Annotated in this window: 31 protein-coding genes (2 of these 31 cut by a window edge); 7 read left to right on the top strand and 24 right to left on the bottom strand. The window is 39.4% G+C overall.

What is annotated here, in order from left to right; translation table 11 throughout:
- The 12 genes from AC1DDK_RS04640 to AC1DDK_RS04695 all read right to left on the bottom strand — a co-directional run.
- Positions 1 to 2,549, bottom strand: the 5' portion of a protein-coding gene (locus AC1DDK_RS04640) for a family 78 glycoside hydrolase catalytic domain (RefSeq protein ID WP_477633862.1). It extends 271 nt beyond the left edge of the window; the window shows 2,549 of its 2,820 coding nt (coding positions 1-2,549); the start codon lies at positions 2,547 to 2,549; its stop codon lies beyond the left edge, outside the window.
- 72 nt (positions 2,550 to 2,621) lie between these two features.
- The gene (locus tag AC1DDK_RS04645) at positions 2,622 to 4,415 is read right to left on the bottom strand and encodes a glycoside hydrolase family 71/99 protein (RefSeq protein ID WP_477633863.1); all 1,794 of its coding nucleotides are present in this window, start codon (positions 4,413 to 4,415) and stop codon (positions 2,622 to 2,624) included.
- Positions 4,415 to 6,133, bottom strand: coding sequence for a hypothetical protein (locus AC1DDK_RS04650; protein WP_337715894.1), 1,719 nt, complete (start codon positions 6,131 to 6,133; stop codon positions 4,415 to 4,417). Before AC1DDK_RS04650 ends, AC1DDK_RS04645 begins: the two co-directional genes overlap by 1 nt.
- 5 nt (positions 6,134 to 6,138) lie before the next feature.
- Positions 6,139 to 7,332 (bottom strand): glycosyltransferase WbsX family protein, encoded by a 1,194-nt coding sequence (locus tag AC1DDK_RS04655; protein ID WP_337715896.1) that lies wholly within the window; start codon positions 7,330 to 7,332, stop codon positions 6,139 to 6,141.
- 14 nt (positions 7,333 to 7,346) lie between these two features.
- On the bottom strand, positions 7,347 to 10,622 hold the full coding sequence (locus tag AC1DDK_RS04660; protein ID WP_337715898.1) for a glycosyl hydrolase: 3,276 nt from the start codon (positions 10,620 to 10,622) through the stop codon (positions 7,347 to 7,349).
- A 93-nt stretch (positions 10,623 to 10,715) separates the two neighbouring features.
- Complete coding sequence (locus tag AC1DDK_RS04665) at positions 10,716 to 12,482, bottom strand: RagB/SusD family nutrient uptake outer membrane protein (protein WP_337715901.1); 1,767 nt, start codon at positions 12,480 to 12,482, stop codon at positions 10,716 to 10,718.
- Between the two features lie 12 nt (positions 12,483 to 12,494).
- Positions 12,495 to 15,545: a SusC/RagA family TonB-linked outer membrane protein gene (locus AC1DDK_RS04670; protein WP_477633864.1), complete on the bottom strand. Its 3,051-nt coding sequence runs from the start codon at positions 15,543 to 15,545 to the stop codon at positions 12,495 to 12,497.
- 49 nt (positions 15,546 to 15,594) lie between these two features.
- Entirely contained in the window at positions 15,595 to 17,490 is a 1,896-nt protein-coding gene (locus AC1DDK_RS04675; RefSeq protein ID WP_288879544.1) for a RagB/SusD family nutrient uptake outer membrane protein, read from the bottom strand.
- A gap of 18 nt (positions 17,491 to 17,508) precedes the next feature.
- Positions 17,509 to 20,676, bottom strand: a complete 3,168-nt coding sequence (locus AC1DDK_RS04680; RefSeq protein ID WP_477633865.1) for a SusC/RagA family TonB-linked outer membrane protein — start codon at positions 20,674 to 20,676, stop codon at positions 17,509 to 17,511.
- A 66-nt stretch (positions 20,677 to 20,742) separates the two neighbouring features.
- Positions 20,743 to 22,509: a hypothetical protein gene (locus AC1DDK_RS04685; protein WP_288879542.1), complete on the bottom strand. Its 1,767-nt coding sequence runs from the start codon at positions 22,507 to 22,509 to the stop codon at positions 20,743 to 20,745.
- Between the two features lie 326 nt (positions 22,510 to 22,835).
- On the bottom strand, positions 22,836 to 24,494 hold the full coding sequence (locus AC1DDK_RS04690; protein WP_288879541.1) for a RagB/SusD family nutrient uptake outer membrane protein: 1,659 nt from the start codon (positions 24,492 to 24,494) through the stop codon (positions 22,836 to 22,838).
- Between the two features lie 19 nt (positions 24,495 to 24,513).
- Positions 24,514 to 27,651, bottom strand: coding sequence for a SusC/RagA family TonB-linked outer membrane protein (locus tag AC1DDK_RS04695; RefSeq protein ID WP_477633866.1), 3,138 nt, complete (start codon positions 27,649 to 27,651; stop codon positions 24,514 to 24,516).
- Positions 27,652 to 28,543: 892 nt separating this feature from the next.
- On the opposite strand from AC1DDK_RS04695, the gene AC1DDK_RS04700 reads away from it, so the two are divergent.
- The 5 genes from AC1DDK_RS04700 (at position 28,544) to AC1DDK_RS04720 (ending at position 35,790) form a co-directional block, all read left to right on the top strand.
- On the top strand, positions 28,544 to 29,434 hold the full coding sequence (locus tag AC1DDK_RS04700; protein ID WP_288879539.1) for a FimB/Mfa2 family fimbrial subunit: 891 nt from the start codon (positions 28,544 to 28,546) through the stop codon (positions 29,432 to 29,434).
- Positions 29,435 to 29,535: 101 nt separating this feature from the next.
- Positions 29,536 to 29,940: a hypothetical protein gene (locus AC1DDK_RS04705; RefSeq protein WP_477633867.1), complete on the top strand. Its 405-nt coding sequence runs from the start codon at positions 29,536 to 29,538 to the stop codon at positions 29,938 to 29,940.
- A 146-nt stretch (positions 29,941 to 30,086) separates the two neighbouring features.
- Positions 30,087 to 31,169, top strand: a complete 1,083-nt coding sequence (locus AC1DDK_RS04710) for an efflux RND transporter periplasmic adaptor subunit (protein WP_048903825.1) — start codon at positions 30,087 to 30,089, stop codon at positions 31,167 to 31,169.
- 27 nt (positions 31,170 to 31,196) lie between these two features.
- Complete coding sequence (locus AC1DDK_RS04715; RefSeq protein WP_288879536.1) at positions 31,197 to 34,364, top strand: efflux RND transporter permease subunit; 3,168 nt, start codon at positions 31,197 to 31,199, stop codon at positions 34,362 to 34,364.
- Entirely contained in the window at positions 34,357 to 35,790 is a 1,434-nt protein-coding gene (locus tag AC1DDK_RS04720; protein WP_172661052.1) for a TolC family protein, read from the top strand. The genes AC1DDK_RS04715 and AC1DDK_RS04720 overlap by 8 nt, the downstream gene beginning before the upstream one ends.
- A gap of 73 nt (positions 35,791 to 35,863) precedes the next feature.
- Here the strand turns inward: AC1DDK_RS04720 and AC1DDK_RS04725 are convergent, their stop codons facing one another.
- The 3 genes from AC1DDK_RS04725 to AC1DDK_RS04735 form a co-directional block, all read right to left on the bottom strand.
- Positions 35,864 to 37,414, bottom strand: coding sequence for a sulfatase family protein (locus tag AC1DDK_RS04725; RefSeq protein ID WP_288879533.1), 1,551 nt, complete (start codon positions 37,412 to 37,414; stop codon positions 35,864 to 35,866).
- Between the two features lie 349 nt (positions 37,415 to 37,763).
- Positions 37,764 to 39,335: an ATP-binding protein gene (locus AC1DDK_RS04730; RefSeq protein WP_172661053.1), complete on the bottom strand. Its 1,572-nt coding sequence runs from the start codon at positions 39,333 to 39,335 to the stop codon at positions 37,764 to 37,766.
- Positions 39,336 to 39,425: 90 nt separating this feature from the next.
- A complete protein-coding gene (locus AC1DDK_RS04735; protein ID WP_172661054.1) occupies positions 39,426 to 40,220 on the bottom strand; it encodes a response regulator transcription factor in 795 nt (264 codons plus the stop codon).
- Between the two features lie 56 nt (positions 40,221 to 40,276).
- On the opposite strand from AC1DDK_RS04735, the gene AC1DDK_RS04740 reads away from it, so the two are divergent.
- Positions 40,277 to 40,933 carry a DUF1349 domain-containing protein gene (locus AC1DDK_RS04740; RefSeq protein WP_288879528.1) on the top strand — a complete coding sequence of 219 codons (657 nt, stop codon included), beginning with the start codon at positions 40,277 to 40,279 and terminating at the stop codon, positions 40,931 to 40,933.
- A gap of 20 nt (positions 40,934 to 40,953) precedes the next feature.
- On the opposite strand, the gene AC1DDK_RS04745 is transcribed toward AC1DDK_RS04740, so the two are convergent.
- The 8 genes from AC1DDK_RS04745 to AC1DDK_RS04780 form a co-directional block, all read right to left on the bottom strand.
- Positions 40,954 to 41,691 carry a hypothetical protein gene (locus tag AC1DDK_RS04745; protein ID WP_172661056.1) on the bottom strand — a complete coding sequence of 246 codons (738 nt, stop codon included), beginning with the start codon at positions 41,689 to 41,691 and terminating at the stop codon, positions 40,954 to 40,956.
- Between the two features lie 79 nt (positions 41,692 to 41,770).
- Positions 41,771 to 43,081, bottom strand: a complete 1,311-nt coding sequence (locus AC1DDK_RS04750; protein ID WP_288879525.1) for a vanadium-dependent haloperoxidase — start codon at positions 43,079 to 43,081, stop codon at positions 41,771 to 41,773.
- A 10-nt stretch (positions 43,082 to 43,091) separates the two neighbouring features.
- A complete protein-coding gene (locus AC1DDK_RS04755) occupies positions 43,092 to 46,439 on the bottom strand; it encodes a VCBS repeat-containing protein (protein ID WP_337715905.1) in 3,348 nt (1,115 codons plus the stop codon).
- 55 nt (positions 46,440 to 46,494) lie between these two features.
- Positions 46,495 to 47,829: a cytochrome c gene (locus tag AC1DDK_RS04760; RefSeq protein ID WP_288884331.1), complete on the bottom strand. Its 1,335-nt coding sequence runs from the start codon at positions 47,827 to 47,829 to the stop codon at positions 46,495 to 46,497.
- Complete coding sequence (locus tag AC1DDK_RS04765) at positions 47,829 to 48,410, bottom strand: redoxin domain-containing protein (RefSeq protein WP_288884333.1); 582 nt, start codon at positions 48,408 to 48,410, stop codon at positions 47,829 to 47,831. Before AC1DDK_RS04765 ends, AC1DDK_RS04760 begins: the two co-directional genes overlap by 1 nt.
- 57 nt (positions 48,411 to 48,467) lie before the next feature.
- Complete coding sequence (locus AC1DDK_RS04770; protein WP_288884335.1) at positions 48,468 to 50,069, bottom strand: SusD/RagB family nutrient-binding outer membrane lipoprotein; 1,602 nt, start codon at positions 50,067 to 50,069, stop codon at positions 48,468 to 48,470.
- A gap of 19 nt (positions 50,070 to 50,088) precedes the next feature.
- Positions 50,089 to 53,445, bottom strand: coding sequence for a SusC/RagA family TonB-linked outer membrane protein (locus AC1DDK_RS04775; protein ID WP_477633868.1), 3,357 nt, complete (start codon positions 53,443 to 53,445; stop codon positions 50,089 to 50,091).
- A gap of 115 nt (positions 53,446 to 53,560) precedes the next feature.
- A complete protein-coding gene (locus AC1DDK_RS04780) occupies positions 53,561 to 54,748 on the bottom strand; it encodes an ROK family protein (RefSeq protein WP_172661062.1) in 1,188 nt (395 codons plus the stop codon).
- Positions 54,749 to 55,465: 717 nt separating this feature from the next.
- Here AC1DDK_RS04780 and AC1DDK_RS04785 point away from each other — a divergent pair.
- A complete protein-coding gene (locus AC1DDK_RS04785; RefSeq protein ID WP_288884338.1) occupies positions 55,466 to 57,121 on the top strand; it encodes an alpha-L-fucosidase in 1,656 nt (551 codons plus the stop codon).
- A 74-nt stretch (positions 57,122 to 57,195) separates the two neighbouring features.
- Here the strand turns inward: AC1DDK_RS04785 and AC1DDK_RS04790 are convergent.
- Positions 57,196 to 57,671: part of a transketolase family protein coding region (locus AC1DDK_RS04790; RefSeq protein ID WP_477633869.1), annotated on the bottom strand (this coding region is incomplete at its 5' end). 158 nt of the annotated region lie beyond the right edge of the window; the window shows 476 of its 634 annotated nt.

A 57,671-nucleotide genomic window follows, 5' to 3' on the forward strand; every position in this document is an offset into this window, starting at 1 on the left:
GGGGGGCGAACGATAAAGCGTTGAAATCCGGGTGCCTGCGGATCGCGTTTTATACCAGCAACTCCGTCAATATACCAGGCACCCGGATACAGGTATGAGCTATGTAATAGAGAATGTCCAGGCAGGTCTTTTTCCCACATTTCCCAAATGGTTGTTGCACCATTGGCTTTCATGTAGCCCCAGCTCGGATAATCAGTCTGCGAGGTCATGGCATAAATAAGGTCATCGCGTCCGGCGTCTCTTAATACTTTAAAGAGCATTGCTCCGCCTGTTATCCCTACATTGATGTGCCCTTTATGAACCACCAGAATCTCATTTTCAAGCCGCTTCATGATTAATGGTTTCAAGTCTTGAGGCATTACCTCACCCAATAAGGCCGCAGCAAGATTAGACATTGATTTATCAGAATAACTATGATCATCTGCATTGTAAAATTTAGCGTGAATTGCTGCGCTTGATACATCTGCTTGTTTTTCCCACTGTTGTGCTTCTTTATCTTTATGAAGTACGCGAGCAATTTTAGCAGCCGTACGCAGGTTAAATATTCTATAGCAATTGTTTAAGAAAACGGTTTGGGGTTTATTGTTATTCATCCCTTCGGCTGTGGCTCCAGGCCATAACCAATCACCCAAAAAATCCCATGATCCGCCAAAGCGAACCAACATATCATCTTTAGTATTCAGATCCAAAAATGAAAGCCAGCCTTTGATCATTTCAAAATTCTTATCAAGCACCCTTTTGTCGCMTTCATGCTGATAAATAAACCAGGGCAAAGAGACTACTATACCGCCCCATGCAGGGCCACCGCCCCCCATGTAAGTAGGTGCAGTATGTGGCAGAACACCATTATTCATGATGCGACCACTCATTATGCTTTTGCGGGCAAAGTTTTCGTCGTACATGTTTCCTACCAGAGATTCAGTTCCTTGTACATCTCTCCAGTCTTCCATCCATTTGGTATAGAAAGCAGCCATATGATAATTGAACATTCCTGTTTCGCAAGTTGCATGTGCATCGCCTCCATAGCCCAGTCTTTCACGCTGAGGGCAGTCTACAATATACCCTCCTATTGAGAGATTTTGAAAGGTCCATTTTATGGTATTATATGTCCAGTTTTGCAAAGGGTCTGAACATTCAAAAGTGGTAGCTTCTTTGTAATTTGTACGTACCATCCAACCACGGATATCATTAAGTGAGGGCTTACTTTTTAAACCCTTAATAGTAACCCAGCGACCTGAGCTATAATTAAATCGATTATGAAAAGTTCCCTGTCCTGTTTTACCAATAACAAAAGCGCTGTGGTTGCTGAAAGTGATATCGGATTGTTCCCTTTCCGAGAATAAAAATTTCACAGTATCCCCTTGCTTACCTTTTACTTTAATTTCTGTCCACCCGGCAAAGTTGACACCCATATCAACCCGGTATGTCCCATCATTTCTTTCTACAATTCCAATTGGCTTTATTTCATCAAAAACACGGTTAGGCTCTATTTTTTGAGCAGAGAGGACTAGCTTAGGCTGATAGGTTATTGCCTTATCCCATGTTGTTTCATCACAGGCGGTAGTGTTCCAGTTTGCAACTTCTTTATTTGCATCCCAAATCTCTCCTCCCATTCTGTTAGAATCCCACACGCCTAATAATTTATTTGGGCTCTTGTGGGTTTTCCAGCTTTCATCTGTGCTTATTACCAATTCAGGTTTTGATAGCGGTGTAGTGTTTTTATTGGCATAAATTGCGGCCTGAGCAATTACAATTGGGGTATTTGGCCGGTCTTTTACGATGTAGGGTCCAAAAATAGACCATGATGTTCCTAACCAGATGGTGATTACGTTTTTACCTGCTTTAAGTTCCGGCGCAATATCGTAGGCCACGTAACGCGCCCTTTTCATATGGTCTGTTACACTTGGCGCCATAACATCGTTGCCTATTTTTTTACCGTTTACGTATATTTCATGGAAACCTACAGAGGCTACAAATATGTTTGCCTTTCCGGGTTTTGTTTTAAGTGTAAAGGTTTTTCGAAGCCATGGATCGGAGATGTTACAATCTTGCTGGGCAGGATCAAAAATCTGATCTGTGCCAATCCATTTTGCTTTCCAATCTGTTGGTTTAAGTAAACCCGTAGTCCATTGAGCGGCTTTACTCCAAGGCGAGATTTTGCCTTTCTCGTCTTTAACCGAGACTTTCCAAAAATAGTTTTTATCAGATACAAACGGCCTTCCTTTGTAGGTTATCTGCTGCATCTGCGATGAACTTACCCAACCGGAATCCCATATATCACCTTTGTTAAGTTTAAGTCCGCCTTCTGTTGATGCAACTAAAATCCGGTAAGCAGTTTGCTTTTGTCCAAAAGCAGCGGTATCGGTTGCGGTAAGTGTCCAGCTTAAACGGGGTTGTAATTCATCCAGACCCTTTGGGTTGATCAGATATTCACATCTCGTATTTCCCGGAACAACGGAACTGGTTACATCGGTTATTTTGGCGGCGAAGGCGGTCCCCGATAAACACAGAAATAGCAATGCAATAAATATATTTTTAGTTCGTCTCATTGGTTAACATTTGGTTTTTTAAAATACCACAATTACAGTAGAATGGCAACCTGTACTGTCCAGTACCTGGTCTTATTGTTTAATATATCTGTAGGCAAACCGTGCATTTGGAGCAGCATCACCCTTGTCTAGCCAATGCATGGCATTTCCGTCAACAGGTGAGTTATCGGCCCATTTAAAGTCTAATGTAAACTCGTTTCCTATAATACCAAGTTGTTTTTTTGGGATAACAAGTTCCAATTCGTTTTTGTCTGTTCTGTATTTTATGGAAGATGATTTACCTAAACTACAGTCTTTTTTAAGGTTATGTAATGTAGCAGTATTATTACTTAAAACACGCTGGTTAACTACATATTGAAAGCCCTCCCAGCCTTGGTTGGCAGCACCTTTTACACCTATAAACAAATGCATCCAATCTGGAGAATCCGATGGTGTTAATGGATCTTTTGTTTTTACATAGAAGTACACATTTTGCTGATCTGAAGTAATTCTGGATTCTATAATATCATTGCGACCTGTGTTATTTACATATTCATTTATTCGGCCCCAGCCTGGGTGTTTGCGATGGAAGGTATCTCCACTATCATCTTTATATACCGCCGGTATTTTTTTCCAATCACTAAATTTCCCATCAATGCTCATTGATGTATTGGTTTTGTAAACGGGAAGTTTTCCTGTGCCTTTAAACTTCCTTACATTATCTACCAGCTGGTAATAATAATTGTCTTTGGTTACGCCGTTTTCAGGTTCCGCATCTCTGCTAAATTCGGCATTATAAAGATCTACAAAATAGGTTTCTCCCTTTTCGATTGACTTACCTAAAAAGGTTTTGGATGCTCCGTCGTTAAAGCGCATGGCCACCCACTCATTCCATCCGGTTATAAATACAAATTCAGGATCTACCTCAAGGGCTCTTTTCCATTGTTCTTCAAAGTAAAGTCCTTTTTCGGTCGAAAATATTTCTGGCTCTTTACCATTATGAAAGCTTCTGCCAATGTTCGACATCGGGTGTTGTGCAATAGAAACGGTTACCTGTTCAGCTTTATCTTTTGAATCGTGCCAGCCATAAGATTGAGGGTAATGATCAAGCCATGGCCATTTGTCTTTACCATCTGCAAACCACTGCTGGCCTTTGCTCCATGCCCAGGAATGCCGGGTGGTAAAGAAATTTTTAATTTCGGGTGTAACTGCCTCTGGCGGGCACAACAACAGGGGTTTTCCTTTCCACAAAAACCAAAGGTTACTAAACAATCCTTTTTTATAAATCTGCTCATAAAGGTTATTAACCGTTTGCTTGGGCACACTATTTACAATAAAGGAAATAGATGGGGTGCTTAATCCTTCGGCACGCATTTTAAGGTAAGTATTGGCAATCTTTGTAACCTGCGGCAGATAAATAGCGGCATTGGTTACATCAAGAATAATTACATCAATACCAGCATCAGATAACATTTGTGCGTGTTTACGGATCACCCATTCATCATCGGCAAGGTAATACCCAAAATAAGGTTCACCCCAATGGTGAAAAGCGTGAATTGGTCCATATTTAGGGTCAGTTGGATTGGCCTTTAAAAGCTTGGTAATGTCATATGGGCTAACCGTATCCCCTGGTGTTTTGGGCATCACCCCACCATCAGCAGCACCTCCTTTATGCTGATCATAGCCGTGAGCTCCCTGCCATATGAAATAGAATATTCCTGCATACTTATCTTTACGTGGAGTTTTATATTTTGCTGGCTCAATAGTGCGGCCAAGCGCATCTTTTGYTACCCATGTATCAGCATTTGATGATGAAACTTGAGCTTCAGTCTGATAAAAGGAGATACAAATCAATCCCGATAAGAAGATTTTTTTTAAACCCATCATCAATTGGTAGCGCTATATATGAAATTAAAACGGCCACCCGGTGCTGTGTCGCCATTTAGATACCAGTCTAACGGATCGTTATCGTTCTGCATATTATCAGACCATTTAAATTCGAAATTGAGCGGTTTAGCTACGTTTTTAAGATAGATTCTTGGAAGTGTAACCATCATTTGATTACCCTTAACTACATATTTTAAAGTCTGTATATCTTTCCAGGCTCCATCTCTGTATTGCTGCAAATTGCTTCCCCCTGCAACTCTAAAATCATATCCTTTCCAGCCTGTTTTGGCGCTTCGATCTGTATCCAGATATAGTCTCATCCAGTTACTGCCTGAATTGGAAGTGATGTCAGCTACAGTTTTAACAAAAAAGTAAATGTTGACTTTGTCACGCGCAATCTTCATCTGCTCAAAATCGTTTCTGCCTGTTGCATTGGTATAAACAATTGCAGGCTCAATCGGGGTGCCTGGATGGTTACGTTCCTGAGTGTCGCCGGTATAATCCTTGTAAACGGGCTGTACTGATGTCCAATCACCGAACCCATTAATTGTTTTAGGTAAGCCAGCCGAAGGATTTGCGGCTACGCCTTTGTATCTTCTTATATTGCCAACCAATTGCATATAGTAGTTATCCTTTAAACCGGCAGTAAGCGAAGGCTCGATATCTCTGCTATATTCTGGGCTTGCCTGATCACAAAACCATGAGTGTTCCGGGTTGTTATCTCTACTAGGAAATTTTCCGGCTATCCACTCATTCCAACCTGTAACATACACAAAAGGCGTGTTTTGTTTTATAGCATAGTCCCATTGCTCCTGAAAATTGTAACCATAAATTACATCTGTTGCAGGATTTCCGGGTGACCCATTATGATAGCTCCTACCCCAATTGTCTTTATTACCGTAAAATGCCGAACCACCCATTCCTGCCGTTGGATTAGGGTGCTGTGCAACTGAGACATTGATGATTTCTGTTTCTCCCTTGGCGTTCTTATATGTTTTTTGAGGTCTTACAAATTCAATCCATGGCCAGCTGTTTGTTTTTTGAGGTTCGTTTGGCCATTGTGATTCTCTGTATGTGAAAGTATTTTCATAATCTTTTCCCTTAGCTTCTGCAGATATTCCAATTATAAGCGGCTTACCATCCATTAAATACCAGCACTCGGGGTAGCGGTATGGAGCACCAGGTTTATAAAAATTATTGTAGGCTTCCTGCATGGTCTCGCCCGATGAGGTATTGGTATAAAACACGATTTTAGGAGGGGTTTTACCCTGCGCCCGAACTGCATTCATAGCCTTCATCAACACGTCGGCTTGTTTTGGATAAGTTAAGCGGTTTGTTGCATCAATTACAAGAAGATCCACACCAGCATCAGTTAGCAACTGAATACTTCTTAAATGTACCCAATAATCATTTGCGCTATAATATCCATAAATGGGTTGCCCCCAGTAATACATCCCCCCGCTTCCCCAATATGGATTATCAAAATCATTGAGTACTTCGGGATGTGCATTCACGATTTCATGGAGATCCCAATATTTGCGTGGTGCTGTTTCATGCCATAAAAAGTAGAACATGGCAACCGTTTTTTTTCTAGGATTACCCACCTCCTTATTTTGAGGGAGAACTCTGCCCAAATCATCAGCTCCGGCAAACGGCTGAGCGCTTGATGAACCAATCCCCAATAATGCAAAAAGTATTATAAAGTGAACAGACCTCATAGGATTTATTTTTTTACAAATGCCCTTTTTAATACGTCCAGATAACCCATTTTATGTAAGGTATCGGGTTCGAGATAACTTCCTTCCGACCACTCATTCCAGGCATTGATGGTAATTAATTTGCGTTGTTTTGGATGTGTATCTGCAAATACTTTTGCCTTTTCGACATACTTTGCAAATTTTTCAGGAGCGGGATTATTTATATAACCGGTTTTATACGGAAACCTTGGGTTAGCATCCCAGCTAATTGTGAGATTAGGGAAATAAGGAATGGTAAAATCGTTACTAAATCCTTGCCACATATTGGTAGACAGATCTGCCCATTTCTCGTAATCTCCATCTGGATTTTGCAAATGTGCCCAGCAGTAATTTGTTAAACTGTTAAAGCCAAAATACTCCATAACTTTATTCTGTGTTCCAATTTTTTCGCCGGGTACCCCTGCAATACTTGAAGGTAAGGCCTGCCAAAGAATTCCCTGTAAGTGCAGTCCGGGAAACCCTGCGGCAATTGTTTTTTCTCTGAAGTAATCCAAAGCCTCTTTGGTTTGCGTTGCACCGCCCAATCCCGCAATCAGCGTATGAAGTTCGTAGATACAGAATACCGGGGCACCATCAATCTTGTAATAACCAGGATCTTTGAAATATTTTGCTATCACACGATCGACCACAATATTAAATTGTTTACGATCTACACTGCCTTTCCAGATCACTGAATCTTTTTTCGGGTTCTTGCGCTCCCAATAAGTTGTAGCATCATGATTTGCCCACATCAGGTAAAACTTCATCCTGCCTTTGTTGGCTTTTAAAAAGCCTTCGTTGATACAATCTTCAAGGAATGGTTTTCCCTCATACCAGTACCAATCGAAGATAAATGTATTCACTCCGTGATCAACAGCAGCAGTGATCTTTTTATCCATATCTTTTGGATTTGCCTCGTCCAGATATCCCCAGAGCGGGACTTTTGGTTGGGCATGTCCTTTTTCTTTAGGTTGCGCTTTATAAATGATCTCCCATTCCCCCTTTTTTTCTGGAAATAAAAACTCCGCTCTAGGCTCATAGTGATAGGCAGGCCAATAGAATGCAGCTACATCATAATCCTGGGTAATTTTCTTTTTGATGTTGCACGATTGAAATATAATGGCAATAGCTATTGCTATTGCCAAAGAAAAGAGCGATCTATTATAAGATAATGACTTCATAATAAATGTTGTGTTTAATACGGATTTATTTCAATAGATACCGGACCTGTTAACCCTGATGGATGCAGCGGGCTGTCTGCTTTGTACGGGTTAATATAAGACCAGGTTTTACGTTGATCTTCTGGCAATTTTAAATCACCTATCAACCGGTTTACCCAGGTGTTAACCACTTTTACTTCCAGCTTATTTTCACCCGCCAACACTGCCTCGGTAATGTCTACTTTGTAAGGTGGTGTCCATACACCACCAACCTCTTTACCGTTAACCTTTACTTTGGCCAATGCGGTAACTGCGCCGAGGTTTAGATAAATACGCTGCCCTGCAGCTGGTTTCTTAATCTCAAACGAAGTATTATATAAGGCACTTCCAGAATAATGAGCTATTCGTGTATCCGGGTGTTTTGACCAATCTATTAAAGTTTTAAATACCACAGGTTCTTCTGGGCCTCTGCCCTCTTTATCAAATTTAACGGTCCATGGGTCAGTTAATTTAATTACATCAATTGGCTCAGGGAAATTAACCTTTTTCTCGGCCGTGGCATTACCGGACTGGTCTTTTCTGAAGATTATAAAAGCACTTTCAAATGCATCGAGTTTTAAAGGAACAGATGTTGTATTTGGTGTTGAGCTGTACTCTGGAAGATCACGCATTTTCCCTGTTATAGCATTCCACAATTCGGGTGCTTTTCCGGTAACCCGGAATGCAGGATTAATGCTTATAGGTTTATCACTCTGATTAGACACAAAGTATATTTCGCCATCGTTAGTCTTTCTATGGATATACAGGGCCAGATCATTACCAACGGTTTTAAAATCTGGAATCACTCCTATTTTATCTAATGCCTGTTGTAAATCAAGACCATCCATTACCAGACCCTTACCATATTCATTTGTTTTAATACCCTGTCCATCAATTTTTCCCCAAACTTCGTTGGCAAGTTTTTTTACATTGTCATCTGCAGTGCTGTAGTTTTCTAAACTAGGTGAGCGTTTTGGTTTTGGGCCCAATATCACTCCACCTGCTTTTACCAGACTTGCTATTTTCTCCAACAATTCCGGCCTCATAGTTTCCAGTGCAGGAAGTACCAATACCCGGTAAGACATACCATCAGGAAGTACAAATTTGCCATCCTTAACAGTTAATCGGTTAATGATCACCTCTGCATTGATGTAGTCAAAGGAATAACCTTCGGGGAGCTTAGGATCCTGTATTCCAGTCATTTTTGGTGCATCTTCACCAATAAAATAGGCTACATCTGCAACATATTTACCTTGCTGCAGCATGAAATTACTGCGCTTAAGATAATGGATAAACATATCCATATCGTAAAACCAGGTATTGAAACGGTTAAACTCATTGCCAAACCAGGCATTAACACCGGGTTTCCTGTCCTCATATGGTTGTTGAATATAAACATGTAGCAACGTATTATTGATCCCTTCTGTAAAGAAGCGATCGCCACGTTGTTTCATCATTGCCGGATAACGACCAAAGGTATTTCCTGCAGCAGTGAATGATTCTGCAGAAACTTTAGTTTTACCATAAATATGTGCTGCCGATGATGCTGCTCTGTTTTCTATGTTACCAAGTTCACCTTCGCTCCAAAACTCTCCGCCTACTTCATCAGATTGTCCTCCGTATTGAAGAAATTCACCGGGAAAACCCCAGTGTCCATAATTTTCAAGCCATATGGTTAACCCATGTTTGTGACTTACATCGCGCAATCCGCCAACATATTCATAAGCAACATTGTCTGCAACAAATCTTCTCAGGTCCCATAGAAAGCGATCTGATTTATCCTGACTTCCTACCACGTGCCCATACATAACCGGTATAAGTGGCATAGGATCATATCCGTAACGCTTTTTAAACTTGGCAATGAAATCATCTGTCCAGTTTTGGCCGCCCATCTCGTAACTATCCTGAACCGCGACTTTCCATGTTTTACGGTCTTCGGCAGGAATTCTTCTCTGAATTTCGCCCATGAATGCATCAAAGTGTTTTATCACATGCTCATGGTTCATTTTATCTACCTCTAGTCCGGTTCCTTCTGGGGATGCCGGGCTATTTTGAACACCTGTGGGTGCCATTCCTGTTCGCATTACAATCCATTCACCTTCGGGAACATCCCATGTAAGTGTACCATCAGCCGACAAATTTGAACTGATATCTTTTATTGAGCCTTCATCTATCAGCAATGACTTATCTGCTACCTCTTTTTGTTGTGCCCACTGATATTCATGCCAATAAGGAAGTGGGGTTGGGTGCATTTTAGCGAGTGTTTTTTCGATGAATCTTTCCACTTTTGGCACCGAAGAAATTTCCAGTTCAGCAATGCTGGCATCCTGGGATGTATTGGTAAACGTTAGACGAAAGGCTTTTGATGTTACTGCATCAAATGAAATGATAACCGGAGCAAACTGAGCAAAACCAACATTCAACGCGTTATTGCTACGGTCTACTTTGAACTGTTTTATTTCGCGGTAATTACCATTATCCAATGCCTCTATTTTCACATCTATACTCATGTTCTTTTTGGATGGATAGATGGTTAAACTTCTTGCAGTATAGCTTTCTTGGGCAGCTATGGTAATAACAGAAGGTTTACCACCTGGCAGCAATGCTTCAGTTTTCTGGTTTTTATCAAGGATATTTGCAATGCTTTTTATAGCCGGATCGGAAGTAATAACAGGTTTTAAATCAGCGATACTGCTCCCATATCCTTTTGGTGCTTTAAAAGCCAGCAGTTTAACATCCTGAAAACTTCCTTCAGGTTTATTAAGCTTTTGGGAAATTTTTGCAGGTCCTTTGAACACAGTTTCTGATGATGCCAGATAACGCATTGCCTGTTCAGGTTTAACCCAGGGTCCGCCTGACTGGCTCCAGCCAGGACTATTAAACATTCCTATTTCTATCCCTAACTCCGAAGCCGTTTTTAAAGCAGTGTGTGTAATATCCCACCATTCATCAGAAAACAACTTGACCTTTCCATAAGGAACTTCTCCGGTTAAACCTATATTACCAATAAAAGCACGATTTATACCTACTGCTTTCATTGCCTTTAGATCGTTTATAACTCCTTGTTTAGAGATATTGTCTGAAATCCAATACCAATACACACTGGTCTGTATTGAATCCGGAGGTACTATAAACCCACTCTCAACTTTAGTGAAAGCAATGTTTTTGTTAGTACTTGAACAAGCGGAAATTATTAAAATTAATACCGGTATCACAAAGTGGGCAAAGTGCTCCCATACAGTACCCTTAAAAGATCTGATGTTTGAATTCATAAATGGTTTCATTTGGTTGTACCAATACTATTAATTATTTTAATAATCAGCAACCTGTACTATACTGCTCTTATTGTAACTTTTAGGATGCTGTTAATCAAGCCACCCCGGGTTTTGCCAATTCTGTCCGGTAAGGTTAATCATCTTATCCACTTCAGCCTGGTCTATTGGGTACAACAAATACTTATTGGACCAGGCATTTCTGTTGGCAAATTTGAAACGGCTAAAAGTAAGGTTTGAGCCTTCTTTAGTAATCCTCATCCCGGTAACAAATTTATCTGTCTGATCAAGGATTTTCCATCTTCTGACATCAAAGAAACGATGGCCTTCAAAAGCAAACTCTATTCGTCTTTCATTACGATACTTTTTTTCGAATGCTTCTTTTGACATCCCGGCTGGAAACGCAGGCATTCCAGCTCTGGCACGTACAGCACTAACTGCCTCGCGGGCACTCACGGTAAGCGTTCCAGAGGACACCGCAGCATCAGGCCCCGCTGACTGGTACGCAGATTCTGCAAAGTTCAGATAGAGTTCGGCCAAACGGAAGATCCTAATAGAACCATCTGCATCATTGCTAATTCCCGATTTGTAATTGTTGAACTTACGAAGGTAATATCCTGTTCTGGTGCGCGTTCTTTCCGTTCCTGAAATCCCTTCAAGACCGCCCACAAAGGTTTCCACTTTTTTACCGTTAGGATCATTCAGATTCCTTACGGCACCATTATAGTATATCGAAGCATAGAATCTGGGATCGCGACCAATGTATGGGTTCCCCGGATCATAACCGGATGCCGGATTTACTGTTGCCACAAGGTTATCCGTTCCTGAATATCCAATTATTGGAGCTTCTCCATTTGCCATTTCGTAACTATCTACCAGATCCTGGGTTGGACTCGGGCCAGTTTTTTCCATTCCTGGATTTGTTGGCATACCAGCCAGTTTCCATATTTGCAACTTACCGCCTCCATGAAAAATCGTTTCTTTATCCGTAGACCTTTGATCGTTGGAACCAATCAGATTGTAATACGCATATGCATTTTGAGCAACATCAGCTGCCGGAATCTGGGTAAAAAGCTTATAATCGTTTGCAAGGCATTGAGCAAGCGCCTCTATGTTTATGCTTGTAGCATCGGCCCATGAGTAAGTTCCATCGGCCCATAAAGGACTTGCGGCATAAGTAACTGACTCTGATTTGATGGCATATGCAATTGCCCTGGTCATGATACCATATTGGTTATCGTAAATATCCCATGAAAAGCCATCACGTCCAGCTGGATAGGATAAAGCTTTATCACAATCTGCAAGAATGAATTTCACAACCTCCGAAAAAGTGGCTTTCTTATCCTTAGAGTAATCATAGTCTACACCTAAAGGTTTATCTATAAGCGGCACTCCTCCATATCGTTTTATCAATTGCAAATAATAAAGTGCACGTAAAGTATGTGCCTGAGCTGTCCACGCGCCTTTCTCTGCTTCAGTTGCAAATACTGTTGCTGTTTTGATATTTTCTATAAACACATTGCATTTACGGATTCCCTCGTACAACTTACCCCATGGACTACCATCCGCAGAATACTGGGCATATGAACTGGAAGTTATTGATCCACCATACCAGGCAGCATATCTGGAACTCACAACATTGTCATCTGCATCCTGAGATTCGTCTCCAAAAGATGCTCTATCGGTATTAGGGGCCGGACAATATCCATAACATGAATTCAGATACCCTCTGGTTCTGTTATAGTCGCTGAATACCTGTTCCATAGTTATCCTACCATCTGAAGGCAAATCCAATTGTTTGTTACATGAAAACAGAACGCCGGCTGTAATTATAATTATAAATTTTTTATACTTTCTCATCGCAATAATTTGTTAAAAAACAACATTTACACCTATGTTAAATACCCTGTAGACCGGGAAAGAAGTATAACCCCCACCTTCAGGACCAAAATCTTTCGACTTCATTTTATCCCAGGTGATTAGATTCTGTCCGCTAAGTAAGAACTTGATTTTTTCTGCCGAGATGGCTTTAGACAGACGGCCAGGCAGGGTGTACGAAAGCTCTACATTTTTAAGGCGTAAATACGATCTGTTATACTTATAATAATCGTTTATTTCCTGACTGGAGGACTTAACTGTCGACAATGCAGGGGCTGTTATTGCTTCACCGTTTTGGTAGCGTTCCGGCGTCCATGCATTTTTGTGCAAGGAACCATATATTCCATCAAAATCTGCTTCCCAAACACCCTGCCCAACAATTACCGAAGAGTACTGACCAATTCCTTGTAATAAGAAACTCAGATCGAAGGATTTATAGGCAACACCTCCCGATATTCCATATGTAAACCTTGGAAGTGCTCCGGTACCTATTGGAGCCTTATCAGCCTCATTTATAATACCATCATCATTTAGATCCTGATATTTAAGATCCCCTAAACGTGGATTACCAACTTTGTACTCAATTTTGTTACCATCAAGTTCTTGCTGAGTATTAAAAAATCCATTGCCGTTACTATAATCAACCAGGTATCCAAATGTTTGGCCATAAGAATAGCCCTCCTCCTGCTTTCTATAAATGTAATCGTCGTTTCTCAGTGGCTCATTTGTATTAATCACTTTATTTTTCGAATAACCAATTAAACCTCCCAACGATATTTTCACATCCTGATTTAAAGCCTTGGTATAATTGGCGGTTATTTCGTAGCCCTTGTTTTCAAAAATACCTGTGTTTGTTTTAGGATAATTATTTAAAGGTATACCCTGATACAAAGGAATAGCTGATAGCGCACTAACTACCATATTATTCATGCGCTCTTTAAACACATCTACAGTAAAAGATAGGGAATTAAATAATCCCAGATCTAACCCATAGTTTTGTTTTGTAGATATTTCAGCCTGTATATGAGGATTTCCAACGGTCCTCTCATCTATAATATACTGAAGGGAACCAATTGGTCCTCCTCCTCTAACGGTTACCTCATCGAGGTAGGCGAACCGGTTTAAGCCACTTTGGTCGTTTGCTGTTTTACCATAAGAAGCCCTTAATTTAAGGTTGCTTAGCCAGGCTGCATCCTTCATAAAATCTTCGTTCGACACTTCCCAGGCTGCAGAAATTGCCGGAGTAAAGGTATAACGGTCGCTGCGCGCATATTGCTCAGAACCCGAATAACCAACATCAAACTTAATATGGTACCGGTTATCGAAGCTGTAGGTTGCTTCTGCGCCCGAGCTTAGGCGGTTATAAGGCAATAATCCCGGGGAACCTGTATCTGCCTTTGTCAGATTTTGGAAGAACATATAGGCCATACCTCCTACATGATGCTTACCGAAATCCCGGCTGTAATTAAGCGCTCCATTGTAGGTTAGGTGATAATAGTATGAACTTCCCTTGCCATATTTCAAAGGTGTATTGTTCTGGTCACCTTTTCTATTGAACAGGAGTTCTTCGGGTTTGGTATTATCTCTTGTCCAGCGTTCATAATCCTGAGTAGTACTTAAACTGCCAACGGCATTAGTCTGATAAGCAACTACACCTGTTAAATTTAAGCCTTTTGTAAGGAACCCCATGTCCAGATCAAGCCCAAACTGCGAGGTGATATTGGTCACTGTATGTCTTACATACCCAGATCGGTTTAACATCCCAAAGGTTGGCGAGCCCACATTACTCGTTGTAATTACCTGACCATTCGGAGTTAACGGACCATACACAGTTGGAGGAATCTGAAAAAGGCTGCCATATATTGTTGAATTTCCGGAACCAGGGGTTCGTTCTCTTTTAATATTACCACTTAAGCGGATAAATGCTTTAAGGTACCGGTTTAGGCTCATATCAACATTACTGCGATAGTTAACCCAAACGTTGTTTGCATTAGAATTGTATTTATCCTGATCTGTAATAAACTGTCCTCCCTGATGCATAAAGTTCACATTGGAATAGAATTGTACTTTTTCGTTTCCGCCGGTAACGTTAAGACTTGCACGCTGCATGGCTGCGTAGTCCTTAAAATACCTATCATACCAATTGTTATTGGGATAAAGGTCGTTCCCGCCTGAACGAAAGTTTTCAATCTGCTGATCGCTAAATAACTTTTCCTTTTTATCATTAACCAATGCCTGATTTCTCATCGATGMGTAATCGGCAGCACTGTAAAACGTTGGTGTGGTTGTTACCTGCTGTATGGATTGATCGAAAGTTGTTTTTATTTGGACATTGCCTTTTATCCCGCGTTTGGTAGTAATCACGATTAATCCATTTGCACCCTGAATACCATAAAGCGCTTGGGTAGATGCGTCTTTTAACACAGTAACAGATTCGATTTCATTTGCACTGATGTACTCGAGCGTCTGATTGCTGTTATAAGCACATATAATTCCATCAATAATTACGAGTGGTCCGTTGCCCCTTGCAGCAGATAGCCCTCTGACATAAATATTGGTAGTTGCTCTTGATAGCTCTGAGTACGTTTCTTGTGTCACTAAGCCTGCAAAACGACCAGCAAAACTTTGGGTAAGATTTGCTACAGGAGATTTTTCCAGCTCTTCGCCTGTAACTGTTGCTACCGATCCGGAAACCTCATGTCGCAGCTGTGAGGTATACCCCAGTTGAACTACATCGTCTTTTTTATGTATATCTGGTTTTAACTCAACATCAATCTGAGCTTTCCCATTGATAGCTATTTTTTGTGTAGAATAACCAGCATAGGAAAATATCAGTGGGCTATTCACATCCAGTATTATGGCGTACTCACCATTTGCATTTGTTGATGTTCCTGTTTCTCCATCCCGGGAGCTTATTGTTACGCCAGCAAGCGGTCTTCCAAATTCATCCTTCACTATGCCTTTCACTGGGACCGATACCTCCTGTGCGCTGACACTTGTTCCTATGGAAAACAAGAGTGCCAGCAGCAATGTTATTTTGATCATTAATTTATGTATCATCTGATTTGTCATTGAGGTCTATTAAAAACTATTATTACCAACCGTTACTTTGCCACTTAACTCCTGTAATTGACTGCAGGCGGTTTGCCTCATCAAGCGGTATAGGTACCCAAAGGAATTTATTGGTAAAATTCTTGCGTTCATTGGTGCGGACAGGTCTTCGGTTATAGGTAAAGGTTCCGTCGGGGTTTCTGGTAATTTCCATCCCTGTTACCCACTGATCGGTTTTAGAAAGGTCGCCGGTTGGCAGCGTCCATCTGCGAACGTCGAAATACCTGTTTTCTTCCATAGCCAGCTCTACCCTACGCTCATTCCTGACCCTGAGTATCAACTGTTCTTTAGATAGATTCGAAGGTATTTCTGGCATCCCCGCCCTGGCCCGTATTTCGTTAACAGCTGTAGTTGCTTCAGGTAATTTACCTGCTTCAGCAGCTGCCTCTGCAAAGTTTAAGATGACTTCTCCAAGACGGAACATTTTCCAATTTGCACCGCCCACAGGATTATCATTACCCGAGTTTGGATGCAGGAATTTCCTTTCGAAGTAGCCTGTACGGGTTGCCTTTCTGGTAGAAGCATGAATACCGGTTTGCGGTTCACCGACATAAGTTGCAATAATCCTTGTTCTATTACCCATTGGTGCAGGATAATTTTCAATAGATTCAGGCACTTCCGCAAAATTCCAGAATGCTTTTCTTTTCGATCCATTGTAGTAGATGGAAGCATAAAAACGTGGATCTCTGTTTGCATATGGGTTTTTAGGATCATAGGTTTTATTTTCAGGATTGTAGTTTGGCTGCTGGTGCTTATCATCAAGATATGGATTTGCAAGATTTAGAATTGGCTTCCCATCAATGGTCTCATATGCATCTACAAGCTCCTGCGTTGGGCAGGTTCCTGATTTGTATCCATCCTGTGCACCAATGCCATCAATATTCCAGATATTACCTTGCCCATCGCGACTTTGATATATTGTTTCATGATCTACGCTGGATGCATAACCCATTGTCTGAGTGAAATATTCATTATAGATGGCCGTTTTTTCATTCTTGTTTGGCCCGAGGTATGCAACATCTGAAAGATAAGTTTGTGGATAGTTTACCTTATTATAAAGCTCAAAGCCGTTTTTTCTTAAATTTTCTAATGATGTTTTGTTGACTTGATAAGCCTCTTCCCAATAATTTTTGCCTTCATTATATAATGGGCTCGCAGCAAAGAGGATCATTTTTGATTTTATGGCCTCTGCCATTGCTTTGTTTACACGGCCAGCTTCCTGATCTGAGTTAATTCTCCATTGCAATTCATTTGTGCCAAGTGCAACATCACAATCTTCCATGATAAACTTAACTACATCATAATAAGTCTCTCTTTTTACTTTGGAAAAGTCACCTGAAAAATCATATGGTTCACGTTCTATAGGTAGCGAAGGGCCAAACCATTTTAGTAGTTCTGAGTAATAGTAAGCCCTTAAAAGATGTGCTTCAGCTTTCCAGCGTTTTCTATCTGATTCATTGCCCACCGTTGCATTATCTATGCGGCTTATAAATATGGTACAGTTGCGGATAGCGCTCCAATAGTTTGCCCAATAATTTCCATTTCCACTATCCCCACTTACATTGGTTATGGGATGATTACCGGCAGACGCATTGCCATTGTACATTCGGCCACTCATAAGTCCCGACTCTGCTTCCGCATCCGTATCCCAGGATTCGTCGCTCCAGTTAACGGGGCCTCTTTGCCAAAAAAAGTATCTGGTCCCTTTTACGGGCATGTTTGCATAACAGGTATTTAAAAAAGCTTTCACCTTTTCGTTATCAGCAAAGACTTCCTCCATAGTGATCTTGCCATCGGGTGCTGTATCCAAAGCTTTCTTACACGCAGCAAGGAAAAACATGGAGAGCGCGATTAATAAAACTATATATTTCGTTTTCATAACTTCTTGTATTGGGGATTAGAAAGTAACATTTAAGCCAAAGTTTGCCATTTTGGTTACAGGGTATCCGAGAGGATCATTGTTCTCAGGATCCAAATGGCCCATTTTTAAATGATCCCAGGTATAAAGATTTTKTCCGCTTACGTAAACCCTTAATCTTTGAACTCCAATTTTATTAAGGATTCCCAGGGGAAGTGTGTAGGCTAATTCCACATTTCTAAGACGAATAAATGAACGGTCCATAATGAAGAAATCATTGGCCGTGTGATTCGTATTGTTCAATGTGCTTAATGCCGGATAAGTAATCTTCTCGCCGTTCGCATATCGCTCCGGAGTCCATGCATTTTTATGATAATCGAAATAAGTACCCAGTTTTATAGTTTCATAAACTCCCTGATCAGAATAATTATTGGAGTACTTGCTTACACCTTGCAGGAATGCTGTAAATTCAAATCCTTTATAATTAAGGCCCAATGTAAAACCGTAAGTAACCCTGGGTATGGTGCTATAGCCAATGGCCATCTGATCCTTATCATTAACCACTCCATCGCCATTAGCATCTACATACTTAAAATCGCCTACTCTTGGCGTACCGAAGCCATAAGTGGTATGCGCAAGATAATTGTCAAGTTCTTCTTTTGAATTGAAATACCCATTTCCGTTGCTGTAATCTATTTTGTATCCAAGGGTTTGACCAATTGAGTACCCTGTAGATCTATATTTTGTTGCGTAAGATTCATCACGGATCTGTTCATCTATAAATTTAACTACGTTATGGTTATATCCATAATTTCCCTTAACCATTAAAGAAAGGTCCTTTGCGAGTGATTTATTATAGGTTAGCTCAATTTCATATCCTTTATTATCGACCAATCCCATATTTACTCTTGGAATAAAATTTAAGGGTACGCCTTGAAATTCAGGCACAGTGTTACGCTCGATCAGAATGTTGCTTCTTTTCTCAACAAAATAATCGAAGGAACCACTTAAATCCTTAAATAATTGTAGGTCTATACCATAGTTTTGTTTTACAGCGACCTCCCAGGTTAGATTTGGATTAGCCAGAAGAGCCTGATTTATTCCACCTCCAAGGCTGCCAAGTGGGCCACCGCCAACTGTGATGTTACTTTGATAAAGAAACCTGTAACCGCCCATTTGATCGTTACCTACTTTGCCATAAGATGCACGTAATTTTAGACTGGTAATTGTCTTATTATTTTTTAGGAATTGCTCATTACTTAGAATCCATCCAATTGAAGCCGCTGGGAAAAAGCCAAAGCGTTTGTTTGGCGCAAACTGTTCAGAACCATTATATCCCATGTTAAATTCTGCCAGATAGCGATTGTCATAAGCATACGTGGCCCTGGCTGCTATACCTAATACGTTAAAAGGAATATCACCACCCGGGGTTTCCCAATAATCGCGTTGACCAAGGATCATTGCACCAACCTCATGCTTTTCAGCAAATGTTCGGGCATAATTAACCGAGGCCTGCATATTGATATTATAACGGGAATCTGCTCCCTTAGTTAATGAAAGCAATTCTTCATCGGGACGTTTAACCGCATAACTTAACTGATTAGTTTCCGGGTTAACTTCGGCAAGATAAAGACGCTCGCTTTTCTTGCCTTGGGTAGCGGTAGTTGATTTAGAATCATAAGAGATCATCCCTTTAACACTTAGCCCTTTGGTAACGAAACTACTTAAATCCCAATCGAGCCCTAAAGTGGAATTCAGGTTAGATCTAACTTCGTTACGATATCCAAATCTGTTCATAATTTCAAAGGCAGAACGGTCTAAGTATCCCGGATCTACTATTTGACCTGGCGCTATTCCAAAACCACCTATGGTTGTTGGTCCCGGCGTAATCGGCAAAATGGTTTGGGCCTGATACAATAAATCTCTCATCATCCAATTTGTATCACCTCCGCCATATAGCCATGCTGAAGGCATATTAATCTGTTCTATATAACTACCTATATTTAAAAATGACTTTAGTGAGTTCGTGACTTTATAATCCAGATTGGCCCTAAAATTAAACCTATCCATTTTTGCGGAAGGATCATAACCCAATACCGATTTAGGCTCAGTTTTAAGGTTACCCCCTTGATTAAGATATGCAGCGTTTACAAAGTAGGATACTCTTTCTGTTCCCCCGCTTGCACTGGTATTAATTCTTGTTTGCGGTGAATAACGGGATATAAACTCACGATAATAATCATGATCCGGATACATGTATTTTCGAACTGCCGCTTTTTGTGCATAGTCGGGATCATTTGGATCTAAGCCTGCCAAAGGATTTAGGTATTTATCCATGGTTTCCTGACTAAAAGGAAGTGGCGATATGTTGTCGTTTTTAGAAGCTTCATTTCTTAGCTTCATATAGTCTATAGAGTGCAGCCTTTCTGGTTCCCGAGTAAATGATGAATAACTCTGATCTAAATTGACAGATAATTCGGGCTTACCTTCCGTACCTCGTTTGGTGGTAATAAGGATAACCCCATTTGCTCCTCTAACACCAAATACTGCCGTTGCTGATGCATCTTTCAATACGGAAATAGTTGCGACCTCGCTAGCGTCAATGGTCCGTATGTTATCACGGGGAACTCCATCAATTAGAATAAGAGGGCTTTTAGTATTAGTTGTTGCGGCGCCACGCAGATACATAGTTGCATCGTCACGTCCCGGTTGGCCACCCCCAGACTGAATGGATGTTAAGCCCGACAATTTACCCGCCAATGCATTAGCAAGACTTGCAGAAGAATTTTGTTTAAGTTCTCTGGAGGAGACCGAAGAAACTGCCCCTGTTACCGAAATTTTCTTCTGTTGACCATATCCTACTACAACCACTTCGTCCAATTTCTCATCGGAATTTACCAGAGTTACATTAATTGCTGATTTTCCGTTTACAGCTATTTTCTTTTGAATATATCCTATGTATGCAAATACCAATATGGCATTTGACGGCGCTTTAATAGTGTAAGTCCCGTTTTCATTTGTCTGGGTACCCACCTTAGATCCCTGAACCGTAACAGTGACCCCGGGTAAGGGACCAAGATCCAGTGAATCCAATACCTTTCCGGAGACAGTGATCTGTTCCTGTGAGAAAGCATTAAGTGAACTACATATTGCCAGCAATAGCAAAGGAGTCCAATAGAGCTTTGAGAATAGTCGTTTTTTCCTCATAATGAGCATTTTTGAAATGTTTGATTTGGATTTATTAGGTTAGGTTTCAGGTGTGCTTTGTTGGTGTCAATCTTCTTTATATGGATAATTAAATCTTCCCGAGGGTGCAACATCTCCATTGATCAGGAAATCAATAATATCACCATCAGTCTGCATGTTATCAGACCATTTAAATTCAAAATTTAATGCGTTTTTTAAGGTTAGGAATGTTCTCGGAATACGGATTTCAAGCTGATTACCGATGTAGTTTAGATCGACTTGCGCTACCTGTTTCCAATTCCATCCCTTTGTGGATTTTTCCAAAAAAGCCTTTTGGTCTGGAGATTTTCTATTCACTACAAAGTCATATCCCTCCCATCCTGTTTTTTTATCCCTATCAATATCTATAAACAGGCGCATCCATGCAGGATCTTTGTGATTGGTAAGCTTATCTGCTGTTTCTACATAGAAATAGACATACTTGTTATCTCTTGCTACTTTGGCTTTTACAATGTCATTTCGCCCAGTCGTATTTGTATAATGTGTACCTGCAAAGCCATCAGCATCGCGATGGATGGTATTTCCCTTATGCGCCAGAAATTCCGGCCTAACGTTAAGCCATTCATCGAATTTCCCATCCATGCCGATCGTTTTTGCTGCAGAGGCTTTTTCAGGAGCAGGCATCCCTTTAAAGCGGCGGATGTTAGCGATTAACTGGTAATAGTAATTATCCTGATGACCACCTTTCATAGGCTCTATATCTCTACTGTGTTCTGTATCAAACTGATCGGGAAAGGCATTTGGCTGATCCTGCCAGGTTTCATATCTACCGGCTATCCATTCGTTCCAGCCGGTAACAAATACCAGTTCAACGTTTTGCTTTAAAGCATAGTCCCATTGTTCCTGAAAATTCAGCCCGTATTGATGAGCGCCCTTATTTGTATTTTGCCCATTTTTGTTAGTGTAACTTCTTCCAAATGCACCTTTCGCGTTCATTGGATTTAAACCATTTTCCTTGGTCCAGTTTTGAGATGTGCCAACCGTCATTTGTTCAAAGCTTCCATCATCATTTTTTACGAAGCCATGCTGAGGATATATCTCCAGCCATCCCCAATGATCTTTACGTTCAGGCCCTTTGTTGTAAACCGGTTGTCCCGGACGAAAAGTAAAAAAGTGCTTAATCTCGGGATCAATATTATCCGGGTAAGCCATAATTAAGGGTTTACCTTTCCATTGAAACCACAAGTCTTTATAAAGGCCTGGTTTGTATAGGTCGTTATAAACCTGACTAATGGCACTTTTGGTATCTTTTGATGCCCCAAAGCCCATCATAAAAGCGATCTGAGGGGTACGGATACCATTTTTTCTAGCCTCTGAAAACACTTCACACAATGCCATATACGCAGGCTTCCACACCAGATCTCCATTGGTACAATCAAACATAATCATATCAACACCTGCATCAGCCAGCATTTCGGCATGCTTCCAAAGCACCCATTTGTCCGTATTTACGTAATAACCAAACAGCGGTTCATTCCAGAAATTCATGATGTTTTGTGGCCATGCCGGATGCTTGTAATCGTAAAGCGCGTCGGGATGTTTCTGTAAAAAGGCAGTCGTATTATTTGGTTTCAGCTTGGCTTGAGCATAATGCCATGTCCAATAGAACAGGCCAATAAATTTGTCGCTTTTCTCTTTGCCTACTTCATTAAATGTGGGTAGTTTTCTGCCCAAAGCATCTGTGGCTGGCAATGTTGCAGTATAATTGGTTAGTGGCTTCTGTGAAAAAACATTTGTTACAGTGGCACACAGCACCAATAAAAGACCAGCAGAGGATCTGATATTAAAGCTCATAATAAATCTATATTTGGTTAGGCACAATCGTTTTCGAGGGAAAACTATTGGTTGCTATTTCAATAATATTAATAGTTTCATCGAGCAGCAACCTGTACTATACTGACTGGCATCCTGCACCTACAGGCTCTTAAATATTAAATTATGAGTACAAATACATGCTAAATCCTATTAGGAAGAGAATAATTATTTATAAAAGAATTTCTTTTTTTAGATAATTATACCGGTAATGCCGATTATATAACTACGACATTGATGGGCATAAAAAAACGAGTGTCCATATGATAAGGACACTCGTTTTAATAGTTTAAGGAAAATGCTTTTAATTAATTATATCCTGCATTTTGAGTTAATACTCCTTTTGAAAGATCCACTTCCTTTTGCGGAACAGGCATCAGATAAAATCTATCATTCCATGTTCTTTCCTGAGCCTGAGTATTTTTAATATTATTTATAGTTTTCATTACCTGAGGGGCAATTTTCCAACGACGAATATCCATATATCGTTGTCCCTCTAAGGCAAGCTCTACCCTACGTTCATTACGAATTACTTCTCTAAGCGCATCTTTTCCTGCATACTTTACTCTATCAACAACAGGCATTCCTGAACGCGTTCTAACTGCGTCTAAGGCATCATAAACTGTAGCATCAGGTCCGCTTAATTCATTTTTAGCTTCTGCGTAGGTCAACAATACCTCAGCATAACGGATTAAAATTATATTGGCATGGTTGTCTACCTGTTGACGATAGATTGCAGGGTCAACCAGTTTACGAAAATTATATCCTGTTAAGGACATATTGGAAGCGCCCTGAACCCAATTAAATTTATAATCGTCTTCAACCGCATTCCAAGGTGAGTTTTCAAACAGAATTGTAGCATAAAAACGTGGATCACGGTTTTTATACTCGTTAGCGAATGCGGGATTGTTAGTTTTATACCAGTCAGCACGTTGAGCCGGATCTGTTGGAATAACTGCCTCGCCGGTTTTATAACTGCCATAACTATTTACCAATTCCTGAGTTGGAGTTACTGAGCTCCAACCACCAATAGTGCCCGGCAATAAATAAGTATTTAGGAAATTCGCATCTTTTTGGTCAATCTGCTGACGGTCTAAAATTACCTCAGTATTACCCTCATTTACTTTATGAAAAAGTGCCTCATAACTGCGCAGACCCAAACGGAATTTCTTCTCGTCGTTAGCATTGGCAAACGTAACCCATTTGCTATAATCATCTTTAGCATCTATGGCTTCTTCTGCACCAACTTTAAATAAGCTATAGCCCAGAGTCATTACCTGACTTGATGCATCAACGGCCAGTTGCCACTGACTTTCATTTAAATGTACCCTGGCCTTTAATGCAAGGGCTGCTCCTTTGGTGATTCTTCCTTTTTCATTTGGTTTACCGCCGGCATAACTTTGGGGCAAAATTTTAGAAACGGCATCAAGCTCATCAGTAATAAATTTTACTACTTCAGCTTTTGGAGTTCTTGGTACATTTTCCGCGCCCAAGGCTAAAACCGTTGTAATTAAAGGAACATCTCCAAATTTATTTGTTAATCTGGAATAAAACAGTGCCCTTAAAAACCTTACTTCCGCTTTATATCTTTCCAATAAAGCAGCATCTACTGTAGTTACTTTATCTGCATTGGCAAGGAAATAATTTGCACGTCGGATGTCGATGAAACTCCAACCCGCATCAGTTGTAGACGTAAGCGTTCCGGCTGAAACATCTGTAGCAGAGCTTTCCCATGGATACTGCGCATGGGCATTATCTGTTGCACCATCGTCATAAATTATTCCATCGCCAGGTAGCTGATTATAAACAGCCATAACTGCCTGATAGACATCATTAGGGTTTTTCCAAAAAGTTGCTTCAGACAATTGATCCAATGGTGGTCTTTCCAAAAAGTCTTTTTTGCAAGAGGTAACAGCGCCTATTGTTAAAAGCCCTGTAAGTATATATATTGATGTTATTTTTTTCATGATATTCGTATTATTATGATTAGAAACCAGCACTTAAACCAATTGACCAGGTTTTAATACCCGGGTAACCTCCACGTCCAGAATCAGACTCAGGGTCATAATCTGCTAATCGTTTATCAGCCATAAAAGTGAAAGGGTTATTCGCTGTTCCATAAATTCTTAGTTTAGCCAATCCAATTCTTTTAGTTACATCTTGTGGAATAGTATAACCTAAGGTTATGCCTCTTACTCTGAAATAGGCCCCACTGAATAACCAGAATGATGAAGTAGGATTATAATTATGTGCCCCAGCAGCTGTTGTTAAAATGCGTGGGAAATCAGCATTCGGATCAGGATTAGCAGTTGTCCATCTGTTTAACCACTGCTCTTTTACATTGGCGCCATTAAAGAATGGATAAGCAGCCTCTTCAGATAAATAAGTTTTAACCTTTGCCACCCCGTAAGTAAGTACACTGAAATCGAAACCTTTGTATGTAGCGTTTAAATTAAACCCATAATTTAACCACGGAACATTGTTGCCAATTATCTTGCGATCGGAAGCATCGATCAGGTTATCACCATTTAAATCTTTATATTTAATATMTCCTGCTTTGGTGGTAGCTGTTTGGAAAGCGTGATTTGTTACGTCAGCAGCATCAACAAAAAGACCTTCTGATTCATATCCGTAAAAAGAACCTATTGATTCACCAACTTTCTGTATAAATCGTCCGTCAAATGTTTCGCTACCATCGCCTAGCTTAGTAATGGTACTCTTAATAATTGATAAATTACCTCCAATGCTGAACGTAAAATCGCTGCCAATTTTGTTGTTGTGAGTAATCGCAAGCTCAAATCCTTTGTTTTGGGTAGCGGCACCATTTGATAGTGGAAGCCCACTATTTATAGCATCGGTAGTGCTTGTATTTACTCCACTGGTTGCAAGTGCAGGAACCCTCATTAAAAGATCCTTAGTATTTTTAATATAGTAATCTGTAGTAATATCTAGTTTACCGTTGAACATACTTAGGTCGATACCCAAATCTGTCATATATACTTTTTCCCAGGTTGCCAATGGGTTGGCAATTTTTGCTGACCACACTCCGCCTTGTGGAGCCTCTTCAAAACTATATTGATAGCCAGTATTTAACAGGTCGAAATAGTTTCCAATTGATACGACATCCTGGTTACCCAAAGAACCCCATGAACCACGCAATTTCAAATTATTGATCCAATCCACATTTTTCATAAAGTCCTCTTTACTTACATTCCAACCTGCAGAAAACGAGGGGAATACTGCTCTGCGGATATCTTTACGAAAACGGGATGAATAATCTATACGTGTATTAACTTCTAAAAGGTATTTGTCGTTAAAAGCATAATTGAAACGTCCAAAAACAGAGCGCATAGCCCAATCTTGCTGGTTACTTCGGTTTGCCTGTCCATCGTCATCAGAGTTGATATCTTCAGGATTTGATGATCCCGATACAACAGTGGTCATATCATTATTCGGGAAATTTTTACGCCCCACAAATGCTGTTCTGTAGGTATTGCTTTCTTGCGATGCACCTACTGTTAATTTACCATAATGTTTGCCAAAAGTACGTTCATAATCAGTTGTTACCTGCGTTAAAAGCTCCCTCCTTTTACGCCAGTATTCAAGCATATCATTCTGCACTTTTTGAGTTGAAGTAATTGGCTTTCCGGTTAAAAAGTCATTAATAGGATCAAGGGTATTGTTAAAAGACCATGAGTTGCCATTTGTATATTTTAGGGAAACTAATCCATTTATTGACAGCCCTTTTAATGGTGTTAAAGTAGCATTAGCAGAGGTCTGGAAATAATTATCACGATCCCAGGCTTTACCGCCTTCTTCAATTATGCGTGCCTGATTACGACCTGCTGTTTGCGCATTGGCTTTGCCATTATCGATTGATCCCCAATCGCCATTGCTCTGGCGAAATACAGAAGTTGGCAAAGACCTGTTAAGCTCTGTCCAGCTCATGTTGCCTTTACGGTCAAAATTTTGGTTTATGAACGAGAAGTTAGTTCCAACCTTTAAAATTTCAGGTACAATAGTAGTTTCAGTATTTAACTTAGCCACAAAACGGTTCTGATCTTTATTCGGAATAATAGATTCCTGACTAAGATAAGATACCCCTAAATAACTATTGGTAATTTTACCTGGTGCATTTATGTTTAAATTGATATCACTTAAGGGTGCAGTTTTGCGAAGAACTTTATCATACCAATCAGTATTTGGGTAAAGATCTGGTTTTGAACCATCTTTATACCATTGAATTTGTTCTGCAGTAAAAAGTGGAGCACCACCAGCATTTGTTAATGCCTCATTGTAAAGTGTAGTATAATCGCCTGAGCCTACATATTTCGCCATTTTGGTAGGCGATTGCCATCCGTAATTTGCATTAAGTTCTACCGTAGTTTTCTCTCCGTTACCACGCTTAGTAGTTACCATGATAACACCATTGGCTGCTCTTGACCCATACAATGCAGCAGAAGATGCATCCTTTAAAACAGACATACTAGAAATGTCGTTAGGATTTAAGGTAGCGAATTCCTGTGCAGAGGCAGGTATGCCATCAATAACATACATTGGATTGCTTCCACCAGACACCAGGCTACTTCTACCTCTAATGCTTACAGTAGTTGAAGCAGATGCATCTCGGCTTAAGTCCCCAGGACGCTGTAAAATAGTAAGACCAGGAGAAACACCTTGTAATGCATTCTGTATTGAAGTTACTGGCCTGTCCTTTAACTGCTTAGGAGTTACAGTGGCAATAGCACCAGTTAAACTCGTTCTTTTTTGTGTACCATAGGCCACAACTACAACTTCATTCAGGTTGCTAGATTCATCCTCAAGACTTATATCTATTGTACCAGCTTTTGCTGCAGTAACTTCTTTGGTTTTAAAACCTATAGCTCTGAAAACCAAAACACTATTTTCTGGTACAGTGAGTGCATAGGCTCCTTCTGCATTGGTTGACGTTCCGCGGCTTGTTAAATTTTTCACTTGTACAGAAACACCAGGTATAGGGTTACCTTGACTGTCTTTAACTGTTCCTTTAACATTAATGTCAGCTCGTGTGTAGTTTACAGGCAGGCCTCCTGCATAAGCACTTATAGATGCAGTCACCAATATTAAAAAACAAAGTTTTATCAATACTAGTGTTTTAACGAACGGCCTTAGCTGCCGTTTTAAATAATAGTCAATCATAATTGTTATTTAGTTTAGTTGTTAGTTAGTTATTGGAATTGCAGTAATTACTTTGTTAGGTTATCATACTATTTAATCTCATGAATTGAGAGGAAGGACTTAGATGGTTAAAACTTTTCAGCTCTAATGTATAGAGTCGGGAGGTCACATATTATGTACAACTTAACGCAATCGATTGATTTAGCACGGACGCCAGTATAACTTCCTCTTGAAATCTTTAATAAATTGCTTTTAGGTATATCAAACTTCAGTCAGGCTTTGTTCGGCAAAGCTTGATCTTATGAATCATGATCTTTTTTATTTCTATGGGAATAATAATTAACCCAATGTTTAATTATCTACTAAGAAGTTAGTTTAAAGCACTCCAGAGGCACTATTTAATGGTGAAAAAGACAGCCTTTACACAACCCGAAACAAACGTTTGCGCAACAAAAATGATACAAATGCTTTTAGGAAGCTATATTCCATTCAGCATTGCATTCAGAAAATCTCTCTTTTTCACATAGGAATTTGAAGTTTCAGAACTTCTATAAATAAGGAGTTTATTATTTTTAACAATGCTCTTAAATTTCTTCAGAGAAATTCTTAAAACACTGCAAGCCTCGGTTTGAGTGTAATACAAATCTTTGTTAATCATAATTGCGTTCTTTATAACACCAATTTAATCTGAAAACGTTCAGATTATACAGCAAACTTATTGAATGGTAATTCTCGATCTTTAAACTGCGATAAATAACAGGTTATACAGGTTATGTGATATTTATACACTTTGCTACACAATCATAAAAGTTCCATTTCTTTTCATTAAATGTTGGGTATTTTCATCTTAAAAAAGATCATGAAAAAATTAGCGTTTATCTCTTCAATTACTTTCATCCTGCTGTCATCAGCATGCAGTAAAAAAGCTGGGCAAGAAGTTCCCGAACCAAATAAAACAACCTACAAAGTGGGTCTCTCTGTTGAGAATGGAAAAACAGGCTTAGATGGTGGCACTGAAACAACATTAGTTACGCCCATAGAAAATTTAGTCAATCAATTGACCTTTATCATATTTAATTTTGACACCGGAAATGAATATTATAGATCAACTCAAACCAGCAATTTGCCTGGCATGGGAGAAATATATTTCGATTTGCCTGTTGGTAATTATATATTTATTGCGGTTGGCTCCAAATCACTTTTTGGGATCAATAAATATTACCGGGACAACGAAGTTCCTATACTATTACCTCTTGCCGAGGCAAACATGCAGTATTGGCAACCTAACCCAACAATGGCTGATAAGCATTATAAAACAGATGATACTTTTTATGCAAAATCTTCAGTAATAAGCATCGATGGAAACCAAACAATAAACCTTACCATGCAGCGGGTTGTTGGCAAACTGGAAGTACTTGTGGAAGATGTACCTGAGTTCATCGTTGATGTTAATTTCGAAGCAACAGGTTTTACATTGAAAGATCAAAAAACCTTCGGCCGTATTGATGATAATGCGGGTTACGAGGTAAGCAATGCAAATGGCCCAATCAGCATTTATATTCTGAGTACGGAAAGACCTATTCTAATTGAGATATCCGGAGGTGGTGTAAGAAAAACCCTGAGTGTACCCATTTACAGAAACAAGCGTACAATTGTGAAAGGCAAACTACTAGTCCCTTCTACATCAACCAGTTTTAAAGTTACCATTAACGATAAGTGGCTGGTTGACACTACTGTTGTTCATTTTTAAGTACTACATAGATAGGAAGAAAATTATTGACACAATTTTGACAGTTAAAAAGAGTTAGGTTACGTTAACTTTCAAGGCTAATACTATTTTTGTGGCCGAATATGAAAACTGCTGTTGTATTCTTCCTATCCMTGTGTTTCTTCCTTTTAGGAGGATCAAATCACGTTTATGCGGGCACTCATCAAAGCACAAGCAGTTATTCTGCTGTTCAAAAGGTTGAAAAATCGCAACAAACAAATCTTGTGATTGCCAATCAGGGCCTTTCAGAAGTTAAAACCAGTACCATAGGTGATAAAAAAGAAGACTTCATCAGTGTTGAAGACGAAGATGATGATCTTGTATCTGTCAGGAAATCCGTATTGCCTGCCAAGTACTTTGCAACACTTACCTATGCTTCTATTTTAATTTATTCCAACGCTTATTTCAAAAACCGCTTGCCTTTTTGCAAGCACCTTTCCTACACTTCTTCTTACAAATACATTCTACAAAGAGTTCTAAAAATATGATCAACAATACGCTTCAGTTATCGAAGTCGTGATCATACATGCCCGTAGAGGTAATTCTGGTTTCATACCCGATAACTGATGCTATTTCTCATTTCAGGGAATCTCTGATTCCTGATCATCAAATCGATTAATAATTAATTCATACTATGAAGAGAATTGCAATGCTCATGGGCTTGGGCGTTATATTATGCCATACAAGCTGTACATCTGAAAAAAAAGAAAAGGAAGAAATCAGCAAGTATGCGGTTACTACTCCTTTAAAAATTGACACCTCATTTACCAAGGAATATGTTTCACAAATAAAATCTGTAAGGAACATTGAGATTAGGGCACAAGAAAAAGGATATATGCAGAACATTTATGTTGACGAAGGTCAATCTGTAAAAGCGGGCCAGCTCTTGTTCAGGATCATGCCAAAAATGTACGAAGCAGAGTTAATGAAAGCGCAGGCTGAAGCCAAATCTGTAGAGATAGAATTACAGAATACCAAAACTCTGGCTGATAAAAATGTAGTGTCAAAAAATGAGCTGACAATGGCTCAAGCTAAACTTGATCAGGCTAAAGCTGAAGTGGCGCTAGCAAAACTACACTTGTCATTCACTGAAATCAAAGCACCATTTGATGGCACCATTGATCGCATTCCTTTGAAACTGGGAAGTCTTGTTGACGAAGGTGAATTATTGACTAACCTTTCTGATAACAGCCAGATGTTTGCCTACTTTAATGTATCTGAACCGGAGTATCTGGACTATCAGACTAATATCAAAGGTCGCGGCGACAACAAGGTAAGCCTGCTTTTGGCTAATAGCCAACCCTTGAAATATAAAGGTGAGGTAGAAACCGTTGAAAGTGAATTTGATAATGAAACAGGAAACATCGCTTTCAGGGCAAGATTCCCAAACCCTGACAAGCTTTTAAAAAATGGCGAGACAGGTAAAGTTCAAATGACAGTTCCACTTAAAGGTGCATTAATAATCCCTCAAAAAGCAACCTACGAAATTCAGGACAAAGTATATGTTTTTGTGGTTGACAAGAATGGAGTAGTGAGATCGCGGAATATTAGTATAAGCAGCAGAATGCCTGACTTGTATGTAGTAGGAAATACTCTGTCTGAAAATGACAAAATCCTACTTGAAGGTGTACAAAAGGTTAAAGATGATGATAAGATCAAATATGAATTTATAGCACCCAAGGAAGTTATTTCCCGTCTGCAATTGAAAACGGAATAGTAATTCCATCCTTAAAAAAGTAATTCTATGTTTAATAAATTCATACACAGGCCAGTCCTGTCTATAGTAATATCGCTCATTATTACATTTCTGGGTGTGTTGGCTACCACCCAATTACCGGTAACACAATTCCCTTCCATTTCTCCACCAAAGGTGAACATCACTGCGGAATATCCGGGAGCAAATGGTGAACTAATGATCAAATCAGTAATCATTCCGCTGGAACGGGCGATTAACGGTGTTCCAGGAATGAAATACATGGCATCAGATGCCGGTAATGATGGTGAAGCCACCATACAGGCCGTATTTAATCTGGGTACCGACCCCAACCAGGCATCAATAAATATTCAAAACCGTGTAGCTTCTGTTATCAATAAACTACCTCCTTTGGTGGTGCGTGAAGGTGTAAAGATTACGAGGGAAGAGTCTAATATGCTCATGTACATCAACCTGTACAGTAAAGACCCGCATATGGATCAGAAGTTTCTTTTCAACTTCGCCGACATCAACGTATTATCAGAGTTAAAAAGAGTTGATGGTGTTGGAGTTGCAGATATCCTTGGTAACCGCGAATATGCCATGAGGGTATGGTTAAAACCAGACCGTATGCTGGCTTACAAGATATCGGCCGATGAAGTTTTAAAAGCACTTGACGAGCAGAGTTTGGAAGCTTCGCCAGGTAAAACCGGAGAAAGCTCCGGTAAAAGATCTCAGGCATTTGAATATGTATTAAAATATCCCGGAAGGTTTAGTACCAAAGAGGGATATGAGAACATCATACTAAGATCATCCGCAAAAGGAGAGATACTTCACCTGAAGGATGTAGCTGATGTGGAGTTTGGAAGTTCATATTACGATCTTTATTCCAATCTTAATGGCCGACCTTCGGCTGCTATAGTTGTAAAGCAATCTTATGGAAGTAATGCGAGCCAGGTAATCAAGGACATAAAAGCTAAACTGAAGGAAATMAAATCGAGCTCATTTCCTAAAGGTGTAGATTATGAGATCAGTTATGATGTATCCAAATTCCTGGATGCTTCTATTGAAAAAGTAATACACACCCTTGTAGAGGCATTTATTCTTGTAGGATTGGTTGTATTCCTTTTCCTTGGCGACTGGCGCTCAACATTAATCCCGGCCATTGCAGTACCGGTATCTCTTATAGGAACTTTTGTATTTATGCAATTCTTTGGGATAACACTTAACCTCATCACCTTATTCGCTCTGGTGCTGGCAATAGGTATTGTGGTAGATAATGCCATTGTAGTAATTGAAGCAGTCCATGCCAAAATGGAAGAAAAGAATCTTTCGCCGCTTAAAGCCACCGAAGAAGCAATGCATGAGATTAGCGGGGCTATTATTGCGATCACTTTTGTAATGGCAGCGGTATTTATTCCTGTTGCATTTATGTCTGGCCCCGTAGGAATATTCTACAGACAGTTTTCTATTACCATGGCAACATCAATTATTTTATCAGGAGTGGTTGCACTTACCCTTACCCCTGCCCTGTGTGCAATTATGCTGAAGAATAATCATGGAAAAGCCCAAAAGAAAACGTGGCTTAATAAAGTGCTGGATGGTTTTAACAATTGGTTCAACAGGGTTTCGGGCAAGTACCAGAAGTTGTTAAGTTTAATTGTTAACAGACGGGCGGTCACTTTTATCATGTTAGTTGCCTTTTGCGCTGGTATATGGCTACTAAACAACAGCCTTCCCTCAGGTTTCATACCAAACGAAGATCAGGGGATGTTTTATGCGGTAATACAAACCCCTCCCGGTTCATCATTGGAAAGAACAAATCAAGTTGCCGAGAAGCTACAGAAAATTGCCGAAGGCATGGAAGATGTACAATCCGTTTCCTCTTTGGCGGGTTATGAGATCCTTACAGAGGGTACCGGAGCCAATTCAGGAACTTGTCTGATCAACTTGAAAAGCTGGGAGGAACGTAAACACTCTGTACAGGAGGTAATTAATGAATTGGAAGAGAAATCTAAAGATGTAACGGGGGCCACCATTGAATTTTTCCAACCACCCGCTGTACCGGGTTACGGAGCTGCTGGTGGTTTTGAGTTGCGTTTGCTGGATAAAGCCGGAACAGGTGATTACAAAAAGATGGAAACGGTGAGCAGGGATTTTGTAAAGGAACTGAGTAAACGCCCTGAATTATCATCGGTATTTACGTTTTACAGTGCCAGTTTCCCGCAATACATGCTCAAGATTGATAACGACATTGCTCAGCAAAAAGGAGTAACTATTGAGAATGCGATGAATACGCTTTCTACATTAGTGGGAAGTAACTATGAAACCAGCTTTATCAAATACGATAGGCAATACAAAGTGATGGTGCAGGCCTTGCCACAATACCGGGCCTTACCTGAAGATGTTCTGAAACTATATGTGAAGAATAACCGTGACGAGATGGTGCCATTCTCGGCCTTCATGAAAATTGAGAAGGTTTACGGATTATCAGAGATCACCAGACACAACATGTATAATGCATCAGAGATTAGTGGTTCCTCTGCGCCAGGCTATAGTAGTGGTTCAGCAATTAATGCAGTATCGGAAGTGGCTAAAACCAGTTTACCAAGAGGATTCTCGATTGACTGGGCAGGTATTTCCAAAGACGAGGTTGCCCGTGGAAATGAAGCGATCTATATCTTCATCATCTGCCTTGTTTTCGTGTATATGCTCCTTGCTGCACAGTATGAGAGCTTTATTTTACCATTCCCTGTAATTCTTTCACTTCCGGCCGGAATTTTCGGAGCATTCCTCTTGTTGAAATTATTCGGGTTAGAGAATAACATATATGCTCAGGTGGCTATGGTTATGCTTATCGGTCTGCTGGGTAAGAATGCTGTATTGATCATAGAGTTTGCCGTTCAGAAACACAGGGCAGGAAGCTCAGTACTTCAGGCGGCTATTGAAGGTTCGGCCGTAAGGTTCCGCCCTATTCTGATGACTTCCTTTGCATTTATTGCCGGATTGATCCCATTGGTTTTTGCTTCCGGACCGGGTGCAACAGGTAACAGGACAATCGGATCGGCTGCTGCCGGAGGTATGCTTTTCGGAACTGTTTTCGGTGTTCTTATCATACCGGGATTGTACTACATCTTCGGCAAAATCTCAGAAAAATATGCTCTTGTTAAAAATGAAGAAGAAAATCCTTTAACTGAAGAAATTGATCACAATGTATAAACACAAGATATATAAATGCATTGGCCTGGTGGGTATTTGCCTGGCCGTTGCAAGCTGTAAGGTCCCTGCGTTCATGCAGTCTGCTGAAAACAAATCTGTTCCCGAATCTTATAATGACAACAGGGATACCACCAATATGGCTGCGCTTGAATGGAGGCGCTTTTTTACCGACCCAAATTTGGTGAATCTGATTGACACGGCCCTTAAACATAACCAGGAGTTGAGTATAACACTTCAGGAAGTGGAAATAGCCAAGAACGACATCAAATTTAAACAGGGAGCGCTTTTACCAACCGTAGGTGCAAAGCTTGGCTTGGGTGTTGAAAAAGTAGGAAGGTACACCAGCCAGGGTGCGGGTGATGCTTCAACAGAAATTGCCCCGGGAAAAGAAACTCCAGACCCACTGATGGACTATACCGCTGCAGTGTATGCAAACTGGGAAGTAGATATTTGGAAAAAACTCCGTAACTCTAAGAAAGCTGCAATTAGCAGATACTTATCTACCGTAGAGGGCAAAAATTTTGTGCTGACTAATTTAATTGCTGAGGTTGCCAACTCTTATTATGAATTGCTGGCTTTGGATAATCAGTTAGAGATTGTTAAACAGAACATCCAGCTTCAAAAGGATGCCCTTGAGATAGTAAAAATTCAAAAACAAGCAACCAGGGTAACCGAATTAGCTGTTCAGAAATTTAAAGCGGAAGTACTGAATTCTCAAAGTTTGGAGTTTGACATTCTTCAAAAGATCAAGGAGGGTGAAAACAAGATCAATTTTTTACTTGGTCGATTCCCTCAGGAAATCCCAAGAGATCATGGCAATTTTCTGAACCTCTTGCCTCCGGCAGTTCGCACAGGTATTCCATCGCAGCTGCTGGCCAACAGACCAGACATTAAACAAGCAGAACTGGAGCTGGCTGCTGCGAAATTAGATGTAAAAGTAGCAAAAGCGGAATTCTATCCTTCACTCGATATTTCCGCAGCGTTCGGGTTTCAGGCATTTAACCCATCTTATCTGGTGAAATCGCCCGAATCAATGCTGTATTCACTTGCCGGAGATCTTGCTGGCCCGCTAATTAATAGAAACGGAATTAAGGCAGAGTTTAAAAATGCAAACTTGCGTCAGCTTCAGGCCATGTATAACTATGAGCGAACAATTTTAAATGGATACTTAGAAGTTTCTACTCAAATGTCGAATATAGATAACCTGGAAAAGAGTTTTCGTTTGAAGTCTGACCAGGTAGATGCACTCAACAAATCTATTGATATCTCCAATGACTTATTTAAATCGGCAAGGGCAGATTATCTGGAAGTGCTAATGACCCAGCGGGATGCCCTGGAGTCAAAACTGGAACTCATAGAAACAAAAAAGAACCAGCTCAGTGCTGTAACCAATATCTATCAGGAACTTGGTGGTGGTTGGAAATAACAACAATTTCTTATAAAAAGAGCCGGTCTAAAATTTTAGACCGGCTTTTTTTCTTTTAATCAATAACTTGATCTTATCTTTCGTTCAAGATTTGCAACGCATCCTGATCTTCAAATTTATTGATTTGCCTGTTTAGCTCTTGATATAAGTCGGCAGTGATGGTTTCGTATCCTTTTTTCCCATATTTATTATCCATTTCATGTGGATCTTTTTGCAGATCGTACAACTCCCACCCTACTACACGCTTATAGAACCGGATCAACTTGTACCTCTTTGTGCGAATCCCGAAATGAGGGGAAACTGAATGCTCACCATTTTCATAATAATGATAGTATAAAACCTGTCTGCCTTTATCAGCATGGTTTTTTAAGGCCGGCAACATAGATATGCCTTGTATATCTTTTGGGATAGGCAACCCCGCAGCATCAAGTACGGTTGGGGCAATGTCCAGGTTCATCACAAAACGATTGGAAACAGTGCCTGCTTTTACCTGGCCGGGGTATCGCATAACCATAGGGGTACGGAATGACTCCTCATAAATCCAACGTTTATCAAACCATCCGTGTTCTCCCATATAAAATCCCTGATCAGACAGATAGATTACAATAGTATTCTTGCTCAGACCATGTTGATCCAGGTAGTCCAGTGTGCGCCCGATGTTTCGGTCCAGGGAGGTTGCAGTACTTAAGTAATCGCGCATATAACGTTGGAATTTCCATTCGGTAAGTGCTTTTCCCTGTAATTTCAATGCATTAAATTGTGCTTCTATAGGCTTATAATAAGCATCAACTTTAGCACGCTGGGCGGCGTTCATCCTACTAAAATTACCATCTTTATTCTCCTTATCATCAGAACCGAACATCTTTAGGTCATACCCCATTAGCATGGTCTTTTCAATGGACATGTCCTGTATCTCGGCAGCTTTTCTGTTTTGGTAGGTATCGTAAAAATTGGCCGGAAGCGGAAAGTTAACCTTATCAAAGCGCCCCAGATCAGCAGTATCTGGCAACCAAACACGATGTGTGGCCTTATGTCCGATAACAAGGCAAAATGGTTTGGATTCGTCTCTTTTATCCAACCAGTTTTCAGCTTCATCCGTAATTACATTGGTTACGTAGCCGTCAATTCTTTTTTTGCTACCGTCCATCATGTCAAAATCCGGATTGAAATATTGTCCCTGATTAGGCAATACCTGCCAAAAATCAAAACCCTGGGGTTTGCTTTCCAGATGCCATTTGCCAATCCATGCAGTCTGATAGCCGCCTCTCTGCAACTGCTTTGCAAAGGAGTCCTGGTCGCCATTAAAAACTGAACTTTCATTATCTTTAAATCCATTTTTATGACTGTATTTTCCAGTCAGGATTACTGCCCTGCTGGGACCACAAATGGAGTTGGTTACATATGCCTTATCAAAACGAACCCCTTCATTTGCAATCCGGTCTATATTGGGGGTTTTCATCAATTTACTACCATAGGCGCTTATGGTCTGATAGGCATGATCATCTGAAATGATAATCACAATATTTGGTCGTTTTGCCGCAGTTCCCCTTTGCTGCTTTTGTGCAAACAGATGCATACAACTATTAACTAATGCAAGGAGTAGTAAGGTCTTAATTAATTTCATTTGATTTCCATATTGTTATATAAAAGGAGGCTGAGGTAAACAAATTCCTTCCGGCTCCGCCTAATCTTTTGGAATGGAAATATAACTTATTGTTAAGCCTTGTCCAATCTTTTTCTGTTTTTGGTAACCATTGCCTAAATAATTGATTTTTATTTACCATCGTTAATCCAACAACAACATTGCCGGTTTAGAATAACTTTCGCATACCCATATCGCCATAAATTTGTAGTATGGAACAGAATCAAAGATAAAGTATGCCAGTTTGGGCCTTCGTTTATTAAGGTTGTAAAAGATTAATTTTAGCCGGCTAATTCCATTGGTTGAATGAAGGATACAATCTTGAAATTGATTAATCAGAAATTAAGGGTAAACTAAAAGAAAAAACAGAACCTTTTCCCCACTCACTTTCTGCATAGATTTCTCCATCATGAAAATGAATTAGCTCCCAGCAGAGGTACAACCCTATCCCAAACCCGGAAATGGATCGGCCCTGTTCATCATTCACCCGATAAAAACGTTCAAATACATGAGGGAGGTCCTCTTCTTTTATGCCCAAGCCCTGGTCAGACACACAAATTATAGCTTTACCGTCTTCTTTATGGCAGCTCAGGGCTACGGGCATCCCTCCCACGTTATATTTTATGGCATTACTGACCAGGTTATTGATTACCTGACCAATCTTTTCCCGATCGGCCATGACTGTTAAATCTGGACCAGGCTTAAAATGAAGGGGGGTAATGATAACAGGTGCAAAAAAGGTTTCCAGCACTTCCAAAATCAGATCGTTGATCAGAAATTCTTTCTTATCCAGGTGTATTTTACCAGAATCTAAACGGGAGACATCCAGGAAGCTGTTTATAAGGCCTGCCATTTTATTCACTTGGGTATCGAGTTTAATCAGCGTCGCTGCACTGAATTCATCAGATTTGATATTCGCTTTTCGCATCAACACCTGCACATAAGCTTTTAATGAGGTTAATGGTGTTTTCAGTTCATGACTGACCATCGCAATAAAGTCATTTTTTCGGACCTCATCTTTCTTTTGCTCCGTAATATCCTGCAATATGCCACTGAATCGAATGGCCTGCAAATCCGTGTTAAATAATGCTTTCCCTTTAGCGCGTACATGCCTGGGGATAGGATTGTCAGGAGGCTGAATGATATAATCGATGTCATAACTTCCTCCGGAACTATAAGTCATCGCCTCGCCGATGGCATCCAATACACGCGGACGATCGGCTTCAGCAATAATACTTGTCGCCTTAGGCAGTTCAACTTCATCGTCCGCAGACAAGCCGAACCAAGCTTTTAGCCGTTGGTTTCCAATAAACCTATTGGTTTGTGGATTAAGATCCCATGTGCCAAGTTCTGCAGCCTCAATTGCAAATTCCAATTCCTTTTTGGCTTGTTCAACTTCATCATAGGCTTTTACCTTTTTAGTCGTTTCAGAACAAATGACCAATACCCCGCCAACGGCTCCGTTTTCGTCATCCACACCACTGTAGCTGAAAGTCCAGTAAACATCCTCTACTCTGCCATTGCGATAGATAGGAATGAGTTGATCTTCGCTCCAGGTAGACGCTCCTCCTCCCATAACCTGATCGATCAACGGCTTTATAGTAGGCCAAATTTCCGGCCAACATTCCGCACCCTTTTGTCCCAATGCGACAGGATGTTTCCCTTCATTACCGAGGCTTGGGCGGTAAGCATCATTGTAAAACTGAATGAGTTCTTTCCCCCACCACAAAAACATTGGAAACTTTGATCTGAGGATAATATTTACGGTGGTCAGCAAACTTTGCGGCCATTTTTCCGGACTACCTAAAACAGACTTTGACCAGTCAAAGTTCCGGGTAAGTTCTCCCATCTCACCCCCGTCTTTAAAATACTTGGCATTTGCTGATAAACTGGATCTGGTCAATGTGCTGAGCGTTTAATAAGTAAATAATGAAAAATCGGTTCAAAATCATGCCAAAACATTCCGAATGTCCCTTGTTTATTAATCCATTCTCTATGGCCGATGTAGTAGACCCGCAGCATCGGCAACCCTGCAGGCTTCCATTGCGTTGTTTACATTGAGTTTCTGAAAAATATTCTGCCTGTGCCTGTTCACAGTATGGATACTCAGAGACAGTTTACTGGCTATCTCTTTACTCCTTAACCCCTGGTTAATAAGGTGAAGAATCTGTCCTTCTCGTATAGAGAGTATGTCTTCGAACCGTCCCTGCTCACTATCTACTATTGTACCTGTACCGGAATTAATGATAAGACCTTCAGGGACGTCAAATCCAGGATGATCATACACCACGTTGTATAAACAGAGGGTTAACCAAACATCCCCTTCTTTGGTACTGCTAAGGTAAAGCAGACGATGTTTGATCATGACATATTTTCCTTCGCTGTTTCTTATCCGTAACCTTGTGATCAGACTGTAATTGAGACGATCAGCTAAGTCAATAGATTTAATTAGCTGGAAAAATTTAAATTCCAGTCTGTACTTCTTTTGAAGATCTTCAGGATGAACCCGGGCTAACAGTTCATCTTCCCAGATTGAATTTATTTCTGTTCGCGTGGGTTCAAAACCAAGTTGACGGGCAACTCCACCAGGATAGATATAACTTTTTCTTGCCCTCATATCACTCAATACGCTGATGGCATTTTCTAGTTTTGAATACATTCCAGCGATTATTTTGCCGTCATCGAGTAGCAGATCAGGTTGAAGTTTACCAGAAATTGGTTGAGAAAATAGTTTTATGTCAAGCAAATCACGCATCTCTTTGGTGTATTGATGGTTATTTATAGCCATTTGTGTAAGATTAGCAAACTGTAAATTTGGAGTGCACAAGTTAAGCTTTCGAAGCTATGAAAAATATAAAAAAAACCTTACTGGCGATTACGCTAATGCTGAGTTTCAGCGAAATCAGTGCCCAGAGTCTGGAGAAAATGAATTGGTATAATGAACCGGAACGATGGCAGATCAAAGACGGCAGCTTAATTATGCAGGTAACACCCAAAACTGATTATTGGCGAATATCACATTATGGTTTCACGGTTGACGATGCGCCTTTTTATTACAGCACTTACGGTGGCGAGTTTGAAACAAAGGTAAAGTTAACAGGTGATTACAAAGCCCGATTCGATCAAATGGGACTTATGATTCGTATTGATCAAAAAAACTATATTAAAACCGGGGTTGAATTTGTGGATGGTAAATTTAATATCAGTACAGTGGTGACCAATGAAAAGAGTGACTGGAGCGTGACCACACTTAACAAGATGCCTCCTTTTATTTGGATTAAGGCATTACGGAGATTGGATGCTATCGAGATTTATTATTCTTTTGATGATAAAAACTATATCATGACCCGCAATGCTCCGTTACAGGACAATACTCCTGTTATGGTTGGCCTTATGGCTGCCTCTCCTGATGGAAACGGCTTTGAGGCCCGGTTTGAAAATTTCTCTGTAAAACATCTTCCCGATCAACGACGCGCAGAGTGGCTTAAACAACATCAATAACCTTACTTTAAAATGAGAAACTAAAACTTAATCAGTAATTCTTCAATAATCAGTTTATCATTGTTGTAGTATTCAAAGAACCACTTCCCGTCTTTTTTTAGTACCATACCTTTGTGCTGACTACCCTCGGCAATAAAACAATTCTCAACAGAAGTTTTAAATAGGGTCAGCATTTTTTTCGGTGTGGTATCGACCAACTGAAAACCAGTTGTCGTTACCTGGGCATATAGTGTACCTGATGGCTCGGTAGTTTCAGCCCCTGCTGCCTGTTGATTTGCCGGCGCAGCAACGACCTCGGGTGCTTTTACACTTTCAGCCATCTGGACATCACCTGAAAAAGCATAGGGAAGTTCATTGAAAGAAATAAAGGCGTTTTGTAAKGCCTCCTGATAAGCCGCAGTAAAATCCTTTTCCTTACTTTTACCTTCCTCGCCCTTGAAAACTACGTTACCCTGACAGTCTTTTAATATCAGCGTAAGTCTGGTGGTAAACATTCCTTTTTTTTCTGTAAGATCTGCAGTCATTGCCTTACATTTGTTAGCGGCGATTTCCACCGGCAAATTTTCATTATCAAAATAAACCGTAAACCCTTTTTCTTCCAACAACTTCCTGGTCAGGTTGTTCAGACCATACTTGTTCACTTCTTTAAAGAAACTGAATTGCTCAGGCACCAGTATGTATTTGTAGTTATTGATCGTGTTTTGTGTATACCCCGACAGCGCGGTGAATAATAAGAGTAGTAAAAGGTATCTTTTCATCCTGCAAAATTCTAAGATTGTAAAGATAAGGTATTGGCTTGGTGCTTTCAAACGGTTGAATCTCGACTGTGTTCTTAAATTATTTTTTTTGCATTATAATTTTTTCTGTCTGATGCTTCCCAATATCCCTCCCCTGAATTTGGCCATTTTCAATAGCCGGCCTATAATGAATTCCACCGTAAAGCCTACTGATAGCCGCTTCTTTAGCCGCCTGATCAAAAGAAGTAAAGCTTCTTATTGGTAATCCATAATCAACCTCTGTATTGTCTTGAAATTTAAAATTATCTCCAAATATTTTAGTTAGAATATAGGCTGCTGATGTTGAAGCAACACTATGCCCACTTGGGTATTCTGGGAATGGTGGCGTTTGCAGAATTGGCTGCCAATTTTCATCAATATTAGAATTTATAAATGTTTCCGGCCGGATATAGTTGCTCCTGTATTTTTCATCCCAACAACTAATAAACGCATCAAACAATGCAATACATGTAGACGTGTATGCAAAACTACTTTGTATATAATTAAAAGTTTTCAGTTTGCAGGCAATGCCAGCAATAGAAATCCAATGTGCTCCTGGTGATATCTTTTTCGTTGCATAATTCATATGTCCATTTACATTTAAAAAGAAAGGATTGCAATCCCAAAATTTTGCAATGTTTAATTGTTCATCATTTAGGTTTTTACCCGTTAGATAAACCTCATTGGCAGTTTTGTAAAAGGCACTATTTTTATCCCTACTATAAGCCGGAGGAGGAGAAGGTTTAAATTGATCGGCCGTTTTCATACATAGTGGTCTTATTTTATTCCAATAAGGTTCCACTGCCGCCATATAACCAGGTGGAGTAGGTGCCCAACTACCTTCTTTTTTAACAATACTATAACGTCTTAATTTACGTGTTTCTTTATACTGATCCTGATCAACCCACCTTAATATAGAATCTGACACCTTTTTACCATATAAAATTGAGTTCTGAACTACAGTTTCAGGATATCCTTTTATTTTATACCACAAAAGGATACTGTTTAAACTATCTAAAGCTACCTGATCGGAGAATACAAGCCGTTTTGCAACCTGCCAATATGCGTAGGTAGCAGCTAGTGAATAGCTAATTTGTTTGTTGTCGGCGTTTGGAATTCCATTAAAGCCGTTCAATTGTCCTTTTAAGGATTGAAACTGACTATTACTCTTAGCCTGAATTTCATATGCGGCAATGTTTGAATAAACAAATATTCTACTCGCAACAGGTGGAGAAAATATATCGCTTACAATAATATCAGAAAGGGCTTTTTGAGATCTGTGCAGAGGAAAGGGATCATTTTCAATTTTGCTCCACTGCCCATTTGCACCTGTAGAAATACAAAAAATAAATAAAAACAAGTATATCTTCATGCTGTTCGATTTAATTAGCAGCCTTTAAAAGCTGAACTTTATCATTATTTTTAACGATAATAATTTTTTTGGTTTCTCCTTTAATCTCAATCATATTTCTAACGTCTCCATCTATATACAGCCCCGAATCGTAAGGAGACATTGGTTTAAAATCACCTTTGCCATTTCCAATTAAAAGTAAACCCAAACCAGCATCTGCCTGACCTAGCTGAACCCGATAGGGATAAAAATTTCCACTCAAAAGGAGATCATCTTTTCCATCCTTGTTAAAATCATCTACAACTATACCCCATGTTCTGGAAAACTGCGCTTCGATCGGAAGGGGCTTAATGGTAAACTTCCCGGTTCCATCATTTAACAAAATTGATGTTTCGAGTTGTTTGCAGTAAAATTTCTGACTTTGGTTTAACTGCTCCGGTGTAAATAACTTATCTATAGTTATGTCCGAATAGGAACTATAACTTAAAAACCGTTTTTTTAATTGAACCATCTGATCAAGTAGTTCATCTCTAGATGCCATTGGATAGTTTTCTCCCTGAATGTAGTAACACATAATTGGATCTAATACGCCATCATTATTAAAATCTGAAGCATAGATGGTCATTGGTTGCTTACTATTCGCTTTAAATTGATTGTTTAAACCACAATTCCCTACAACGAAATCAATTGCTCCATCATTATTCACATCCATTGGTACGATCTTACTCCACATACCGTCTGAATTTTCTAAGCCCGAGTCTTTATCATATTTCAAAACCCCATTCTCATTTTTAAACTTCTTTAACGACATCCAGTCTCCGCCAATTAACAATTCTGGATATCCATCTTTATTCAAATCCTGCCAACAAGATGTAACAACCATTCCCGCGTACTCCAAATCGGGAGAAAGTTGGCTGGTTACGTCGCTAAATTTTACTTCCCCTCCTTTTGATTCATTTCGCAGCAAATAGCTTTTACTACATAGCGGGAAAGAGCCCGGTTTACTCATTCCGCCAACAAAAACATCTAAATCTCCATCCTTATCAAAGTCAACAACGCTAATAGCCTGTTTACTACTCCACATTTTCGGCAATGCGTCTTTAGCTTTGTGAAAAATACCTTTCCCATCATTTAGATATAATCGATCCTGATATTCAGGCGCGTTTTCATCATATTCATTTCCACCGCTTACCACCCAAAGATCAGGAGCCCCATCGCCATTTGCATCAAAAAAAACTGCATTTACATCTTCACTCACTTTGTCTTCATCCCAAGGTTGATTTGGCGAGGGATTAAAGTTTCCTTCTTTATTACCTAAGAATAATTGACCTGTCTGTCCAATTGCCCCTCCTATAAAAACATCTTCTATTCCATCTTTATTAACATCTGCCTTGGCTAAAGCAGGGCCGAATTTTGATAGCTGATAAGGTAAAAGCGTTTCGACTTTAAAGTCTATAAAATCATTCTCATTATGTTTAAATTCTAGTCCCGATTCTAGTTTGTTATCTACAAACAAGGGTTTTGTTTTAGTAATATTCTCTTTTTTGATTACCGCATCCTTCTGATTGAAAGTTAATGTTCGGTTCGATTGTATGTTTTCAATAAAGCTCTCTTTTCCATCAGGCCAAATGACCCTAACGGAATTTATTTCAGTATTTTTACCTACACCAAAACAATTTGTTTGACTTACACTAGATTGATAACCACGTACCACATATTTTTCCTGATACTGTATGTTATCTTTTGTTTTAACATAAATTTTAGCTCCTATTGCAGCCGTATTTAACCCTGTACCGACAAGCTCAATTTTCAAATAGTTGGGTTTTAGTAATTCTGAGTTATTTTTATACACCATTACAGGTGAGTTTATATTACAAACAATCAAGTCCAGATCACCGTCATTATCTAAATCAGCATAAGCGGCACCATTGGAAACAGAAGGCTCTGAAACTCCCCACTCTGCCGTTTTGTTACTAAAAGTTAAATCATGATTGTTAGAAAAAATATAATTTGAAATTTTGTTTGAGGGCATTTTTTTTACCAAATCGAAAGTTTGAAACTTTAAATTCCCTTGTTTAAGCGATTCTTTTTGTGCACTGGCAACTGTATATTTTAAGAAATCCATGTCGGTAAAATCTCTTAAATAACCATTGGATATAAATAAATCTTTCCAGCCATCGTTGTCAAAATCTGCAAATAACGATGCCCAACTCCAATCTGTATTAGAAACACCTGCCAACTGACCTATTTCACTAAAGCGCAAGCTACCATCCTGCGCCACACCTTCATTTAAGTGTAGCATATTTCTCATTTGCTGGTTATAATATCCACTGTCTAACAATAAGTGATATTGATCGTATTCATCCGGCCCTTTAAGCAGTTTTTGCCTGTGGTTATCTTCTGGCAGCATGTCAAGAGTCAAGATATCCGGTCTTCCATCATTGTTATAATCGGCAATGTCCGAACCCATTGAATATTTTGAGATGTGTTTAATTGATTTCCGGATACTTTCCGAAAAAGTTCCATTCTTATTATTGATGTAAAGGCAATCTTGTTCGGTATAGTCACTTGAGGTATAAATATCTGGCCAGCCATCATTGTTTAAATCGCTTACCGCTACACTTAGCCCAAAATTTAAGGCATTGTTTATAATCCCTGAGGCTAAAGTAACGTCTACAAAATGAGGTTGATTATTTTTAGAATCATTTCTAAATAAACGATTCCCGTATTTCATATTTGGGGTAGATCGTACTTTTTTAGTATTTAAAAAAGGCTTATAAGTTTGGTTGGAATGATTTAGCAAAAACATATCTAAATCACCATCATTGTCATAATCAAAAAAAACGGCCTGTGTGGATTGAGTTCCTATTGCATCAAGACCATAAGTTTCGGCCATGTTTTTAAAAATAGGTATACCTCCTTTAATTCCCTGATTAATAAACAATTCATTTTTGAGTTTATCATCAGGAAATTTTCCTGAATGACAAACATATATATCAGGCAAACCGTCTCCATTTACATCTGCTATGCTTACTCCTGTGGCCCAGGTGCCATTTCCTTTTACACCTGCTTTATTGGTAATATCTTCGAACTTTAAATTACCCTTATTAAGGTATAATTTATAATCTCCGGCATTTGCCGAAAAAAAAATGTCAGGCAAACCATCACCATTAAAATCCGCTACTCCAACTCCCGACCCGTTATACAAATATTCATAATTCATCACATGTAATGAATCGGTTTCAATTACCCTATTTACAAAACTGATATTTGTTTCTTTTGCTGGTAGCAAGGAAAATAAAGGCTGTTGCCCATTGGCATTGTTAACAACAGCTAGTACTGAGAAGAAAAGTGCAGATAGCCATATCTTTATTTTCATGGTATTTTTTTTTTAAATCAACCTAAAGTATTATTACATGGGTAGCTGCAAATCTTTATTTTAGTTCTATTTGTTCGTCATTTTCTTTATAAGGTAAAAATACAAGCAACATGGTCATCATCTCATCGGTTGACTTCATGTCATTGGCCGAATAAACGTTTCGAGGCGGACTACTGGGATTGTTAGGGTTACTCTTTGTATTATCATAAGTACCCTCTATGGTTAATACAGAGCCCTTGGGAATTTTTACTAAACTTTTAAATTGGTAAATTTCTTGCCATCTAAAATCCCAGGATGGGATTGAAACGAGCTGTATTGTGTCTTGCTGAGGCGTTACCGCATATGATTTGAATATTTTACCCAAGTAATGCATATGTGGCCAAATGTATAGTAAAGATTGATCTTGTGGTGTTGTGATTTTTAGTTCGAACTTTCTTACAGAATCGGCCGGGATGAAAAAATAAGGCTCGATAGCGTTTTCGCCTACACCGGCAGAACCTAAGCTAATCACCTCAACTTTTCGTTCTATTGGTGTTTTTTTGAAAAAGAAATTTATTCCGGAAATACTTTCTTCGTCTTTTGATACCGGAGCATAATGTATGGTTAATAAGATGACACCCCGTTTAGGCATAACCCAACCAAAATTATTGGGATAAGATTCATAGGACGTTCCTGGAATCCATCCACCATAATAGGTCATTGTTTTTTTAAAAGGAAAATACTGCGAATATTTGGTCCTGTCATCCTCTGTTAAGTTTAAAAAATCAGCACCCTGGTTAATTTCAATATCATCTGCTACAGGGTGAATGGCAAAGTTAGCGTGATGTATTACTTTTTTATTGGATGAAAAAAACTCCATTGCTTCGACGTTATTTTCAGCACCAATGTTAAAAGGAATTTTAAAAACAATAAACCGCTCCTTATTATCGCCAATAACTTTAAATGGTTTAATTGTTTGTAAAACAAGATCAGGCTTCCTGGAATACTGGGTCCCTTCAATAAATGTTTTAACTGCAGTTTTTGGCGTTTCGCTAATATTGCCCATTGGCATTTTTGCGTCAACCCACTTGGCTATAGTTAGCTTTTCTTCATTCGTTAATGACCTATCATTCTTAAATAGTCTGTAATGGTTATCTGGTTTCCATGGCGGCATATAACCAGATTGTGTTACCTTTTTAATAAAAGAGCCTCTTTTTGCAACATCCTCATAAGTTAATAAAGAAAATGGAGCAGACTCCCCAGGCCTATGGCAGGATTGACACTTATTTTGAATAATGGGTGCAACATCTTTATAGTAAGTTATTTTTTGGGCATTTACGTTATTTGCGCAAATGAATAACCCAATTACAATGGTAATAATTTTTGAAAGTAGTAAAGATTTTGAGCTCATTATATATCGTTGATTAGGCACCCAACAGGAATAGTTTTTTTAAATGTTTGTTTACCATTTAACTGGTCTTTTATAGCTTGTTCAAGATATTTCTCAGTAATTACCAAGCGTTTTTGTCCTAGCGAGGTAGCCCAGTTATCGATTAGTCCACTATAGGTTATTGCACCCATTTTATTGATTAAAAAAACTTCAGGTGTTGTGGTTGCACCTAAATATTTTGACAATCGTTTCTCTCTGTCAGTTAATAAACTGAAGTTGATCCCGTATTCATTTTTAAGTTCATTTATTTCTTTTAATGAATAACTGGTACCCGGGATTATACCATAAAAATTGATGCTTTTATTAGCATTGTGAAGTTTTACCAAACCGGGTAAATAGTTTTTACATAATGGACATTCGGGGCTTAAAAAAACAAAAACCACTGCCTTACTTAAATTAATTCGACTTTCTTTACCGCCTAAATCAATCAATTTAATCGAATTTATTTTTGCAGGAGAGATCATTTTTTCCTGAGCCTTTATAACAACAGGGAAAATGGCTAAGGAGAGCAAAAAACTTAATCGAAAAATAAACGGCCTCATGGTTTTTGATTAAAAAAAGCCCTTAATAAAATTATTAAGGGCTTTATAATTTAACAATTATTTTTTATCCCACCAAACACGACCAAAAGCATCATTTGGACCGGTTCCAAAATCTGGATTTTTAGCCATTTCTGCCAATGCAGTTTGCTGATTTGCATAATTTAAGTTGGTTGGACTTAGCAAGTCTATACCAGCTCTACGCGCTAAAACTAGCGGTGTCCCATTGGCCTTTAGTTCAGACCATGCCAAAACAGACGTAGTATTAGGAAAACCAGTTCTTTTCCACCAGGCCCAGGCTTCTAATGGTTGTCTGAAAAAATCCAAATAAGCCTGACAAGCGATTTGTTCAGTAGCTTTAGCCGCATCAAATTTAACTCCAGCTTTATTGTAATAAGCATCAATTGCCGGAGCGGTTACGGCGGTAAAATCTTTTACATTCGCATCAACAGCTCTGTCACTGTAAAATTTAATAGATGCATATACGCCATTTTTATACCATGTTTCAGCAACGTCTGTAGTAACACCGCGGGCTGCAAGATCAGCACGTAGAAAACAATATTCGGCATATGTTAGCACGGGGAAAAAACCTTTGCCTGTACCAGCTTTCAAGCCATCATTATTGTCATAATTAGGTGTAAATAACCGGTGTTGCAGCTGCGATAAATTATCTATCGAAGCATACAGTGGCTTATTTGCAGGTAATTTTGCTTCATCAGGACTGGTAAAACTTCCCACATAATTTCCAGCTGCATTCGGACGATAATATATCGCTAATCTAGGATCCCCTTTGGCAACAAGAAAGTCTAAAACAGGTTTACCTGCTGCAAAGTTTGCTGGGTTAAAGTTTCCATTTGCATTTGCATAAGATGGTCCAACCTTAAGCATCCAGGAATCATTAACATTTGCCATTTGCACTGGATCTGCTAATACTTCAGTTGCAATTGTTTTCATTTTGGCTGGGTCAACTTTCATTAAGCGAATGGCTATTTTCAAACGTAATGCATTTGCTGCTTTAGCCCAAAGTGTTGCATCGCCATTGAAATACGGGTCATTTCCGCCAAGACTGATCTGACCTGTAGCCGAGCCTTTTAAAGTCGCTACAGCTGCTTTCAGCTCTTCATCTACTTTTGCAAATATTTGCTGTTGGGTTTCATATCCCGGGGTTTTAGTGCCGCCATACCTCGCTTGAAAAGCTTCAGTATAAGGAATACTTCCATTGATGTCACTCACATAAAATGCATAATATGATAAGAGTATTTGTGAAATTGCTTTCATCTGTACCCTTGCATTTTTATCAGCATCAGGCATTGATTCTATGTTTCTTATCCCATCAGCTAAAGCCGGGCCTAATCTGCCATAAAATATTTTACCGTAACGCGTATTAAATTGCGAGCCAACATTATTAAAGTTCAATCCGTTCCCAGTGCTTAACGTACTGTACTGCATCCAAAGGTTTGCGGCACGGTACACATCTGCAAAGTACTCGAAATCATCTTGAGAGCCTACTGCAGCTCTAAGAAATTGATCTTCGGGCTTAACTTCGTATATTGTATTAGGGTTTAAATTTGCCTTTACAAAGCTTTCCTTTTTACAACCGCTCATTGCAAGCAGGGTTGAACCCATAAGGAAAAAATATTTTGCTTTATTTATAATTTTCATATCTGTAGTATTTAAATAATTAAAACGATGCTCTGATGTTAAAACCTAAGCTTCTTACCAAAGGGAAGCCACCATATTCAGCAAAAGCACCTGCCCTGTTGCTAAAGATACTTTCAGGATTTACACCATCCTTGGCTGTTTTGTATAGATAAGCTATGTTTCTACCGGTTAAATTCAGGCTTAAGGTATTTATTTTCAATTTACTTAAATACTTACTTGGTACAGTGTAGCCTACCGTTACTTCGCGAAGTGCTACCCAAGAATTTTCAAATACTGAATATTCTCTAATACCACTAGACCATTGACTTAAATTTTCATAATACGCATAAGCCGGGATTGGTTTYAACAAACCTTGTTTAACCGCATCTGCATAGGTCATTCCGCCTAAATCTACTCCATTAGCCTTTAATCCATCGTTTAATACCCCATCCGGAATAATACCATCGTGTTGTGTTACGCCATTTGCATCGGTATAACTTACCCCTCCTGAAGCTTCATCTCTACCAAATAATGAATTTGTGAATGAACCATTCGCTGATCCATATTGATGGGTTCCTGAAGCCATTAAACCACCAATTTTAGCATCAATTTGAAAACCTAAAGAAAAGTTTTTATAAGATAGGTCTTGTCTTGTACTGGCAAGATAATTTTCCATCATGGTTCCTAGATTTTTCCTGGTTCCATCATAATCCTGCGATCTAACAAAAGTGTAATAGCCACCGGTAGTTCCATAACCTGTGTTACCTAATACTTTTTTGCCATTACTTGGGCTGGCAACTGGATTACCGCTTGCGTCTTTCTTTTGATAATATGAATAGGCATAACCTGTAATCAACGATCCATATTGTTCCCCTACTCTGGCTACAGAAGTAATGTCGTTACCAAAAGCTAAATCCAAATCGTAACTTTCAACTCCAGGTGCTAATTCCAATATTTTGTTCCGGTTACGTGTAAAGGTAACAGACGCATTCCAATTAAAATCTCTTGATTCAATTGGCTTACCAGTAATCAAAACCTCAATACCTTGATTTTGGATGTTACCAGCGTTTAAAGCTTGTGAAGTAACTCCCGATTCCTGTGGTAAAGAAAAGCTTAATATTTGATTGTAGGAATTTTTCTTGTAGTACGCGACATCAAAATTCAAACGGTTTTTGAAGAATCCTAAATTGGTACCGATTTCAAACTCCTTGGTCAACTCATTTTTTAAGTTGTCATTTCTAAGAATGTTGTCACTAAATCCATAAACCGATTGATTACCACCATTAGCATTGTTAAAACTACCATCTTGTAGTTTAAAGTAGCCATCAGTATTGGTCTGCTGTGGTTTTGCTGACAATCCAGTATAAGAGTAGGACCCCCTTAACTTACCAAAAGATAATATCGAACTATTTTGGAACACTGGTAATTCGGTAAATATCCATGCCAAACCTACACTTGGATAAAAATAGGAATAATTACCGTGACCATCTCTGTAAGTAAGCGCCGATGACCAGTCATTTCTTCCGCTAACATTTAAGGTCAGCATGTTTTTCCAGGTAATATCTCCGTACAAATAAACTGCGTCAGTACGTTCACCCAAATTTGGATAAGCCGTTGTTGTTGAAGGATCAATGGAATTTGAAATGGAATAAAGATCAGGAACTTTAAGTCCGCCATTGGTAACCGACCTGTTATAAAATGCAGCATCCCCCAGGTTTTTTTGATAAGTTTCCGCTCCTATTGAGGCATTCAATTCGAAATCACTTGAAAGTTCTTTAGTTGCATTCAACAAGCCTTGAACACGATAGGATTTATTGGTATTTTGCGTTATTTCGTAATCGCCACCTGCAAAGGCAATACCAGCTCCTCTATTTTTTCTTTCGTAAGCAATATTGTAAAAGTTAGTATTTGTTCTTACCAAAGCCGAAAGCCAAGGAAGAATTTTAATATTTACATCAATATTTGCCAATAAATTATTTTCCTTTTGAGTCCTGTTGTCATTTTGAAGTCCATAGGCAAATGATCCTATGCCGTAAGGATCGTAACGATTTCTGTCGCTCGAACCCAACGCACCGCCGGTTACCGGGTTGATATTGTTATTGATATAGGCATTTAAATCAACATTTCTAGGCTTATAATATGTAAACGCAAACAAAGGATTATTCGCACTTCCTTGTCTTGCCGGATTCAACGAATTCGACATGGTGTAGTTTACACTCGCATCAACTGAAATTGATTTCGAAATTTCTCTGGTCACTCTAAATGCAAATGCATCTCTTTTTAGTTTATTTCCAGGTTCAACACTCGAATTATTTAAATTGGTATAGGCTAAACGATAAGATGTGTTTTCACTGGCACCTTCAACCGATACATTTGTATTGATAAACTTTCCGGTATTAAAGTAATCTAATGGATTATTGGCTACCCAAGGTCTCATTACGCCATCTAAATCCTTTACCATTCTGCCATCCAACTTAGGACCGAAAGAATAACCACCTACATAGTAACCTGCTGACTGATCAACAACATCTACTCCGTTAGCATCTTTAGCAAATACGGGAGAAATTCCACCTCCATATTGATTTTGAAGATCTACAAATTTATAGKCGTTATCAAAAGAGCTCGTTTGAGATATAGTTACACCCAAACCTTTGCTAGTTTTACCCTTTTTTGAAGTAATTAGTAATACACCACCTGCAGCTTTTGAACCATACAATGATGATGCAGCAGCTCCTTTTAATACGCTGATACTCTCTATGTCATCAGAGTTAATGTTTTTCATAATGTTACCAAAATCTGCTGCGTCGCCCCATGAGTCTGCTCCGGAAGTACCCGGCTCCATTAATATCCCATCATAAACAACTAAAGGCTGTGTATTTGAACTTAATGATGAATTACCTCTTATTCTAATTCTTGAAGAAGAAGTCGGACCACTGGCTCCCTGATTAATCATTACACCGGCTACTTTACCCTGTAAAGCATTTACCACATTGGCGTTATTTGCTTCTGCCAATTCGCTACCGCTAACAGCTGTTGCCGAATAACTTAGTCTTTTGACATCTTTCTTAACACCAAAACCAGTAACAATAACTTCAGAAAGCGATTCTGTGTCATCGACCATCACAATAGTCTGATTGGCTGAAGCGGCAACTTCCTGGCTAACCAAACCGATAGATTTAATAATCAGTTTAGCACCTTCTTTTACTGAAAGCACAAATTTTCCTTCGGCGTTAGTAGAAGTTCCATTTTGAGTTCCCTTTTCGAGAACACTTACCCCAGGGATGGGATTACCAGACGCGTCTTTTATCGTGCCAGTAATATTCTTCTGTGCAAAAGCTGTTATTGTTAAAAAACATAACAACAACAGACTAAAACACTTTAAGTACATTTTTTTCATAATTTTAATTTATTTAGTTAATATTAGTTTAGGATAATTAGGGATTTCTTGATGGATCTTCTTTTATTTCTGCATATACAATTAGTTTTAGTTAAATATTTATATTAGTTAGTTTTTAATTGAATAAGCTATTCTCCACCATTAAACTGGCAGCTGCTAACAACTCTGCCTCTTCACTTAAGGTAGAGAACATTATTTCAGTTTGCTCAGCTATTCGCGGTATACAAAATTCATTGAGTGCTTGTTGTATGGGAGGAAGAAGCATTTTTCCCGCTTTGGCACCTCGTCCACTTAACACGATTCGTTCAGGATTTAAAATGTGAATTAAAGTAGCCAGCCCCTTACCAATCTGAAATGCGGCTTCAGCTAAAATGGAAATCGCAAGCGGATCTTGCTTTACAACTGCATTTAAGAAATGATCAGCATGGCTTTTACTTTTATCTTTAAAAAGAGCCTTTAAGCTAGTTTCTTCACCATTTCTCACTGCTTTTTCGGCTTTCTGAACCATTATCAAAAGAGATGTTTCCACTTCGAGACATCCCCGCTTGCCGCAGGAACACAAAGTATTTGAATTAGACAAGGGTATATGGCTAAATTCTCCGGCGTAACCGCTGCTGCCCCGGTATAATTTACCGTTGATAATCATTCCAAGGCCAGTGCCCCACCCAATATTGACCACGAGCACATCACTTAAATTTCTTGCTTCTCCAAAATTTAATTCGGCCAGAGCGATCAAACTTGAATCGTTATCTATGTATACCGGCAACCCTATTTTTTTTGAGAGGTAATCTTGCAGGCTGATGTCCTTTTCAACTTGCATAAAGGAGTAATTCATACCTTTTTCAGCATTGATAAAGCCAGGCATTCCAATACCAATGCCCAAAAAACGCTCTTTATCAATTGTTGACTTCTTTATACAATCATCAATAAATGCGATCAAAGTATCGGCACTTTTACTCATAGTCATATCCAAATCGACCACCTGGGTTGGTAAAACCTGGTGATTCGAGAGATCATATATTGTTAACTGAGTAGTTAATTGATCCATGGCTACAGCTATTATGTACCGTTTATAATTGGGATTCAATAAAAACATTAAAGGGCGCCTTCCCCCTGTAGATGGCGCGAAACCCTGTTCTATAATTAACCCCTCCCCCATTAACGCATTTACAGCCGACGTAATTAAAGGCAGGCTTTTTTTAGTACGCTTACTTAAATCAATCAGCGAAGATTTTTTTTTATAATAAAGCTGCTTGATGATGTCAGCCCTTAATTGCTGCGCTTTCTTAATTGTTGCTGACATTTTTTAGTTTAGTTTCCATAAAAATATAAATAAAAGAAAAGAAATGCAAACTTTTTAAAAAATTTAATTACATCGGTCATTCTGAATAAATAATTAATCAAGAATCAGTACATACCTCGGAAACCTACTGCCTATTTAATTTACCAACAGCCATGCTAACAGAAAATCATTAATGGAAAGAAGCAGACTAGGATCGGCTAATACTAATCGGTATAAATCAGAAATTACTCGCGAAAGGATATATTTCACTAAATAGAAATGGGTAATTCAATGGAAGCTCCGCTTTGGCCCTGAAGTCATCTCAAAATTCGAGACCAAACCACATAACAGCAACATTTTTAGGTGCATCTCGGGGTAATTAAATAATATAATGCAATTTCATTTATCTAATAGTGACTAAAAACATACAAAAATATTTAACCAAAATAAAAAAGCCTTTTAGTTATTAAAACTAAAAGGCTGACCCTCAAAGTGGAGAATAGCGGAGTTGAAGTTGCCTCAATTCGCAAAAACAAAATTGAAATATCCAGATAAAAAACCAGACTTTAGATTACAAAACGGCCACTTTCGATGAAATACCCACAGGTCACCTCTTAACCATTTCATAAGCAATATTAACACCACAATATGTTAATATTGCTTATGAAATGGTTAAACAACCTAGCTGCGGTAAGTTTTAAAATTCCTTCCTTTGAAGGACCAAATTGACAAATCTTTATGAAAAGAAGAAATCTAATTAAAGGGCTTGCAACGATTATTCCAGCGATGGCCTTATCCAAATCAATAGCTGCGACCAATTATTTTTTAGATCCTGCAGGAAGTAAGGAATTCGCAAAGATACCTTTTTCACCAACCTGGGAGTCTCTGGAAAAATACGTTGTCCCTCAATGGTATAAAGACGCCAAGTTCGGCATTTGGGCTCACTGGGGTCCGCAGTGCGAACCTGAGCGAGGTGACTGGTACGCCAGAGGTATGTACGAAGAAGGCTCTGATCAGTACAAATACCACGTGGAAAAGTACGGACATCCAAGCGAATTTGGATTTAAAGATGTAATTAATAAGTGGAAGGCTGAAAAATGGGACCCTGATTATCTTGTTGGTCTCTACAAAAAAGCAGGCGCACAGTATTTCGTTGCGCTGGCAAATCACCACGACAACATGGACCTTTATGATAGCAAATACCAGGAATGGAATTCTGTAAATATGGGGCCTAAAAAAGATCTTATGGCTGGTTGGGCCAAAGCTGCAAAAAAATATAAATTACCATTAGGGGTAAGTGTTCATGCATCGCATGCATGGAGCTGGATGGAAACTGCTCAGCGAGCGGACAAACATGGGCCAAAGGCCGGTATTCCTTACGATGGAAAAGTTAAAGCAGAAGATGGTAAGGGCAAGTGGTGGGATGGAAAAGATCCACAAGATTTGTATGCACAGAATCATCCGCTGAGTAAAGACAGCGAAAACAACAGCGCCATTCATGCCCAATGGAGTTGGGAAAACGGTGTGGCAGAGCCTACAAAGGAGTATATCGAAAAGTTTTATAACAGGACCATCGATCTTATTGACAAATACAATCCCGAGCTGGTCTATTTTGACGATACTGTGTTACCATTGTGGCCGATCAGTGATGCCGGGCTCAGGATTGCTGCCCACTTGTACAACAAAAGCGTAAAGAAGAATGGAAAAGTTACCGCTGTTGTCAATGGTAAGATTTTGAATGAACAACAGCGCAAGTGTATGATCTGGGACATCGAACGCGGGCAAAGCAATAAAATTGAACCTTATACCTGGCAAACAGATACCTGTATCGGTGCCTGGCATTATGACCGGAGAATTTTTGACAATCACCATTACAAGTCGGCCAAAACCGTGATTCATACCCTACTGGACGTAGTAAGTAAAAACGGGAATCTGCTCCTGAATATACCTTTACGAGGCGACGGATCCATTGACTCTGATGAGCTGGCAGTGGTAGAGGAAATAGGAGAATGGATGAAAATCAACAGTGAGGCTATTTATGCAACCAAACCCTGGAAGGTATTCGGTGAGGGACCTGCAATAGAGAATGTTGCTCCGCTAAGCGGGCCAGGTTTTAATGAAGGCAAAGGAAAACCATTTGATTCAAAAGATGTCAGATTTACCGCCAAAGGAAACGATTTGTATGCGACAGTTCTTGGCTGGCCAGAAGACGGAAAGGTGAACATAAAAAGCCTTGCAAAGGGAAGTTCCTTGAATACCAAAGCTATAAAAAAGGTAACGTTGTTAGGTACGGGAACAACCTCAGATTTTCAGCAAACTGCGGACGGACTAACGATCAAAGTTCCGGGTGTAGAGTCGAAACTGAGTTATGCACTGGTGTTCAAAATATCCTAAACAATTTAACTCAGTTCCATACAAGTAATTCGGGCCAACCGACGTTGGCCCGAAAATACTCTGCTAAGAAGTAGTTATTTTTTTACTCTTTTAATTACTTTTTGAGCTGCTTCAATAATATTAATTGAATCTAATCCGTATTTAGTCATTAACTGATCAGGAGTACCACTTTCACCGAAGCTGTCGTTAACAGCAACAAATTCCTGAGGAGACGGAAGTTCAGTTGAAAGTAATCTTGCAATGCTTTCTCCTAATCCACCAAACTTATTGTGCTCTTCGCAGGTAACCACACATCCTGTTTTCTTTACAGATTTTAGAACTGCTGCTTCATCTAAAGGTTTAATGGTGTGGATATTAATGATTTCAGCATCAATTCCCATTTCTGCTAGTTTTTCGCCAGCTTCAATGGCTTTCCAAACCATGTGTCCGGTTGCAATAATGGTTACATCAGTACCTTCATTTACCATCCATGCTTTACCGATTTCGAATTTCTGATCAGGATCAGTAAATACAGGGATTACAGGACGACCAAAACGCAGGTAAACTGGTC

Source organism: Pedobacter sp. 05T44 (genome assembly GCF_056395985.1).

Coding starts and splice junctions, on each gene's coding strand:
- AC1DDK_RS04650 (WP_337715894.1), bottom strand. CDS start 6,133: ATGAGGTCTGTTCACTTTATAATACTTTTTGCATTATTGGGGATTGGT.
- AC1DDK_RS04655 (WP_337715896.1), bottom strand. CDS start 7,332: ATGAAGTCATTATCTTATAATAGATCGCTCTTTTCTTTGGCAATAGCA.
- AC1DDK_RS04660 (WP_337715898.1), bottom strand. CDS start 10,622: ATGAATTCAAACATCAGATCTTTTAAGGGTACTGTATGGGAGCACTTT.
- AC1DDK_RS04665 (WP_337715901.1), bottom strand. CDS start 12,482: ATGAGAAAGTATAAAAAATTTATAATTATAATTACAGCCGGCGTTCTG.
- AC1DDK_RS04675 (WP_288879544.1), bottom strand. CDS start 17,490: ATGAAAACGAAATATATAGTTTTATTAATCGCGCTCTCCATGTTTTTC.
- AC1DDK_RS04685 (WP_288879542.1), bottom strand. CDS start 22,509: ATGAGCTTTAATATCAGATCCTCTGCTGGTCTTTTATTGGTGCTGTGT.
- AC1DDK_RS04690 (WP_288879541.1), bottom strand. CDS start 24,494: ATGAAAAAAATAACATCAATATATATACTTACAGGGCTTTTAACAATA.
- AC1DDK_RS04700 (WP_288879539.1), top strand. CDS start 28,544: ATGAAAAAATTAGCGTTTATCTCTTCAATTACTTTCATCCTGCTGTCA.
- AC1DDK_RS04710 (WP_048903825.1), top strand. CDS start 30,087: ATGAAGAGAATTGCAATGCTCATGGGCTTGGGCGTTATATTATGCCAT.
- AC1DDK_RS04720 (WP_172661052.1), top strand. CDS start 34,357: ATGTATAAACACAAGATATATAAATGCATTGGCCTGGTGGGTATTTGC.
- AC1DDK_RS04725 (WP_288879533.1), bottom strand. CDS start 37,414: ATGAAATTAATTAAGACCTTACTACTCCTTGCATTAGTTAATAGTTGT.
- AC1DDK_RS04735 (WP_172661054.1), bottom strand. CDS start 40,220: ATGGCTATAAATAACCATCAATACACCAAAGAGATGCGTGATTTGCTT.
- AC1DDK_RS04740 (WP_288879528.1), top strand. CDS start 40,277: ATGAAAAATATAAAAAAAACCTTACTGGCGATTACGCTAATGCTGAGT.
- AC1DDK_RS04750 (WP_288879525.1), bottom strand. CDS start 43,081: ATGAAGATATACTTGTTTTTATTTATTTTTTGTATTTCTACAGGTGCA.
- AC1DDK_RS04755 (WP_337715905.1), bottom strand. CDS start 46,439: ATGAAAATAAAGATATGGCTATCTGCACTTTTCTTCTCAGTACTAGCT.
- AC1DDK_RS04760 (WP_288884331.1), bottom strand. CDS start 47,829: ATGAGCTCAAAATCTTTACTACTTTCAAAAATTATTACCATTGTAATT.
- AC1DDK_RS04765 (WP_288884333.1), bottom strand. CDS start 48,410: ATGAGGCCGTTTATTTTTCGATTAAGTTTTTTGCTCTCCTTAGCCATT.
- AC1DDK_RS04770 (WP_288884335.1), bottom strand. CDS start 50,069: ATGAAAATTATAAATAAAGCAAAATATTTTTTCCTTATGGGTTCAACC.
- AC1DDK_RS04780 (WP_172661062.1), bottom strand. CDS start 54,748: ATGTCAGCAACAATTAAGAAAGCGCAGCAATTAAGGGCTGACATCATC.
- AC1DDK_RS04785 (WP_288884338.1), top strand. CDS start 55,466: ATGAAAAGAAGAAATCTAATTAAAGGGCTTGCAACGATTATTCCAGCG.